Below are 55,257 nucleotides of genomic sequence, written 5' to 3'. Positions count from 1 at the left end.
CGATCCACTGGAACGAGAGGTTCGCCAGGGAGGTCGGGCTGCCGGACGTCATCGCGCACGGCATGTTCACCATGGCCGAGGCCGTCCGCGTGGTGACCGACTGGGTGGGCGACCCGGGGGCGGTCGTCGAGTACGGCGTCCGGTTCACCAAGCCCGTGATCGTCCCCGACGACGACGAAGGGGCCCTGGTCGAGGTCAGCGCCAAGGTGGCGGCCAAGCTGGACGACAACGCCGTCCGCGTCGACCTCACGGCCACCAGCGCCGGACAGAAGGTGCTCGGCATGTCCCGGGCGGTCGTACGACTGGCCTGACCCGGCCCCGGTCCGACCCGAGCCTCGATCGGCCTGACAGCACCTCGTAAGGGGCGCCCGCAATGGTGGGCGCCCCTTACCTGTGCGGGGTGAGTCCTGATGCGCGGGCTCACCTGGACTTAGTTAGTGATTGAGTACTAACTTAGTCGCATGGTCAGGATGAGCGCAGAAGACAGGCGCGAGAGCGTCGTCCGCGCGGCGGTCGCGGAGTTCTCTCGGCGCGGGTACCACGGCACCTCCACCGAGGCGATCGCCAGGCGGGTGGGAGTGTCGCAGCCGTACCTGTTCCGGCTCTTCCCGAGCAAGAAGGCGATCTTCGCCGCGGCCTCGCTCCGGTGCGTCGAGGACACCTGCCGGGTGTTCGCGGAGGCGTCGAAGGGGCTGGAGGGCGAGGAGGCCCTCCATGCCATGGCGAACGCGTACACGCGGCTGATCGCGGAGCACCCCGAGACGCTCCAGATGCAGATGCAGACGTACCTCACCGTGGCCGCCGTCGAGGCGGAGGGCGACAGCGAGTTCGGCGAGACCGTGCGCACCGCCTGGATGGAGCTGTGGGACACGGTGCATCTCCCGCTGGGGGCCGACGTGAACGAGACGACGACCTTCATGGCGTACGGGATGCTCATCAACACCCTGGTGGCCATGGGTTTTCCTGCCGGGCACCGGGTCTGGAGCGGGATGTACGATCCGGCCAAGCCGCCGATCCGGCCCGCGCCGTAGGGGGCGGCCGGGCGCGCGTGTGGCGGCTCGGGTCACGGTCCGTACGGTCGTACGGTGCAAAGAAGTTAGTCATCGATAACTAAGTGAGATTCACCCGCTGGGGGAGAGCGATGTCACAGCAGCAGACAGCACGTAGAGGGGGAGCGGTGTGGGCCCTCGTGATCACCGGTGTCGCCGGGTTCATGGCGGCCCTCGACAACCTGGTCGTCACCACCGCCCTGCCCTCCATCCGCGCGGATCTCGGAGGGGGACTGGACGACCTGGAGTGGACCGTGAGCGCGTACACGCTCACCTTCGCGGTCCTGCTCATGTTCGGCGCCGCCCTCGGTGACCGCTTCGGCCGCAGGCGGCTCTTCCTCGCCGGTATGGCCGTCTTCACGCTCGCGTCCGCCGCCGCGGCCCTCGCGCCCGGTATCGACTCCCTGATCGCGGCCCGCGCCGTCCAGGGCGTCGGCGCGGCCGTCATGATGCCACTCACACTGACACTGCTCACCGCCGCCGTACCGGCCGAGAAGCGCGGCATGGCCTTCGGGATCTGGGGCGCCATCAACGGGCTCGCCGTCGCCTCGGGACCCCTCATCGGGGGCAGCCTCACCGAACACGTCTCCTGGCACTGGATCTTCTGGCTGAACGTTCCGCTGGGCCTCGCCGTCATGCCGCTCGCCCGCCTGCGCCTGGCCGAGTCCCACGGCAGCGGCGCCGCGCTCGACATCCCCGGCACCCTCCTCGTCAGCGGCGGACTCTTCGGGATCGTCTACGGGCTGGTGCGCGCCCCCTCCGACGGCTGGACGGACCCGTTCGTCCTGACCGGCCTGATCGCGGGAGGCGTGCTGGTCGGACTCTTCGTCCTGCACGGCACCCGGAGCAGGAACCCGATGCTCCCCATGCGGCTCTTCCGCTCCCGCGCCTTCTCCGGCATCAACGCCGCGAGCCTGCTGATGTTCCTGGGCATGTTCGGCTCGATCTTCCTGCTCAGCCAGTACATGCAGGGCGTCCTCGGGTACTCGCCGACCGAGGCGGGGCTGCGGATGCTGCCCTGGACCGGCATGCCGATGATCGTCGCCCCCGTCGCCGGCGTCCTCTCCGACCGGCTCGGAGGCCGTCCGGTCGTCGCCGCCGGACTCCTCCTGCAGGCCGTGGGCCTCGGATACATGGCCGCCGTGGTCACCACACACGCCTCCTACGCCACCCAGCTGCCCGCCCTGATCATCAGCGGCGTCGGCATGGCCCTGTTCTTCGCACCGGCCTCCAACCTGGTCATGTCCAGCGTCCGTCCGCAGGAGCAGGGCATCGCCTCCGGCGCCAACAACGCGCTGCGCGAGGTGGGCGGGGCTCTCGGCATCGCCATCATGGCCTCGGTCTTCTCCGCCCAGGGCGGCTACGAGTCCGCGCAGAGCTTCGTCGACGGCCTGCGTCCGGCCCTCGTGCTCGGCTCCGCGACGGTGGCGCTGGCAGCGGTCGCGACCCTGTGCATCCCGGGCCGGCGGCGCGCCCCCAAGGCCGTCGACCTCGCACGGGACGAGCCCGGAGCCGGGTCCGCCGACCAGGAACCGCTCCTGGGCACCGCCACGTCCTGAGCGCCGCCCCGCACATCGCCGCGCGCGCTCCCCGTGCCCGCGGCGGAGCCCCGCACGGACGGCCCCGGCCCCGCACTCCCCGGAGCGCGGGGGACCGGGGCCCTGCGGCGCACCCCCGTGCGGCCCCGTGCGGCCCCGTCCCCTGCGGCGGGGCCGCACCCCCGTGCCGCCGGGGCAGCCGCCGCCGTCTCGTACGCTTGGGCGCGTGCAGGAACTCCATGACGCCCCGCTCGCCCCGCTGACCACCTTCCGTCTCGGCGGCCCCGCCACCCGCCTGATCACCGCCACCACCGACGCCGAGGTGATCGCCGCGGTCCGCGAGGCCGACGACTCCGGCACGCCGCTGCTGGTGATCGGCGGCGGATCGAACCTGGTCATCGGCGACAAGGGCTTCGACGGCATCGCCCTGCGCCTCGCGACCGAGGGCTTCGACCTCGACGGCACGCGGCTCGAGCTGGCCGCCGGGGAGGTGTGGAGCGACGCCGTCGCCCGCACCGTGGAGGCCGGGCTCGCCGGCGTCGAGTGCCTGTCCGGCATCCCCGGTTCCGCGGGCGCGACCCCGATCCAGAACGTGGGCGCCTACGGCCAGGAGGTCTCCTCGACCATCACCGAGGTCGTCGCCTACGACCGCCGGACGCGCCGGACCGTCACGATCCCGAACGCCGAGTGCGCGTTCTCCTACCGCCACAGCCGGTTCAAGGCCGAACCCGACCGGTTCGTCGTCCTGCGGGTCCGGTTCGCGCTGGAGGACGCGCAGGGGCTCTCCGCCCCCGTCAAGTACGCCGAGACCGCCCGCGCCCTCGGCGTCGAGCCCGGCGACCGGGTGCCGCTGGCCGCCGCCCGCGAGACCGTGCTCGGGCTGCGCGCGGGCAAGGGCATGGTCCTGGACCCGGCGGACCACGACACCTGGTCCGCGGGCTCCTTCTTCACCAACCCGATCCTCGACCGCGCGCAGTTCGCCGCGTTCCGCGCGCGCGTGAAGGAGCGCCTGGGCGCCGAGGCGGAGCCGCCCGCGTTTCCGGCGGGGGAGGAGCACACCAAGACCTCCGCGGCCTGGCTGATCGACAAGGCGGGCTTCACCAAGGGCTACGGCAGCGGCCCCGCCCGTATCTCCACCAAGCACACCCTGGCCCTCACCAACCGCGGCGGCGCCACCACCGAGGACCTGCTCGCCCTGGCCCGCGAGGTCGTCGCCGGGGTGCACGAGGCCTTCGGGGTCACGCTGGTCAACGAGCCGGTGACGGTGGGCGTCAGCCTCTGACCGCGCCCGGCACCGCACCGGTGCGGTGCCGGACCGGCGCGCCGGTCAGGAGGCGGGCGCCGTGAGCCAGGCGTCCACCCCCGCCAGCAGCTTCGCCTTGACGTCCTCGGGCGCCGCCGAGGCCCGCAGCGACTGCCGGGCCAGTTCCGCGAGTTCCCGGTCCGTGAAGTCGTGGTGGCGGCGGGCGATCTCGTACTGGGCCGCCAGACGGGAGCCGAACAGCAGGGGGTCGTCGGCGCCCAGGGCCATCGGGACGCCCGCTTCGAACAGTTTCCGCAAGGGGACGTCCTCGGGCTTCTCGTAGACGCCGAGCGCCACGTTCGAGGCCGGGCACACCTCGCAGGTCACGCCCCGGTCCGCCAGCCGCTTGAGCAGGCGCGGGTCCTCCGCCGCGCGAACGCCGTGCCCCACCCGGTCCGCGCGCAGGTCGTCCAGGCAGTCGCGGACCGACGAGGGGCCCGTCAGCTCGCCGCCGTGCGGGGTCGAGAGCAGGCCGCCGTCCCGCGCGATGGCGAACGCGCGGTCGAAGTCCCGCGCCATGCCCCGGCGCTCGTCGTTGGAGAGGCCGAAGCCCACCACGCCACGCTCCGTGTACCGCACCGCCAGACGCGCCAGCGTGCGCGCGTCCAGAGGGTGCTTCATCCGGTTCGCGGCGACCAGGACGCGCATACCGAGCCCGGTCTCGCGCGACGCGCTGTCGACCGCGTCCAGGATGATCTCCATCGCCGGGATCAGCCCGCCCAGACGCGGGGCGTACGAGGTCGGGTCGACCTGGATCTCCAGCCACCCGGAGCCGTCCTTGACGTCCTCCTCCGCGGCCTCCCGCACCAGACGCCGGATGTCCTCCGGCTCCCTCAGACACGAACGCGCCGCGTCGTACAGCCGCTGGAAGCGGAACCAGCCCCGCTCGTCCGTGGCCCGCAGCCGCGGCGGCTCCCCGCCCACCAGGGCGTCGGTCAACGCCTCGGGCAGGCGTACGCCGTACTTGTCGGCCAGCTCCAGCAGGGTGGAGGGCCGCATCGACCCGGTGAAGTGCAGATGCAGATGGGCTTTCGGCAGTTCGGCGACATCACGTACGTGCTCCATCCAAAGATCCTGCCGTACGTTCCCGCCACGCCGGTAGCACTTTCCCCTTCCGACCTCTTTGGAGGCCTTGCTCGCACAAACGAACGGGGCGGTCACCTTCCTTCAGGAAGGTGACCGCCCCGGAAGACGACCGACGACGACCGACGTCAGGCCTTCGCCTCCGCGAGCAGCTTCTGCATCCGGCTCACGCCCTCGACCAGGTCCTCGTCACCGAGCGCGTACGACAGCCGCAGATAGCCGGGCGTACCGAACGCCTCGCCCGGAACGACCGCGACCTCGGCCTCCTCCAGGATCAGCGCCGCCAGCTCCACCGAGCTCTGCGGGCGCCTGCCCCGGATCTCCTTGCCGATCAGCGCCTTCACCGAGGGGTACACGTAGAACGCGCCCTCCGGCTCCGGGCAGACCACGCCGTCGATCTCGTTGAGCATCCGCACGATCGTCCTGCGGCGCCGGTCGAAGGCCTCGCGCATCATCGCGACCGCCTCCAGGTCGCCCGACACGGCCGCGAGCGCCGCGGCCTGCGCGACGTTGGAGACGTTGGAGGTGGCGTGCGACTGGAGGTTCGCCGCCGCCTTGACCACGTCCGCCGGGCCGATCATCCAGCCCACGCGCCAACCGGTCATCGCGTACGTCTTGGCGACGCCGTTGACCACGATGCACTTGTCGCGCAGCTCGGGAAGGAGCGCCGGCAGCGACGTGAACGTCGCGTCGCCGTAGACCAGGTGCTCGTAGATCTCGTCCGTCAGCACCCACAGGCCGTGCTCGGCGGCCCAGCGGCCGATCGCCTCGGCCTCCGCCTCGCCGTAGACGGCGCCGGTCGGGTTCGAGGGCGAGACGAACAGGAGGACCTTGGTCCTCTCGGTGCGGGCCGCCTCCAGCTGCTCCACGGAGACCCGGTAGCCGGTCGTCTCGTCGGCGACGACCTCCACCGGGACACCGCCGGCCAGCCGGATCGACTCCGGGTAGGTGGTCCAGTACGGCGCCGGGACGATCACCTCGTCGCCCGGGTCCAGGATCGCGGCGAAGGCCTCGTAGATCGCCTGCTTGCCGCCGTTGGTGACCAGGACCTGCGAGGCGTCCACCTCGTAGCCGGAGTCCCGCAGCGTCTTCGCCGCGATGGCCGCCTTCAGCTCGGGCAGGCCGCCCGCCGGCGTGTAGCGGTGGTACTTCGGGTTCTTGCAGGCCTCGATGGCCGCTTCGACGATGTAGTCCGGGGTCGGGAAGTCGGGCTCACCGGCGCCGAAGCCGATCACCGGACGCCCGGCCGCCTTGAGGGCCTTGGCCTTGGCGTCCACGGCGAGGGTGGCGGACTCGGAGATCGCGCCGATCCGGGCGGAGACCCGGCGCTCGGTCGGAGGGGTTGCAGGGCTCATGTGCCCATCGTTCCAGACGCGAAACGCCCGCGGAACACGGGTTTCACAGACTGGGCGGACCGCGGCCGGGGATTGAACAGGCATCCGAATCCGGGGCGTGGCCTGGGTGATCTTGTCACCGCACCGCCCGTGCGGGCCCTTTCTGTTCGACGGAGGGCCGTGGACCACGTACACTCTGACGTCGTTGGCCTCCACGGCCGCGATCGAGTGGGTGCACATGGAGCACCCGGCCGAATGCGGTACGTTGGGGACACACCAAAGGGTCGTAGCTCAATTGGTAGAGCACTGGTCTCCAAAACCAGCGGTTGGGGGTTCAAGTCCCTCCGGCCCTGCTACACACTCCCACCAGGAAGTGTGCGCACAGTACGTTTGTATTGCATACGCCGTGCGGCTCCACCGGGCGCGGCACGGCCATGACCCGGGAATCAGGTGAGGACGAGTGACGGACGCCGTGGGCTCCATCGACATGCCTGATGCCCAGGACGAGGTCCAGGAGCAGAAGAAGACCCGCAAGGGCGGTAAGCGAGCCAAGAAGGGCCCGCTGAAGCGCCTTGCCCTCTTCTACCGTCAGATCATCGCGGAGCTCCGCAAGGTCGTCTGGCCGACGCGGAACCAGCTGACGTCGTACACCACAGTGGTGATTTTCTTCGTCGTGATCATGATCGCCCTGGTGACTCTGATTGACTATGGGCTCAACCACGCCGCCAAGTACGTCTTCGGCTGAGCCGAGAGCGAAGGACGCCGAGGTTCTCGGCGTCCCTTTCGCATGTTCCACCCCCATGTATCCAGGAAGAAGCAGCCACCGTGTCTGACCCGAACCTGAACGACGCCATCGAGCCGGATGAGTCCGTGGATGACGAGCTCGACATCGTCGAGGGCGCGGACGAGCGGGACGAGTTCGAGGCTGCCGACGCCGAGGCGGGCGAGCCGGCCGAGGAAGCCGCCGTGCACGTCGAGGACGCGGACGAGGTCGCGGACGAGGACGAGGTCGCCGCGGGCGAGGACGCCGACGACGAGCCCGTCGAGGCCGAGGACGCTTCGGACGCCGAGGACGCGGAAGAGGCCGTCGAGGAGGCCGAGCCGGCGGAGCCCGTCGACCCGGTCCAGGCCCTGCGCGAGGAACTGCGCTCCCTGCCCGGCGAGTGGTACGTGATCCACACCTACGCCGGCTACGAGAACCGCGTGAAGACCAACCTGGAGCAGCGCGCCGTCTCGCTGAACGTCGAGGACTTCATCTTCCAGGCCGAGGTGCCGCAGGAAGAGGTCGCGCAGATCAAGAACGGCGAGCGCAAGACCATCCGTCAGAACAAGCTCCCCGGCTATGTGCTGGTGCGCATGGACCTGACGAACGAGTCCTGGGGCGTCGTCCGCAACACGCCCGGCGTCACCGGCTTCGTGGGCAACGCCTACGACCCGTACCCGCTGACCCTGGACGAGATCGTCAAGATGCTCGCCCCGGAGGCCGAGGAGAAGGCCGCCCGCGAGGCCGCCGAGGCCGAGGGCAAGCCCGCCCCGCAGCGCAAGGTCGAGGTCCAGGTGCTGGACTTCGAGGTCGGCGACTCGGTCACCGTCACCGACGGTCCGTTCGCCACGCTGCAGGCCACCATCAACGAGATCAACGCCGACTCCAAGAAGGTCAAGGGCCTTGTGGAGATCTTCGGCCGCGAGACCCCGGTCGAGCTGAGCTTCGACCAGATCCAGAAGAACTGAGCCCGATCACGGGCTGACGTTCTGGTACGAGTGCTTCCGAACAGGTCGGACGGGCTGCTGAAGCCGGTCTGACCTGCTCGGTTTTTGGCCGCGCATGGATACCCGTTATCGTTGTGCGGTATGCCTCCATCCGGATGATCCGGATCGGACGGCGAAAAACTCTCACTAAGGACCCGGAGAGAGCAATGCCTCCCAAGAAGAAGAAGGTCACGGGGCTTATCAAGCTCCAGATCCAGGCCGGTGCCGCCAACCCGGCTCCGCCGGTCGGCCCCGCGCTGGGTCAGCACGGCGTCAACATCATGGAGTTCTGCAAGGCCTACAACGCCGCGACCGAGTCGCAGCGCGGTTGGGTCATCCCGGTGGAGATCACGGTCTACGAGGACCGTTCCTTCACCTTCGTGACCAAGACTCCGCCGGCCGCGAAGATGATCCTCAAGGCCGCGGGCATCGAGAAGGGCTCCGGCGAGCCGCACAAGACCAAGGTCGCCAAGATCACCGAGGCGCAGGTCCGCGAGATCGCCACCACGAAGATGCCCGACCTCAACGCCAACGACCTGGACGCCGCCGCGAAGATCATCGCCGGTACCGCGCGTTCCATGGGCGTCACGGTCGAGGGCTGAGCACACCCCTTGTAGAACCATGCGGCTCCGGCCGCGCGTGGCAGGGCCTGCTCGGCCCCAACCACGACTCCTTTCAGAACACACAGGAGCAGATGTGAGCAAGCGCAGCAAGGCTCTCCGCGCTGCGGACGCCAAGATCGACCGGGAGAAGCTGTACGCCCCGCTCGAGGCCGTCCGTCTCGCCAAGGAGACCTCCACGTCCAAGTTCGACGGCACCGTCGAGGTCGCCTTCCGTCTGGGTGTCGACCCGCGTAAGGCCGACCAGATGGTCCGTGGCACCGTGAACCTCCCGCACGGCACCGGTAAGACCGCCCGGGTCCTGGTCTTCGCGACCGGTGACCGTGCCGAGGCCGCTCGTGCCGCCGGCGCCGACATCGTCGGCTCCGACGAGCTGATCGACGAGGTGTCGAAGGGCCGTCTGGACTTCGACGCCGTCGTCGCCACCCCGGACCTCATGGGCAAGGTCGGCCGCCTCGGCCGCGTGCTCGGTCCCCGTGGTCTCATGCCGAACCCCAAGACCGGCACCGTGACCCCGGACGTGGCGAAGGCCGTCACCGAGATCAAGGGCGGCAAGATCGAGTTCCGCGTCGACAAGCACTCGAACCTGCACTTCATCATCGGCAAGGTGTCCTTCGACGACACCAAGCTGGTGGAGAACTACGGCGCGGCGCTGGAGGAGATCCTCCGCCTGAAGCCGTCCGCCGCCAAGGGTCGTTACGTCAAGAAGGCCGCCATCACCACCACGATGGGCCCCGGCGTTCCGCTCGACCCGAACCGCACCCGCAACCTCCTCGTCGAGGAGGACCCGGCCGCCGTCTGATCCTGACGGCAGCCGTGGAGCTGTGAGCGGGCCCCGCACCCTTCCGGGTGCGGGGCCCGCCGCGTTGCGGTGATCAAGGGTGCGTCGAACTGACCTGTGACTGTCGGGGCCCCGGTATATGCTCCTTCCCTTGCTGTACAAGAGATGTGAGTTTCCTGGGGGGAACAACATGGCCTTTGTCGTGCGCAACCGGGCGGAGCGCAGGGTGGCGGGTGCCGTACTCGCGGCGCTGGTCCTCGGGAGCGGAGCGGTCGCCTGCTCCAAGGGCGGCGGCAGCGAGGAGTCCCCGCAGATGACGCCCGCCGCCGCGGTCGCCGCGGCGGCGAAGAACAGCGCCGGCATCACGGCACTGCACTACAGCATGTCCGGCACCATGCCGGGCGCGGGCACGATCCGGGCCGAGGCCCGGATGTCCATGAAGCCGCTGGCGATGACCATGAAGATGTCCTCGTCGGTGCAGAAGACCGCCGAGCCGGTCGAGATCCGGTACGTCGGCAGCGTGATGTACATCAACGGGGGCGCCGAGGCCGCCAAGGAGCTCAAGGGCAAGCACTGGCTCAAGTTCGACCTGTCGGGCACGGCCGCCGCCCAGCAGATGAACTCCCAGCCCGCGGGCGCCGGTCAGGCGAACCAGAACCCGGCCCAGGACTCCACGTTCCTCTCCACGTCCAAGAACGTGCAGAAGGTCGGCACGGAGACCGTGAAGGGCGTGAAGACCACCCACTACAAGGGTGAGATCACCGTCGGGCAGATGCGCGAGGCGCTCAAGAACCAGAAGCTCGGCAAGGCGGCTCGGGAGCAGCGCGAGAAGAGCATCGACCAGTACGCCGCGCTGGGCGCCGACAAGATGTCCATGGACCTCTGGATCGACGGCGACAGCCACGTGAAGCAGTTCCGGATGCGCGGTGACACCTCCAAGGGCGCGATGGACGTCACCACCGTCTTCCTCGACTACGACAAGCCGGTGTCGGTGACGGCCCCCGCCGCGGGGGACACCGTCGACCTCGCCGCGATGATGAAGGACGCACAGCAGGGCTGAGGCCCGCCGGCATCCGCCGAGGGAACGGATTTGCCCCACGGCGATCCGTTCCCGTACTCTTCCTACCGAAGCCAAAGACCGCTGGTCGTTGCCGTGTTCTCAGCCGAGGGCGCGGTGGCCGAAGGATCCGCTCAACTGCGGACGACCCGCGCAGGTGACTGTGGAAGAACTCCCGGAATGTGCACGCCTCATCGCGTGTGTGTCCGGTCGAGTCCGCCCCGTGCGCCTGCGCCGGGGCGTTTCGTTTTGCGCAGCCCCTTCCGAGCGGTCTCATCACCCGGAAGGAGGCCGACGCTCATGGCAAGGCCCGACAAGGCTGCCGCGGTAGCCGAGCTCGCGGAGCAGTTCCGCAGCTCGAACGCCGCTGTGCTGACCGAGTACCGGGGTCTCACCGTGGCGCAGCTGAAGACGCTGCGCCGCTCGCTCGGTGAGAACGCCCAGTACGCCGTGGTGAAGAACACGCTGACCAAGATTGCGGCCAACGAGGCCGGGATCTCGACGCTCGACGACCTGTTCAACGGTCCGACGGCGGTCGCCTTCGTCACCGGTGACCCGGTGGAGTCGGCGAAGGGTCTTCGTGACTTCGCCAAGGACAACCCGAACCTCGTCATCAAGGGCGGTGTCCTTGACGGCAAGGCGCTGTCCGCCGACGAGATCAAGAAGCTCGCGGACCTCGAGTCCCGCGAGGTTCTGCTCGCCAAGCTGGCGGGCGCCTTCAAGGGCAAGCAGACCCAGGCTGCTCAGGTCCTCCAGGCGCTTCCGTCGAAGCTCGTCCGCACCGTGGACGCTCTTCGCGCCAAGCGGGACGAGCAGGGCGGTGCCGAGTAACTCGGCTCGCGACATGACCGCTGCCTGACGCGGTGGTCGTAGCGGGCCGAACGTCTACGCAGTAACGCCGCAAGGCGCACGCCCGCCAGACATGTACATCCGGCACCTGCCGAATCAGTGGAAGGATCGCCCATCATGGCGAAGCTCAGCCAGGAAGACCTGCTCGCGCAGTTCGAGGAGATGACCCTCATCGAGCTCTCCGAGTTCGTGAAGGCGTTCGAGGAGAAGTTCGACGTCACCGCCGCCGCCGCGGTGGCCGTCGCGGGCCCGGCCGGTCCGGCCGCCGCCGTCGAGGCCGAGGAGGAGAAGGACGAGTTCGACGTCATCCTCACCGGTGCCGGCGACAAGAAGATCCAGGTCATCAAGGTCGTGCGCGAGCTGACCTCCCTCGGCCTGAAGGAGGCCAAGGACCTGGTGGACGGCGCCCCGAAGCCCGTCCTCGAGAAGGTCGCGAAGGACGCCGCCGAGAAGGCCGCCGAGTCCCTCAAGGGCGCCGGCGCCTCCGTCGAGGTCAAGTAACACCTCCGCGGGCCCCTACCGGGCCCGCGAGTCCGCACAGGACTCATGAGTCCGTACCACGGGCTCACAGGGCCGTACGGGGCTTCACCGCCCCGTGCGGCCCTGCCGCGTTCCCGCCCCGGGACGGGGGCCCACACGCGCTCTCCCGCCCCGCCCGGACCGCCGATGCCCCCGGCTCCGCCCGCGTTCACCCGGTCGCCGGACACGGCACGGAAACGGGTCGGTCACGGCTCACCCGTGGGGCTGTAACGCGGACGCACCGACGAGCGATCATCCATCCGGGTGGTCGCTCCTCGTCGTTCCAGGGGGTCCGGCGGCGGCTGCCTTGCGCCTGTCGCCGCGGAGAGTATGGTGATCTTCGTCGTGCCTCCGAGGCCCCCGGTGACAGGTCGCACGTGACGATGGCAGCACCCGGTTCAGGCAAGAGGGGCCTTGACGAACTGCACGCAGCGCGCAATTCTCAGGACGCGTCGTCACAACGATCCGAATCCGAGGCATGGATCGACGGCGAAGAGGGCAGTATCGATGTGCATCGAGGGCGTGCTTGCCGCAGCAGTTGAGGGACAAGAGGGTCTCCACCGTGGACCTGCAAACCCGCACTGGACATCAGTGTGCCAAGTGGCTACACTGACCCTTTGCGCTGCCTGTTAGCTGCCTCCTGCCCGTCACCAGGAGCACGCCCCATGCATGAGCACACCGAGTAGAAGTCTCTGACCTGTGACTTTCCATCTCTGTGCTTGGCGGGGACCGGGACGCGCGTAGTGAGTCCGAGCCCTCGGAAGGACCCCCTCTTGGCCGCCTCGCGCACTGCCTCGAACGCGAATACGAACAACGGCGCAAGCACCGCCCCGCTGCGCATCTCCTTTGCAAAGATCAAGGAGCCCCTCGAGGTTCCGAACCTTCTCGCGCTGCAAACCGAGAGCTTCGACTGGCTGCTCGGCAACGACGCGTGGAAGGCTCGCGTCGAGCGGGCCCTGGAGTCCGGTCAGGACGTCCCCACCAAGTCCGGTCTCGAGGAGATCTTCGAGGAGATCTCCCCGATCGAGGACTTCTCCGGGTCGATGTCGCTGACGTTCCGCGACCACCGTTTCGAGCCGCCGAAGAACTCGATCGACGAGTGCAAGGACCGCGACTTCACGTACGCCGCGCCGCTCTTCGTCACGGCCGAGTTCACCAACAACGAGACCGGCGAGATCAAGTCCCAGACGGTCTTCATGGGCGACTTCCCGCTCATGACGCACAAGGGCACCTTCGTCATCAACGGCACCGAGCGTGTCGTGGTCTCGCAGCTGGTCCGTTCGCCGGGTGTCTACTTCGACTCCTCGATCGACAAGACCTCCGACAAGGACATCTTCTCCGCCAAGATCATCCCCTCCCGGGGTGCCTGGCTGGAGATGGAGATCGACAAGCGCGACATGGTCGGTGTCCGCATCGACCGCAAGCGCAAGCAGTCCGTCACCGTCCTGCTCAAGGCGCTCGGCTGGACCACCGAGCAGATCCTCGAGGAGTTCGGCGAGTACGAGTCCATGCGCGCCACCCTGGAGAAGGACCACACCCAGGGTCAGGACGACGCGCTGCTCGACATCTACCGCAAGCTGCGCCCGGGCGAGCCCCCGACGCGTGAGGCCGCGCAGACGCTGCTGGAGAACCTCTACTTCAACCCGAAGCGCTACGACCTCGCCAAGGTCGGCCGCTACAAGGTCAACAAGAAGCTGGGCGCGGACGCCCCGCTCGAAGCCGGTGTCCTGACCGTCGAGGACGTCATCTCGACGATCAAGTACCTGGTGAAGCTGCACGCCGGCGAGGCCGAGACCGCGGCCGACAACGGTCAGACGATCGTCGTCGAGACCGACGACATCGACCACTTCGGCAACCGCCGCCTGCGCAGCGTCGGCGAGCTCATCCAGAACCAGGTCCGTACGGGTCTGGCGCGTATGGAGCGCGTCGTGCGCGAGCGCATGACCACGCAGGACGTCGAGGCGATCACGCCGCAGACCCTGATCAACATCCGGCCGGTCGTCGCCTCCATCAAGGAGTTCTTCGGCACCAGCCAGCTGTCGCAGTTCATGGACCAGAACAACCCGCTGTCGGGTCTGACGCACAAGCGGCGTCTGTCCGCGCTCGGCCCGGGTGGTCTGTCCCGTGAGCGGGCCGGCTTCGAGGTCCGTGACGTGCACCCCTCGCACTACGGCCGCATGTGCCCGATCGAGACGCCCGAAGGCCCGAACATCGGTCTGATCGGTTCGCTCGCCTCCTACGGCCGCGTCAACGCGTTCGGTTTCGTGGAGACGCCGTACCGCAAGGTCGTCGACGGCCAGGTCACCGACGAGGTCGACTACCTGACCGCCGACGAGGAGGACCGCTTCGTCATCGCGCAGGCCAACGCCACGCTCAACGACGACCTGCGGTTCACCGAGAACCGCGTCCTGGTCCGCCGTCGTGGTGGCGAGGTCGACTACGTCGCCGGTGACGACGTGGACTACATGGACGTCTCGCCGCGCCAGATGGTGTCGGTCGCGACCGCCATGATCCCCTTCCTCGAGCACGACGACGCCAACCGCGCCCTCATGGGCGCGAACATGATGCGCCAGGCCGTGCCGCTCATCAAGAGCGAGTCCCCGCTCGTCGGCACCGGCATGGAGTACCGCTCCGCCGTGGACGCCGGCGACGTCGTGAAGGCCGAGAAGGCGGGTGTGGTCCAGGAGGTCTCCGCGGACTACATCACCACGGCCAACGACGACGGCACGTACATCACGTACCGCCTCGCCAAGTTCGCCCGCTCCAACCAGGGCACCTCGGTCAACCAGAAGGTCATCGTCAACGAGGGTGACCGGCTCATCGAGGGCCAGGTCCTCGCCGACGGCCCGGCCACCGAGAACGGTGAGATGGCGCTCGGCAAGAACCTGCTCGTGGCGTTCATGCCGTGGGAGGGTCACAACTACGAGGACGCGATCATCCTGTCGCAGCGCCTCGTGCAGGACGACGTCCTCTCCTCGATCCACATCGAGGAGCACGAGGTCGACGCCCGTGACACCAAGCTCGGCCCCGAGGAGATCACCCGGGACATCCCGAACGTCTCCGAGGAGGTCCTCGCCGACCTGGACGAGCGCGGCATCATCCGTATCGGTGCCGAGGTCGTGGCCGGCGACATCCTCGTCGGCAAGGTGACGCCCAAGGGCGAGACCGAGCTGACCCCCGAGGAGCGCCTGCTGCGCGCGATCTTCGGCGAGAAGGCCCGTGAGGTCCGTGACACCTCGCTGAAGGTGCCGCACGGCGAGATCGGCAAGATCATCGGCGTCCGCGTCTTCGACCGCGAGGAGGGCGACGAGCTGCCTCCGGGCGTGAACCAGCTGGTCCGCGTCTACGTGGCTCAGAAGCGCAAGATCACCGACGGTGACAAGCTCGCCGGCCGTCACGGCAACAAGGGTGTCATCTCCAAGATCCTGCCCATCGAGGACATGCCGTTCCTCGAGGACGGGACCCCGGTCGACATCATCCTCAACCCGCTCGGTGTGCCGTCCCGAATGAACCCGGGACAGGTCCTGGAGATCCACCTCGGCTGGCTCGCCAGCCGCGGCTGGGACGTCTCCGGTCTCGCCGACGAGTGGGCGCAGCGCCTGCAGGTCATCGGCGCCGACGCGGTCGCCCCCGGCACCAACGTCGCCACCCCGGTGTTCGACGGTGCGCGCGAGGACGAGCTCGCCGGCCTCCTCCAGCACACCATCCCGAACCGCGACGGCGAGCGCATGGTGCTCCCGTCCGGCAAGGCGAGGCTGTTCGACGGCCGCTCCGGCGAGCCGTTCCCGGACCCGATCTCGGTCGGGTACATGTACATCCTCAAGCTGCACCACCTGGTCGACGACAAGCTGCACGCCCGGTCGACCGGCCCGTACTCCATGATCACCCAGCAGCCGCTGGGTGGTAAGGCTCAGTTCGGTGGCCAGCGCTTCGGTGAGATGGAGGTGTGGGCCCTCGAGGCCTACGGCGCCGCGTACGCCCTCCAGGAGCTGCTGACCATCAAGTCCGACGACGTCACCGGCCGCGTGAAGGTCTACGAGGCCATCGTCAAGGGCGAGAACATCCCCGAGCCCGGCATCCCCGAGTCCTTCAAGGTGCTCATCAAGGAGATGCAGTCGCTCTGCCTGAACGTGGAGGTGCTGTCCAGCGACGGTATGTCCATCGAGATGCGTGACACCGACGAGGACGTCTTCCGCGCTGCGGAGGAGCTCGGCATCGACCTGTCGCGGCGCGAGCCGAGCAGCGTCGAAGAGGTCTGACGGGAGTCCGGCAGGGGCCGCGCCACCGCGCGTGGCCCCCGCCGACCCCCAGGCCCCCGTTTCAGACCACAGACTCACGACCCTGAGAGGGATTGACGCATAGTGCTCGACGTCAACTTCTTCGACGAGCTCCGGATCGGCCTGGCCACCGCTGACGACATCCGTCAGTGGAGCCACGGCGAGGTCAAGAAGCCCGAGACCATCAACTACCGCACCCTCAAGCCCGAGAAGGACGGACTCTTCTGCGAGAAGATCTTCGGCCCCACCCGGGACTGGGAGTGCTACTGCGGCAAGTACAAGCGTGTCCGCTTCAAGGGCATCATCTGCGAGCGCTGTGGCGTCGAGGTCACGCGCGCCAAGGTGCGCCGTGAGCGGATGGGCCACATCGAGCTGGCCGCTCCCGTCACGCACATCTGGTACTTCAAGGGCGTTCCGTCGCGGCTGGGCTACCTGCTCGACCTCGCCCCGAAGGACCTGGAGAAGGTCATCTACTTCGCGGCGTACATGATCACGTACGTCGACGAGGAGCGCCGCACGCGCGACCTGCCCTCCCTGGAGGCGCATGTCTCCGTCGAGCGGCAGCAGATCGAGAACCGCCGCGACGCCGACCTCGAGGCCCGTGCCAAGAAGCTCGAGACCGACCTGGCCGAGCTGGAGGCGGAGGGCGCCAAGTCCGACGTCCGCCGCAAGGTCCGCGAGGGTGCCGAGCGCGAGATGAAGCAGCTGCGCGACCGCGCGCAGCGCGAGATCGACCGCCTGGACGAGGTGTGGGCCCGGTTCAAGAACCTCAAGGTCCAGGACCTCGAGGGCGACGAGCTGCTCTACCGCGAGCTGCGTGACCGCTTCGGCACCTACTTCGACGGTTCGATGGGTGCCGCGGCGCTGCAGAAGCGCCTGGAGTCCTTCGACCTGGACGAGGAGGCCGAGCGCCTCCGCGAGATCATCCGCACCGGCAAGGGCCAGAAGAAGACCCGCGCCCTGAAGCGGCTGAAGGTCGTCTCCGCGTTCCTGCAGACGTCCAACAGCCCCAAGGGCATGGTCCTGGACTGCGTCCCGGTCATCCCGCCGGACCTGCGTCCGATGGTGCAGCTGGACGGTGGCCGCTTCGCGACCTCCGACCTGAACGACCTGTACCGCCGTGTGATCAACCGGAACAACCGTCTCAAGAGGCTCCTGGACCTCGGTGCCCCGGAGATCATCGTCAACAACGAGAAGCGCATGCTTCAGGAGGCTGTTGACGCCCTCTTCGACAACGGCCGCCGCGGCCGCCCGGTGACGGGCCCCGGCAACCGTCCGCTGAAGTCCCTCAGCGACATGCTGAAGGGCAAGCAGGGCCGCTTCCGCCAGAACCTGCTCGGTAAGCGTGTCGACTACTCGGCGCGTTCCGTGATCGTCGTCGGCCCGCAGCTCAAGCTGCACCAGTGCGGTCTGCCGAAGGCGATGGCGCTGGAGCTCTTCAAGCCGTTCGTGATGAAGCGCCTGGTCGACCTGAACCACGCGCAGAACATCAAGAGCGCCAAGCGCATGGTCGAGCGCGGCCGCACGGTCGTGTACGACGTGCTGGAAGAGGTCATCGCGGAGCACCCGGTTCTGCTGAACCGTGCGCCCACGCTGCACCGCCTCGGCATCCAGGCCTTCGAGCCGCAGCTGGTCGAGGGCAAGGCCATCCAGATCCACCCGCTCGTCTGCACCGCGTTCAACGCGGACTTCGACGGTGACCAGATGGCCGTGCACCTGCCGCTGTCCGCGGAGGCGCAGGCCGAGGCCCGCATCCTGATGCTGTCCTCGAACAACATCCTCAAGCCGGCCGACGGCCGCCCGGTCACGATGCCGACCCAGGACATGGTCCTCGGTCTGTTCTTCCTGACCACCGACGGTGAGCTGCGTGACACCAAGGGCGAGGGCCGGTCCTTCGGCTCCACGGCCGAGGCGATCATGGCGTTCGACGCCGGTGAGCTCGCGCTGCAGTCCCCGGTCGACATCCGCTTCCCGGTGGGCACCATCCCGCCGCGCGGCTGGACCCCGCCGGTGCAGGAAGAGGGCGACGACCAGATCGGCGCGGGCGAGTGGCAGCAGGGTGACACCTTCCGTCTGCGCACCACCCTGGGCCGCGCGCTCTTCAACGAGCTGCTGCCCGAGGACTACCCGTTCGTCGACTACTCGGTGGGCAAGAAGCAGCTCTCCGAGATCGTCAACGACCTCGCCGAGCGCTACCCCAAGGTCATCGTGGCGGCGACGCTCGACAACCTGAAGGCGGCCGGCTTCTACTGGGCGACCCGTTCCGGTGTCACCGTCGCCATCTCCGACGTCGTCGTTCCCGAGGCGAAGAAGGAGATCGTCCGCGGCTACGAGGCGCAGGACGAGAAGGTCCAGAAGCAGTACGAGCGCGGTCTGATCACCAAGGAAGAGCGCACTCAGGAGCTCATCGCGATCTGGACCAAGGCGACCAACGAGGTCGCCGAGGCGATGAACGCGAACTTCCCCAAGACGAACCCCATCTTCATGATGGTTGACTCGGGTGCCCGAGGAAACATGATGCAGATGCGGCAGATCGCCGGTATGCGTGGTCTGGTGTCGAACGCCAAGAACGAGACCATCCCGCGTCCCATCAAGGCGTCCTTCCGCGAGGGCCTGTCCGTGCTGGAGTACTTCATCTCCACGCACGGTGCCCGTAAGGGTCTGGCGGACACCGCCCTGCGTACCGCCGACTCGGGTTACCTGACCCGTCGTCTGGTGGACGTCTCGCAGGACGTCATCATCCGCGAGGAGGACTGCGGCACCGAGCGCGGTCTGAAGCTGCGGATCGCCCACCGCGACGAGGCGGGCGTGCTGCGCAAGGCCGACGACGTCGAGACCAGCGTCTACGCCCGCATGCTCGCCGAGGACGTCGTCATCGACGGCAAGGTGATCGCGCCGGCCAACGTGGACCTGGGCGACGTGCTCATCGACCAGCTCGTGCACCACGGTGTCGAGGAGGTCAAGACCCGCTCGATCCTGACCTGCGAGTCGCACGTCGGCACCTGTGCCATGTGCTACGGCCGTTCGCTCGCCACCGGCAAGCTGGTCGACATCGGTGAGGCGGTCGGCATCATCGCCGCCCAGTCCATCGGTGAGCCCGGTACCCAGCTGACGATGCGTACCTTCCACACCGGTGGTGTGGCCGGTGACGACATCACCCAGGGTCTGCCGCGTGTCGTCGAGCTCTTCGAGGCCCGTACCCCGAAGGGTGTCGCCCCGATCTCCGAGGCCTCCGGCCGCGTGCGGATCGAGGAGACCGAGAAGACCAAGAAGATCGTCATCACGCCGGACGACGGCAGCGACGAGACGGCCTTCCCGATCTCGAAGCGTGCCCGTCTCCTGGTCAGCGAGGGCGAGCACGTCGAGGTGGGCCAGAAGCTCACCGTGGGTGCCACCAACCCGCACGACGTGCTGCGCATCCTGGGCCAGCGTGCCGTCCAGGTCCACCTGGTCGGCGAGGTCCAGAAGGTCTACAACTCGCAGGGTGTGTCGATCCACGACAAGCACATCGAGATCATCATCCGGCAGATGCTGCGCCGTGTGACGATCATCGAGTCGGGCGACGCCGAGCTGCTGCCCGGCGAGCTGGTCGAGCGCTCGAAGTTCGAGACCGAGAACCGTCGTGTGGTCCAGGAGGGCGGTCACCCGGCCTCCGGTCGTCCGCAGCTGATGGGTATCACCAAGGCCTCGCTGGCGACGGAGTCCTGGCTGTCGGCCGCCTCCTTCCAGGAGACGACCCGAGTCCTGACGGATGCGGCGATCAACGCCAAGTCCGACAGCCTCATCGGCCTCAAGGAGAACGTCATCATCGGTAAGCTCATCCCGGCCGGTACGGGTCTGTCCCGCTACCGCAACATCCGGGTGGAGCCGACCGAGGAGGCCAAGGCCGCGATGTACTCGGCCGTCGGCTACGACGACATCGACTACTCGCCGTTCGGTACCGGTTCCGGTCAGGCTGTGCCGCTGGAGGACTACGACTACGGTCCGTACAACCAGTGACCTCGCGCCTGGCGCTGAGGTGAGGTGAAAGGGCGGCCACCCCGTGATGACACGGGGTGGCCGCCCTTTCGCGTGGGGGAGGGGCGGCCTACGGGATGCCCAGTTCGAAGATCAGGTAGTTGGCGTACCAGCCCGACGCCACCGCGGTCGTGGTGAACAGGACCAGCAGGCTCGGCCACTTCAGGCGGCTCAGAGCCGCTGCCGGCGCCAGGAGGAGAGGGAAGACGGGGAGCAGGTAGCGGGGGGTGTTGCCGAACATCTGCTGGGTGCCCAGGACCGTCACGATCGACGCCAGGGTGTACGCGGTCAGCACCAGCGGGGGCCGCTTCCGCAGCATCAGCGCCACCAGGAACGGCAGGGCCACCACCAGCTGCACGGCGACGAGGTCCGGCACCGGGAAGGCGAACAGGTAGTCGCTGTGGCCCACGGCCACGTTCCGCAGCACGTCGAGGGTGTAGGCGCCGTAGTCGAAGTAGTGGGCCCAGGCCTCGCGCTGGAGGGTGAAGTACGCGGTGAGGTCGCCCATCGCGTGGCCGACCCACGCCACGTAGGCCAGCAGCCCGAGCGGCGCCGCGATCATCGCGTACAGCGGGCCCGCGAGGCCCTGCTCACGCCGGCTGTCCCGGCGCAGCACGGTCACCAGCGCGGCCAGTCCCACCGCCCCGATGAGCGCCGCGGCGGTGGGGCGGCTCAGCCCGGACAGGAAGGCGAGCATCCCGGCCGACACCCAGCGGCGCCTGAGCACCGCGTAGCAGGCCCAGGCGGTGATCGCGACGAAGAGGGACTCCGTGTACACCGCCCACTCGACGCCGGCGGCGGGGGCGACGGCCCACAGGCCCGCCGCGATGGTCCCGGCCCGGGCGCCGGCGAGGAGTGAGATCACCGCGTAGATGCCCGCGGCGGCGATGAAGGAGCAGACGACCGAGACGAGGATCGCGGAGCCGAGAAGGCTGAGGCCCGTGAGGTCCGCGACCCCGCGGATCAGGGTCGGGTAGAGCGGGAAGAAGGCGACGGAGTTCTGCTGGGCGGTGAAGGCGCCGCCCGGTGCGAGCGGCTTCAGGGGCTCCGGCCGGTAGCCGTTCTGGGCGACCTGGAGGTACCACCAGCCGTCCCAGGTGCCCAGCACGTCCCACCAGTGCGCGCCGCCGCCGAAGCGGGGCGGCTTGCGGTGGTAGTCGCCGCCGTACTCCAGCAGCCAGGCGAAGACGCCCAGGCTGAGCACCTTCGCCCCGCCGTAGAGCACGAGGGCCGGGAGGTAGGGCCGGACGGCCGTGCGCAGGCGGCGATGCCACGCGACGTCCCCCGCGGGCTCCCGCCTCTCCGGGGCCGCGGTCCCGGCCGGTTCGTGGGCGGCGTCGTCCTGTGTGGGCGGCGTCTCGCGCGAAGTCGTACTCATTGCCGTGGTCCCCCCGAACTGCGGGTCGAACTGGTTGTCGCAAGCGGTTCAGGGTTGCACATCCGGCAATCCGGCACGTGGGATCCGGTCCGCGGGCGCTTCCGAGCGGCGGTCCAAAGGTCCGGCGTGTCGGTTGCGCTGCTTTTGTTTTGACCGAAGTGAATGCGCTGGGTACGCTCATACCTTGTGCCTGGGGTGTGCCCTGGCTCTCGTGCGTGCCTTCAACCGCACAGCGAGCCGTCACCGGACACCGCAATCTGCGCCCTCCCCGCTTGGTCGCGGGGAGCTCGCTGGATTCGACACACCCGACCGCGTGGGTCGGAGTTGTTCCAGGTTAGCTTTACCTATCGGCACACAGAAACCGGAGAAGTAGTGCCTACGATCCAGCAGCTGGTCCGTAAGGGCCGGCAGGACAAGGTCGAGAAGAACAAGACGCCCGCACTCGAGGGTTCCCCTCAGCGTCGTGGCGTCTGCACGCGCGTGTTCACGACCACCCCGAAGAAGCCGAACTCGGCCCTGCGTAAGGTCGCGCGTGTGCGTCTGACCAGCGGGATCGAGGTCACCGCTTACATTCCGGGTGAGGGACACAACCTGCAGGAGCACTCCATCGTGCTCGTGCGCGGCGGCCGTGTGAAGGACCTGCCGGGTGTTCGCTACAAGATCATCCGCGGCTCGCTCGACACCCAGGGTGTCAAGAACCGCAAGCAGGCTCGCAGCCGTTACGGCGCCAAGAAGGAGAAGTAAGAATGCCTCGTAAGGGCCCCGCCCCGAAGCGCCCGGTCATCATCGACCCGGTCTACGGTTCTCCTCTGGTGACCTCCCTGATCAACAAGGTGCTGCTGAACGGCAAGCGCTCCACCGCCGAGCGCATCGTCTACGGCGCCATGGAGGGCCTGCGCGACAAGACCGGCAACGACCCGGTCATCACGCTCAAGCGCGCTCTCGAGAACATCAAGCCGACGCTTGAGGTCAAGTCCCGCCGTGTCGGTGGTGCGACGTACCAGGTTCCGATCGAGGTCAAGCCCGGTCGTGCCAACACGCTCGCGCTGCGCTGGCTGGTCGGTTACTCCCGCGCCCGTCGCGAGAAGACCATGACCGAGCGTCTGCTCAACGAGCTCCTCGACGCCTCCAACGGCCTCGGTGCCGCTGTGAAGAAGCGCGAGGACACGCACAAGATGGCCGAGTCCAACAAGGCCTTCGCGCACTACCGCTGGTAGTCGCAGTCCACATCGAGACCGAGAGAAGACTGAAGCCTTATGGCTACCACTTCGCTTGACCTGGCCAAGGTGCGCAACATCGGCATCATGGCCCACATCGACGCGGGCAAGACGACCACCACCGAGCGGATCCTGTTCTACACCGGTGTGTCCTACAAGATCGGTGAGGTCCACGACGGCGCTGCCACCATGGACTGGATGGAGCAGGAGCAGGAGCGTGGCATCACGATCACCTCTGCTGCCACCACCTGCCACTGGCCGCTGGAAGACGTCGACCACACCATCAACATCATCGACACGCCGGGCCACGTCGACTTCACCGTCGAGGTGGAGCGTTCCCTGCGCGTGCTCGACGGTGCTGTCACGGTGTTCGACGGCGTCGCCGGCGTTGAGCCGCAGTCCGAGACGGTGTGGCGTCAGGCGGACCGCTACGGCGTTCCGCGTATCTGCTTCGTCAACAAGCTCGACCGCACCGGTGCCGAGTTCCACCGCTGCGTCGACATGATCACCGACCGTCTGGGTGCTCAGCCGCTGGTCATGCAGCTGCCGATCGGCGCCGAGGCGGACTTCAAGGGCGTCGTCGACCTGGTGACGATGAAGGCCTTCGTGTGGTCCGCCGAGGCCACCAAGGGCGAGATGTACGACACCGTCGACATCCCGGCCACGCACACCGAGGCCGCCGACGAGTGGCGCGGCAAGCTCATCGAGGCTGTCGCCGAGAACGACGAAGAGATCATGGAGCTGTACCTGGAGGGCGAGGAGCCTTCCGTGGAGCAGCTGTACGCCGCGATCCGTCGTATCACCATCGCGTCCGGCAAGTCCAAGGACACCACGGTCACCCCGGTGTTCTGCGGCACCGCGTTCAAGAACAAGGGCGTTCAGCCCCTGCTCGACGCGGTCGTGCGCTACCTGCCCTCCCCGGTCGACATCGAGGCCATCGAAGGCCACGACGTCAAGGACCCGGAGACGGTCATCAAGCGCAAGCCGTCCGACGACGAGCCGCTGTCCGCGCTGGCGTTCAAGATCATGAGCGACCCGCACCTCGGCAAGCTCACCTTCGTCCGGGTCTACTCGGGCCGCCTGGAGTCCGGCACCGCCGTGCTGAACTCCGTCAAGGGCAAGAAGGAGCGCATCGGCAAGATCTACCGTATGCACGCCAACAAGCGTGAGGAGATCGAGTCGGTGGGCGCCGGCGACATCGTCGCCGTCATGGGCCTGAAGCAGACCACCACCGGTGAGACGCTGTCCGACGACAAGAGCCCGGTGATCCTGGAGTCCATGGACTTCCCGGCGCCGGTCATCCAGGTCGCGATCGAGCCCAAGTCCAAGGGCGACCAGGAGAAGCTGGGTGTCGCCATCCAGCGTCTCGCGGAGGAGGACCCCTCCTTCCAGGTCCACTCGGACGAGGAGACCGGCCAGACCATCATCGGTGGTATGGGCGAGCTGCACCTCGAGGTGCTGGTCGACCGTATGCGCCGTGAGTTCAAGGTCGAGGCCAACGTCGGCAAGCCGCAGGTCGCGTACCGCGAGACGATCCGCAAGGCCGTCGAGCGCGTCGACTACACGCACAAGAAGCAGACCGGTGGTACCGGTCAGTTCGCCAAGGTGCAGATCGCGATCGAGCCGATCGAGGGCGGCGACGCCTCGTACGAGTTCGTGAACAAGGTGACCGGTGGCCGTATCCCGAAGGAGTACATCCCTTCGGTGGACGCCGGTGCGCAGGAGGCCATGCAGTTCGGCATCCTCGCGGGCTACGAGATGACCGGCGTGCGCGTCACGCTGATCGACGGTGGCTACCACGAGGTCGACTCCTCCGAGCTCGCCTTCAAGATCGCCGGCTCGCAGGCCTTCAAGGAGGCCGCGCGCAAGGCCAGCCCCGTGCTCCTCGAGCCGATGATGGCCGTCGAGGTCACCACGCCCGAGGACTACATGGGTGAGGTCATCGGCGACATCAACTCCCGCCGTGGTCAGATCCAGGCCATGGAGGAGCGGGCCGGTGCCCGTGTCGTGAAGGGCCTCGTGCCCCTCTCGGAGATGTTCGGCTACGTCGGAGACCTCCGCAGCAAGACGTCGGGTCGCGCAAGCTACTCGATGCAGTTCGACTCCTACGCCGAGGTTCCGCGGAACGTCGCCGAGGAGATCATCGCGAAGGCCAAGGGCGAGTAACGCACCGCGTTTCCACGCTTTAGGCTTGACTCCGGAGCCGCCAGGGGCATTCACCCGCATTCGCGGGGGAATGCCCCCGGCCCCGGGCTTTCCAGCAAAGATCACCTGGCGCCGATGAAGCAAGGCGTTCAGAACCACTCCACAGGAGGACCTCGTGGCGAAGGCGAAGTTCGAGCGGACTAAGCCCCACGTCAACATCGGCACCATCGGTCACATCGACCACGGTAAGACGACCCTCACGGCCGCCATTACCAAGGTGCTGCACGACAAGTACCCGGACCTGAACGAGGCCTCGGCCTTCGACCAGATCGACAAGGCTCCCGAGGAGCGTCAGCGCGGTATCACGATCTCGATCGCGCACGTCGAGTACCAGACCGAGTCGCGTCACTACGCCCACGTCGACTGCCCCGGTCACGCGGACTACATCAAGAACATGATCACGGGTGCCGCGCAGATGGACGGCGCCATCCTCGTGGTCGCCGCCACCGACGGCCCGATGCCGCAGACCAAGGAGCACGTGCTCCTGGCCCGCCAGGTCGGCGTTCCGTACATCGTCGTCGCCCTGAACAAGGCCGACATGGTGGACGACGAGGAGATCCTGGAGCTCGTCGAGCTCGAGGTCCGTGAGCTCCTCTCCGAGTACGAGTTCCCGGGCGACGACGTCCCGGTCGTCAAGGTCTCGGCGCTCAAGGCACTCGAGGGCGACGCGACGTGGGGCCAGTCGGTCCTGGACCTCATGGAGGCCGTGGACACCGCGATCCCCGAGCCGGAGCGCGACGTCGACAAGCCGTTCCTCATGCCGATCGAGGACGTCTTCACGATCACCGGTCGTGGCACCGTCGTCACCGGTCGTATCGAGCGTGGTGTCCTCAAGGTCAACGAGACCGTCGACATCATCGGCATCAAGACCGAGAAGACCACCACCACGGTCACCGGCATCGAGATGTTCCGCAAGCTGCTCGACGAGGGCCAGGCCGGTGAGAACGTCGGCCTGCTGCTCCGCGGCATCAAGCGCGAGGACGTCGAGCGCGGCCAGGTCATCATCAAGCCGGGCTCGGTCACCCCGCACACCGAGTTCGAGGCGCAGGCCTACATCCTGTCCAAGGACGAGGGTGGCCGTCACACGCCGTTCTTCAACAACTACCGTCCGCAGTTCTACTTCCGTACGACGGACGTGACCGGCGTCGTGACCCTCCCCGAGGGCACCGAGATGGTCATGCCGGGTGACAACACCGAGATGAAGGTGGAGCTCATCCAGCCCGTCGCCATGGAAGAGGGCCTGAAGTTCGCCATCCGTGAGGGTGGCCGCACCGTGGGCGCCGGCCAGGTCACCAAGATCAGCAAGTGAGCCTCGCTCTCTTGACGGTCCGACCCCTCGGGGTCGCCTGACCTGAGGAGGCCCGTACGACTCCGGTCGTACGGGCCTCTTCGTCGTTCCCGGCCGGGTCATGGTGGCGGGCTGTCCGGGGGAACGGCGCGTGTCGCGTCCGGCCGCCGTGCACACCGGGGTCATACGTTCGGTCGGTATGAGCAGCGCGGCGATGTCGGGACCCAGTAGGCGCGGCACCCTGACCGGCATGGCCGGCGCGGCCCTGCTGGCCGCCGGATGCACGGTCACGGACGGGTCGCCGGCGCGGAGCACCCGGCCCTCCCGCCCCGCCGCGGCCCCGGCGGGCGGCACCGGGGCACCCGGCGTGATGACGCTCTTCGACGACCCGGAGTTCAACTTCTCCGTGCTCCTGGCGCTCGGGGCGGCCGGGCAGGGGAGCGGCGAGGTGGGCGAGGTGCTCACCGCCGTGAACACGATCAACAAGGCGGGCCCGTCGGCGCAGACGTACGTCGACACGTTCACCAGACTCGGCGACCGGCTGCTGAGGGCCCCCCAGGGCGCCGCGCCGGATCGGGAGACCCGGCGCTTCCGCGCGCTGCGGGCGGCCCAGTACTACGCGCAGGCCCTGTTCTTCGTCCTCGGCTCGGACCACCCGGGGAACGAGGAGGCGCTGTACCGGGCCGGCCGCGGCGCCTGGGACACGTTCTGCGGCTTGTGCGACCCGCCCCCGGTCACCGGGGAGGTCCCCTACGGCCTGCCCGTCAGGACCCCGCTCCCCGTGTGGCTCTTCCGCCCGGACGACTCGGGGCGCCGCCGCCCCACCGTGATCCTGACCAACGGCAGCGACGGGCAGAACGTCGACATGTGGACGTACGGTGTCGCCGCCGCCCTGGACCGTGGCTGGAACGCCCTGGTGTACGAAGGCCCCGGCCAGGGGCAGCTGCTCTTCGTGGACAAGGTGGTGTTCACCCCCCGCTGGGAGAACGTGGTCACCCCGCTGGTCGACTGGCTGGTGGCCCGTCCCGACGTCGACGCCGACAGGATCGCGCTCACCGGGCTCAGCATGGCGGGCGACCTGGCCCCGAGGGCGGCGGCCTTCGAACGGCGGATCGCGGCACTGGTGGCGATGCCGGGCTGCCTCGACCCCTGGCTGGGCTTCCCCGAGGAGATCAGGCAGGTCCTGACGCCGGACAGGGCGAGGACCAACGACATCTGGAACAAGGAGGTCGTCCCGCACCTGTCGTCCGCCGACGCGGCGACGATGAAGAAGCGCTTCGAACCCTTCTCGGCCCCGGCGATGCTCGCGGCCCGCGAGGGCCGGATCTTCACCGACTTCTTCACCCCGGCCAGGCTCGTCCGGTCACTGGACATCACGGCCGTGGTGAGCCGCGTCAAAGCCCCCACCCTGGTCCTCGACTACGAGTACGAGCAGTTCTACCCGGGCCAGCCGCGCCGGCTGTACGACGAGCTGACGGCCCCCAAGAGGTACGTCAAACTCACGGCCGCGACGGGCGCCCAGCTCCACTGCTCACCGATGGCCCCGCGGCAGCACTGCGAGGTGGTCTTCGACTGGCTGGGGGAGACGCTGAAGGTCGCTTGAGAGGCTCCCGTTTGACGTGCGTCACGTTCCGGGTAGTCTCTCCGGATCGATTGGCGGAGCCCCCGTCTGGTATGGCAGACTAGCGGGGTTGCTCGGTCGAGTGTTGATGCTGCGCGCCTCCCGCCGGGAGGACCGGAAGCGAGTCCCACAGTACTCGTCGCCCTAACTGCCTCACGGCAGCGCTGGGGCGGACGTACGGGAATCTTCCGGGAAGTGTGAGCGCAACGACGGCCAGGCGCCCGGTGGGCTCCTCGCCCCTGGATCCGCGGTTCCGGAAGGGCCGTGTTCCCCCTGCAGGGATGTCCGGACAAGGGACATCTGTGTCAGCGGGAGCGCGACACGCCCGACCGCGTGGGTCGGAGGAGAGGGTTCAGTCGCCGGGTCCCAGAGCGTTAGAGAGACAGGACTACGAAGTAGCCATGGCGGGACAGAAGATCCGCATCCGGCTCAAGGCCTACGACCACGAGGTCATCGACTCCTCGGCGAAGAAGATCGTCGAGACGGTGACCCGCACTGGTGCGTCGGTCGCGGGCCCGGTGCCGCTGCCCACAGAGAAGAACGTGTACTGCGTCATCAAGTCGCCGCACAAGTACAAGGACTCGCGCGAGCACTTCGAGATGCGCACGCACAAGCGCCTGATCGACATCCTCGACCCGACGCCCAAGACCGTTGACTCCCTGATGCGACTCGACCTCCCGGCCGGTGTCGACATCGAGATCAAGCTCTGAGGGTCGGTGATCTGAGAATGGCTAAGCAGATCAAGGGCATCCTGGGCGAGAAGCTCGGCATGACGCAGGTGTGGGACGAGAACAACCGTGTCGTCCCCGTGACCGTCGTCAAGGCCGGCCCCAACGTGGTGACCCAGGTTCGCACGAACGACGCCGACGGCTACGAGTCGGTCCAGATCGCCTTCGGCGAGATCGACCCGCGCAAGGTGAACAAGCCCCTCAAGGGCCACTTCGCCAAGGCCGACGTCACCCCGCGCCGCCACCTCGTCGAGCTCCGCACGTCGGACGCCGCCGAGTACACCCTCGGCCAGGAGATCACCGCTGAGGTGTTCGAGGCCGGCGTGAAGGTCGACGTCACCGGCAAGAGCAAGGGCAAGGGCTTCGCCGGTGTCATGAAGCGTCACAACTTCAAGGGCCTCGGCGCCGGACACGGCGTTCAGCGCAAGCACCGCTCTCCCGGCTCCATCGGTGGCTGCGCCACCCCGGGCCGTGTGTTCAAGGGCGTCCGCATGGCCGGTCGCATGGGCAACGAGCGCGTCACCACCCAGAACCTGACCGTCCACGCCGTTGACGCGGAGAAGGGTCTGCTGCTCATCAAGGGCGCGGTTCCCGGTCCGAACGGCGGCCTCGTCCTGGTCCGCACCGCGGCCAAGGGGGCCTGAGGTAACCGATGAGCACTGTTGACATCCTTTCGCCGGCGGGCGAGAAGACCGGTTCCGTCGAGCTCCCCGCGGAGATCTTCGGCGTTGAGAAGGTCAGCGTCCCGCTGATCCACCAGGTCGTCGTCGCGCAGCTGGCCGCTGCCCGTCAGGGCACGCACAAGACGAAGACCCGCGGCGAGGTCCGTGGTGGCGGCAAGAAGCCGTACCGCCAGAAGGGCACCGGTCGCGCCCGTCAGGGTTCGACCCGCGCGCCGCAGTTCGCCGGTGGTGGCGTCGTGCACGGTCCCGTGCCGCGCGACTACTCGCAGCGGACCCCCAAGAAGATGAAGGCCGCGGCCCTGCGCCACGCCCTCACCGACCGGGCCCGCAACAACCGCATCCACGTCGTCAGCGACGTGGTCGAGTCGGACATCTCCACCAAGGCCGCCAAGGCTCTCATCGCGAAGATCAGCGAGCGCAAGAACGTGCTCCTGGTCATCGACCGTGAGAACGAGAAGGCCCTGCTGTCCGCTCGCAACCTGCCCCAGGTCCACATCCTGGAGCCGGGCCAGCTGAACACGTACGACGTGATCGTCTCCGACGACGTGGTCTTCACCCAGGCCGCTTTCGAGTCCTTCGTGTCCGGCCCGAAGGCCAACGACACCGAAGGGAGCGAGGTCTGATGGCTATCCGTCACCCCGCCATTGCCTCGAAGGCCGCCAAGGCCGCCAAGGCCGCGCGCGTCGCCAAGGCGCGTCGTCACGCCGCCGAGGGCAAGAACACCGTCGTCACGCCGATCAGCAAGTCGTACACGGACCCCCGTGACGTCCTGCTGAAGCCGGTCGTGTCCGAGAAGAGCTACGCCCTTCTCGACGACAACAAGTACACGTTCGTCGTGGACCCGAGCGCCAACAAGACCCAGATCAAGCAGGCCGTCCAGGCGGTCTTCTCGGTCAAGGTCACCGGGGTCAACACGATCAACCGCCAGGGCAAGCGCAAGCGCACGAAGACCGGCTTCGGTCAGCGTGCCGCGACCAAGCGCGCGATCGTGACCCTCGCTGAGGGCGACCGTATCGACATCTTCGGCGGTCCGACCGCGTAAGCGGGTCGGATCGTCCGATATCGGACGAGGACTGAGAAATGGGAATCCGCAAGTACAAGCCGACTACGCCGGGCCGTCGTGGCGCCAGCGTCGCCGACTTCGTCGAGGTCACGCGGTCCACGCCGGAGAAGTCGCTGGTCCGCCCGCTGCACAACAAGGGCGGCCGTAACAACACCGGTCGTGTGACCGTTCGCCACCAGGGTGGCGGACACAAGCGCGCCTACCGCGTGATCGACTTCCGTCGTCACGACAAGGACGGCGTGCCGGCGAAGGTCGCGCACATCGAGTACGACCCCAACCGCACCGCGCGCATCGCGCTGCTGCACTACGCGGACGGCGAGAAGCGCTACATTCTCGCGCCGCGCAACCTGCAGCAGGGTGACCGCGTCGAGAACGGTCCCGGGGCTGACATCAAGCCGGGCAACAACCTCGCCCTGCGCAACATCCCGGTCGGTACGACGCTGCACGCCATCGAGCTGCGTCCGGGCGGCGGCGCGAAGTTCGCCCGCTCGGCCGGTGCCTCGGTGCAGCTGCTCGCGAAGGAGGGCGCCTACGCCCACCTGCGCATGCCGTCCGGTGAGATTCGCCTGGTCGACGTCCGCTGCCGCGCCACTGTGGGCGAGGTCGGCAACGCCGAGCAGTCGAACATCAACTGGGGCAAGGCCGGTCGCATGCGCTGGAAGGGCGTTCGCCCCTCCGTGCGTGGTGTGGTCATGAACCCCGTCGACCACCCGCACGGTGGTGGTGAGGGACGTACCTCCGGTGGTCGCCACCCGGTGTCCCCGTGGGGCCAGAAGGAAGGCCGTACTCGCTCCGCCAAGAAGGCGAGCAGCAAGTACATCGTCCGCCGCCGCAAGACGAACAAGAAGCGCTAGGAGCGGGTTTAGATGCCGCGTAGTCTCAAGAAGGGGCCCTTCGTCGACGACCACCTGATCAAGAAGGTGGATGTCCAGAACGAAGCCGGCACCAAGAACGTCATCAAGACCTGGTCCCGTCGCTCCATGATCATCCCGGCCATGCTCGGCCACACGATCGCGGTGCACAACGGCAAGACCCACATCCCGGTGTTTGTCACCGAGTCCATGGTCGGCCACAAGCTCGGTGAGTTCTCGCCGACGCGCACCTTCCGGGGTCACGTCAAGGACGACCGGAAGTCGAAGCGCCGCTAGCAGCGGGGTGGAATGACCATGACAGACACTGGAAGGACAACCATGGACGCCAGGGCCCAGGCGCGGTACATCCGCGTCACGCCCATGAAGGCCCGCCGAGTGGTGGACCTCATCCGTGGCATGAGTGCCACGGAGGCTCAGGCGGTCCTGCGTTTCGCCCCGCAGGCCGCGAGCGTGCCGGTCGGCAAGGTGCTGGACAGCGCCATTGCCAACGCCGCGCACAACTACGACCACACCGATGTCGACAGCCTCTTCATCTCCGAGGCGTACGTCGACGAGGGTCCGACCCTGAAGCGGTTCCGGCCGCGCGCCCAGGGCCGTGCCTACCGGATCCGCAAGCGGACCAGCCACATCACCGTGGTCGTCAGCAGCAAGGAAGGAACCCGGTAATGGGCCAGAAGGTAAACCCGCATGGGTTCCGGCTCGGTGTCACGACCGACTTCAAGTCGCGTTGGTACGCCGACAAGCTGTACAAGGACTACGTCAAGGAAGACGTCGCCATCCGTCGGATGATGACGTCCGGCATGGAGCGCGCCGGCATCTCGAAGGTTGAGATCGAGCGCACCCGTGACCGTGTGCGGGTGGACATCCACACCGCGCGTCCGGGCATCGTCATCGGCCGCCGTGGCGCCGAGGCCGACCGCATCCGCGGCGACCTCGAGAAGCTCACGGGCAAGCAGGTCCAGCTGAACATCCTCGAGGTCAAGAACCCCGAGGTCGACGCTCAGCTGGTGGCCCAGGCCGTTGCCGAGCAGCTCTCCTCCCGCGTCTCCTTCCGTCGCGCCATGCGTAAGAGCATGCAGTCGGCGATGAAGGCGGGCGCCAAGGGCATCAAGATCCAGTGCGGTGGCCGCCTCGGTGGCGCCGAGATGTCCCGCTCGGAGTTCTACCGCGAGGGCCGTGTGCCCCTGCACACGCTCCGCGCGAACGTGGACTACGGCTTCTTCGAGGCCAAGACGACCTTCGGCCGCATCGGCGTGAAGGTCTGGATCTACAAGGGCGATGTCAAGAACATCGCCGAGGTCCGCGCCGAGAACGCTGCGGCCCGTGCGGGTAACCGCCCGGCCCGTGGTGGTGCCGACCGCCCGGCCCGTGGTGGCCGTGGTGGCGAGCGGCGCGGTCGCAAGCCGCAGCAGGCTGCCGGCGCCGAGGCCCCCAAGGCCGAGGCTCCCGCGTCCGCTCCGGCTGAGAGCACTGGAACGGAGGCCTGACCGACATGCTGATCCCTCGTAGGGTCAAGCACCGCAAGCAGCACCACCCGAAGCGCGATGGTATGGCCAAGGGTGGAACGCAGGTTGCGTTCGGCGAGTACGGCATCCAGGCGCTGACCCCGGCGTATGTCACGAACCGCCAGATCGAAGCGGCTCGTATCGCCATGACCCGTCACATCAAGCGTGGCGGCAAGGTCTGGATCAACATCTACCCGGACCGCCCGCTGACCAAGAAGCCCGCCGAGACCCGCATGGGTTCCGGTAAGGGTTCCCCGGAGTGGTGGATCGCGAACGTCAAGCCCGGTCGGGTGATGTTCGAGCTGTCCTACCCGAATGAGAAGATCGCCCGTGAGGCGCTGACCCGTGCGGCCCACAAGCTGCCGATGAAGTGCCGGATCGTCAAGCGCGAGGCAGGTGAAGCGTGATGTCGGCCGGTACCAAGGCGTCCGAGCTGCGCGAGCTGGGCAACGAGGAGCTTCTGGCGAAGCTCCGCGAGGCCAAGGAAGAGCTGTTCAACCTCCGCTTCCAGGCGGCGACGGGCCAGCTCGAGAACCATGGCCGTCTGAAGGCGGTCCGCAAGGACATCGCGCGGATCTACACCCTGATGCGCGAGCGTGAGCTGGGCATCGAAACGGTGGAGAACGCCTGATGAGCGAGAAGAACGTGACTGAGAACGCAGAGGCGCGCGGTTTCCGCAAGACCCGTGAGGGTCTCGTCGTCAGCGACAAGATGGACAAGACCGTCGTCGTCGCCGTCGAGGACCGCGTGAAGCACGCGCTGTACGGCAAGGTCATCCGCCGTACGAACAAGCTCAAGGCGCACGACGAGCAGAACGCCGCGGGTGTCGGCGACCGCGTCCTCCTCATGGAGACCCGGCCGCTGTCCGCGACGAAGCGCTGGCGCGTCGTCGAGATCCTCGAGAAGGCCAAGTAATTCTCCTGCGAGGCACCCCTCGCAGGACAGTTCCGCCAGGCTCCGGGGGCCGCTCTTCTGAGCGGCTCCCGGGGAACCGGCAGACAAACAGGAGATAGACGTGATCCAGCAGGAGTCGCGACTGCGCGTCGCCGACAACACTGGTGCGAAGGAAATCCTTTGCATCCGTGTGCTCGGTGGCTCCGGTCGCCGCTACGCGGGCATCGGTGACGTCATCGTCGCCACCGTCAAGGACGCGATCCCCGGTGGCAACGTGAAGAAGGGTGACGTCGTCAAGGCGGTCATCGTTCGCACCGTCAAGGAGCGCCGCCGTCCGGACGGCTCGTACATCCGCTTCGACGAGAACGCCGCCGTCATTCTGAAGAACGACGGCGACCCTCGCGGCACCCGCATCTTCGGCCCCGTCGGCCGTGAGCTGCGCGAGAAGAAGTTCATGAAGATCATCTCGCTCGCGCCGGAGGTGCTGTAAGCATGAAGATCAAGAAGGGCGACCTGGTCCAGGTCATCACCGGTAAGGACAAGGGCAAGCAGGGCAAGGTCATCGCGGCCTACCCCCGCGAGGACCGTGTTCTGGTCGAGGGTGTCAACCGGGTCAAGAAGCACACCAAGGCCGGTCCGACCGCCAGCGGTTCGCAGGCCGGCGGCATCGTCACGACCGAGGCGCCGATCCACGTCTCCAACGTCCAGCTGGTCGTTGAGAAGGACGGCAACAAGGTCGTCACGCGTGTCGGTTACCGCTTCGACGACGAAGGCAACAAGATCCGCGTTGCCAAGCGGACGGGTGAGGACATCTGATGGCTACCACCACCACCCCGCGTCTGAAGCAGAAGTACCGCGAGGAGATCGCGGGCAAGCTGCGTGACGAGTTCAAGTACGAGAACGTCATGCAGATCCCCGGCCTCGTCAAGATCGTGGTCAACATGGGTGTGGGCGACGCCGCCCGCGACTCCAAGCTGATCGAGGGCGCCATCCGCGACCTCACCACGATCACCGGTCAGAAGCCGGCCGTCACCAAGGCCCGCAAGTCCATCGCGCAGTTCAAGCTGCGTGAGGGTCAGCCGATCGGTGCCCACGTCACGCTCCGCGGTGACCGCATGTGGGAGTTCCTGGACCGCACCCTGTCGCTCGCGCTCCCGCGCATCCGCGACTTCCGCGGCCTGTCTCCCAAGCAGTTCGACGGCCGTGGCAACTACACCTTCGGTCTCACGGAGCAGGTCATGTTCCACGAGATCGACCAGGACAAGATCGACCGCGTCCGGGGTATGGACATCACCGTGGTCACCACGGCGACCAACGACGCTGAGGGCCGCGCGCTCCTTCGTCACCTCGGCTTCCCGTTCAAGGAGGCGTGAGCGAGATGGCGAAGAAGGCTCTGATCGCTAAGGCTGCTCGCAAGCCCAAGTTCGGTGTGCGTGGCTACACCCGCTGCCAGCGCTGCGGCCGTCCGCACTCCGTGTACCGCAAGTTCGGCCTGTGCCGCGTGTGCCTTCGTGAGATGGCTCACCGTGGCGAGCTGCCGGGCGTGACCAAGAGCTCCTGGTAACAACCCACTTGGGTTGATGCCGGGCTCTCGGTAAGCATCTGGGTCGGCAGACGGCCCACCCTCACATGCCTTAGGCTAGTGGGGTTGGGCGTCTGTCGCCCGTACGACTTACTACGCCGTAGGTCCACCGCGCCGCACCCGTCCCGTCTCGGATCGGGGAGAGGGATGGCGCACCAGGAAACCCCGGCGAGAGAGGCCGAAGGCCACTTCATGACCATGACTGATCCGATCGCAGACATGCTTACGCGTCTGCGGAACGCGAACTCGGCATACCACGACTCCGTGACGATGCCGGCGTCCAAGATCAAGTCTCACATCGCGGAGATCCTCCAGCAGGAGGGCTTCATCACGGGCTGGAAGGTCGAGGACGCCGAGGTCGGCAAGAACCTCGTTCTCGAGCTGAAGTTCGGTCCGAACCGTGAGCGCTCCATCGCGGGCATCAAGCGGATCTCCAAGCCCGGTCTCCGGGTGTACGCGAAGTCCACCAACCTGCCGAAGGTGCTCGGCGGCCTCGGCGTGGCGATCATCTCCACGTCGCACGGGCTCCTCACCGACAAGCAGGCCGGCAAGAAGGGCGTGGGTGGGGAAGTCCTCGCCTACGTCTGGTAGCAGAAGGGAACGGAGGAAACAGCTATGTCGCGTATTGGCAAGCTCCCCATCACGGTTCCCGCCGGCGTGGACGTCACCATCGACGGCAGCACGGTGTCGGTCAAGGGCCCCAAGGGCTCGCTGACGCACACCGTCGTGGCGCCGATCGAGATCGCCAAGGGTGAGGACGGCGTTCTGAACGTCACCCGCCCCAACGACGAGCGTCAGAACAAGGCCCTCCACGGCCTGTCCCGCACGCTGGTGGCGAACATGATCACCGGCGTGACCCAGGGTTACGTGAAGAAGCTCGAGATCAGCGGTGTCGGTTACCGCGTGACCGCCAAGGGTTCGAACCTCGAGTTCGCTCTCGGCTACAGCCACCCGATCACCGTCGAGGCGCCCGAGGGAATCACCTTCAAGGTGGAGACCCCGACCCGCTTCCAGGTCGAGGGCATCGACAAGCAGAAGGTCGGCGAGGTTGCGGCCAACATCCGCAAGCTGCGCAAGCCCGACCCGTACAAGGCCAAGGGTGTCAAGTACGAGGGCGAAGTCATCCGCCGCAAGGTCGGAAAGGCGGGTAAGTAAGCCATGGCATACGGGCAGAAGATCCTCAAGGGCGACGCCTACAAGCGCGCCGCGATCAAGCGCCGTCACATCCGGATCCGCAAGCGGATCGCCGGTACGGCGGAGCGCCCCCGTCTGGTCGTGACCCGCTCCAACCGCCACATCGTGGCGCAGGTGATCGACGACCTCAAGGGCCACACCCTGGCATCGGCGTCCACGCTGGACACCTCGATCCGCGGTGGCGAGGGCGACAAGTCCGCGCAGGCCAAGCAGGTCGGCGCCCTGGTCGCCGAGCGTGCCAAGGCCGCCGGTGTCGAGGCTGTCGTGTTCGACCGTGGTGGCAACCAGTACGCCGGGCGCATCGCCGCCCTGGCGGACGCCGCCCGCGAAGCCGGGCTCAAGTTCTGAGCCTGCCGTAGCTAGCGGAAACAGAGAGAGGTAATTCCAATGGCTGGACCCCAGCGCCGCGGTGGCGGTGCCGGTGGCGGCGAGCGGCGGGACCGGAAGGGCCGTGACGGCGGCGCTGCTGCCGCCGAGAAGACCGCGTACGTTGAGCGCGTTGTCGCGATCAACCGCGTCGCCAAGGTTGTGAAGGGTGGTCGTCGCTTCAGCTTCACCGCGCTGGTCGTGGTGGGCGACGGTGACGGCACCGTGGGTGTCGGTTACGGCAAGGCCAAGGAGGTGCCGGCCGCCATCGCCAAGGGTGTTGAGGAGGCCAAGAAGCACTTCTTCAAGGTCCCCCGTATCCAGGGCACCATCCCCCACCCCATCCAGGGTGAGAAGGCCGCGGGCGTCGTCCTGCTCAAGCCGGCTTCGCCGGGTACCGGCGTTATCGCCGGTGGTCCCGTGCGCGCCGTGCTCGAGTGCGCCGGCGTTCACGACATCCTGTCGAAGTCGCTCGGCTCCGACAACGCGATCAACATCGTGCACGCCACCGTGGCGGCCCTCAAGGGTCTGCAGCGTCCCGAGGAGATCGCGGCTCGCCGTGGTCTGCCGCTCGAGGACGTCGCTCCCGCCGCCCTGCTGCGTGCGCGTGCAGGGGCGGGTGCGTGATGGCACAGCTCAAGATCACGCAGGTCAAGTCCTACATCGGCAGCAAGCAGAACCACCGTGACACCCTGCGTTCGCTCGGGCTCAAGCGCCTGAACGACGTGGTCGTCAAGGAGGACCGCCCCGAGTTCCGCGGCATGGTGCACACCGTCCGCCACCTCGTGACGGTCGAGGAGGTCGACTGATCATGGCGGAGCAGAACCCGCTCAAGATCCACAACCTCCGTCCCGCCCCGGGCGCCAAGACCGCCAAGACCCGCGTGGGTCGTGGTGAGGCGTCCAAGGGTAAGACGGCCGGTCGTGGTACCAAGGGCACGAAGGCCCGTTACCAGGTTCCGGAGCGCTTCGAGGGTGGCCAGATGCCCCTCCACATGCGTCTTCCGAAGCTGAAGGGCTTCAAGAACCCGTTCAAGACCGAGTTCCAGGTCGTGAACCTCGACAAGCTGGCCGCGCTGTACCCCGAGGGTGGCGAGGTCACCGTCGAGGGCCTCGTGGCCAAGGGTGCCGTTCGCAAGAACAGCCTCGTCAAGGTCCTCGGCCAGGGCGAGATCTCCGTGGCGCTGCAGGTGACGGTCGACGCCGTCTCCGGCTCCGCCAAGGAGAAGATCACCGCCGCCGGCGGTACCGTCACCGAGCTCGTCTGACCTTTTCAGGCGTCTCGATGACTTGAGCGATCCCGACCGGGGATACCCCAGAATTGGGGTATCCCCGGTCGGTCGTTCCAAGGGGGGCAGTGTCGCCGGTAAGGTGACCTGCACTGCCAACTTTCACAGAGCGCCGCTGTACGGGCACTCAGACCGGCAGTCGTGCGTTATCCCTGTCGTTGTTCAGTCGGAACTCAAGACCACCACCCTTGACGCTGTCGCGCGGGGGTCGCAGGAGGCACCGTGCTCACCGCGTTCGCCCGGGCGTTCAGGACGCCCGACCTGCGCAAGAAGCTGCTCTTCACGCTGGGCATCATCGTGGTGTACCGGGTCGGTACGCACATCCCGATCCCGGGCGTCGACTACAAGAACGTCCAGACCTGTATGGACGTGGCCAGCGCCAACCGGGGCCTGTTCAGCCTGATCAACATGTTCAGCGGCGGCGCGCTGCTCCAGATCACCCTTTTCGCGCTCGGCATCATGCCGTACATCACCGCGAGCATCATCCTTCAGCTGCTCACCGTGGTGATCCCGCGCCTGGAAGCCCTCAAGAAGGAGGGACAGGCCGGCACCACGAAGATCACGCAGTACACCCGCTACCTCACGGTCGCGCTCGCGATCCTCCAGGGCACCGGCCTGGTCGCCACCGCGCGCAGCGGCGCTCTGTTCCAGGGCTGCCCCGTGGCCACGCAGATCGTGCCCGACCAGTCGATCTTCACCACGGCCGTCATGGTCATCACGATGACGGCCGGCACCTGTGTCGTCATGTGGCTCGGCGAGCTCATCACCGACCGCGGTATCGGCAACGGCATGTCGATCCTCATGTTCATCTCGATCGCCGCGACCTTCCCGAGCGCGCTGTGGACCATCAAGCTCCAGGGCAAGCTGGCCGGCGGCTGGATCGAGTTCGGCACGGTGATCGCCGTCGGTCTCGTCATGGTCGGTCTGGTGGTCTTCGTCGAGCAGGCCCAGCGGCGGATCCCGGTGCAGTACGCGAAGCGCATGATCGGCCGCAGGTCCTACGGCGGCACCTCGACGTACATCCCGCTGAAGGTCAACCAGGCGGGTGTGATCCCTGTGATCTTCGCCTCGTCGCTGCTCTACATCCCGAGTCTGGTCGCCCAGTTCTCGGGCGGGAACTCCGGCTGGAAGACCTGGGTGCAGAGCAATCTGACCAAGGGCGACCACCCGATCTATGTCACCGCCTACTTCCTTCTGATCGTTTTCTTCGCGTTCTTCTACGTGGCCATCTCGTTCAACCCCGAGGAAGTCGCGGACAACATGAAGAAGTATGGTGGCTTCATCCCGGGCATCCGGGCTGGTCGGCCGACCGCTGAGTACCTCTCGTACGTGCTCAACCGGATCACCTGGCCGGGCTCGCTGTATCTGGGCCTGATCGCTCTCGTACCGACAGTGGCGTTGGTGGGCTTCGGGGCGAGCGGAAACTTCCCGTTCGGTGGCACGAGCATCCTCATCATCGTGGGTGTGGGCCTTGAGACGGTGAAGCAGATCGAGAGCCAGCTCCAGCAGCGCAACTACGAAGGGTTCCTCCGCTGATGCGAATCGTCCTCGTCGGGCCGCCCGGTGCCGGGAAGGGAACGCAGGCCGCGTTCCTCGCCACGAACCTGTCGATCCCGCACATCTCCACGGGCGACCTGTTCCGCGCCAACATCAGCAAGCAGACGGAGCTCGGCAAGCTCGCGAAGTCCTACATGGACCGCGGCGAGCTGGTGCCGGACGAGGTCACCATCGCCATGGCCAAGGACCGCATGGAGCAGGCCGACGCGCGCGGCGGCTTCCTGCTGGACGGCTTCCCGAGGAACGTGTCGCAGGCCGAGGCGCTGGACGACATGCTCAAGGGCGAGGGCATGAAGCTGGACGCGGTGCTCGACCTGGAGGTCCCCGAGGACGAGGTCGTCAAGCGCATCGCGGGCCGCCGCATCTGCCGCAACGACTCGGCGCACGTCTTCCACGTCTCGTACCAGGCGCCGAAGACGGACGGCGTCTGCGACGTCTGCGGCGGCGAGCTGTACCAGCGTGACGACGACTCCGAGGACACCGTCCGTACGCGCCTGGAGGTCTACCACACGCAGACCGAGCCGATCATCGACTACTACAAGGCCCAGGGCCTGGTGGTCACGATCTCGGCGCTCGGCAAGGTGGAAGAGGTCACCGCGCGCGCGATGGAGGCGCTCCGCCAGAAGCCCGACGGCAAGTAGTCGCCGCCCGCATCACCGCCTTCCCGGCCGCGGTTCCCGTGCGGAGCCGCGGCCGAGTCGTGGGCGGTGGGGGCCGGCCCGGGAGAACCCCCCTGGGCACGCCCGTATCGTTGAAGACATCGTCGTAGACGTCCGTACGCTCCGCAGGTCCAGAAAGGCCCCAGCCGTCATGGTGCAGATCAAGACTCCCGAGCAGATCGCCACGATGCGTGAGGCGGGGCTGGTCGTCGCCGCCATCCATGCGGCCACCCGTGAGGCCGCCGTGCCCGGGGCCACCACCAAGGATCTGGACCAGGTCGCGCGCAAGGTGCTCGCCGAGCGGGACGCCAAGCCGAACTTCCTCGGCTACGGCGGCTTCCCCGCGACGATCTGCACCTCGGTGAACGAGGTCGTCGTCCACGGCATCCCGTCCGACGACGTCGTCCTGAAGGACGGCGACATCATCTCCATCGACTGCGGCGCCATCGTCGACGGCTGGCACGGCGACGCGGCCTTCACCGCGTTCGTGGGCTCCGGTCACGCTCCCGAGCTCGTCGAGCTGTCGCGGGTGACCGAGGAGTCCATGTGGGCCGGGATCGCGGCGATGAAGCTGGGCAACCGCCTGGTCGACGTCTCCCGCGCGATCGAGACCTACATCCGCCGCCAGCCGAAGCCCGGCGGCGGCAAGTACGGGATCATCGAGGACTACGGCGGCCACGGCATCGGCACCGAGATGCACATGGACCCGCATCTGCTGAACTACGTGGAGCGCCGCCGCGGCAAGGGCCCCAAGCTGGTGCCAGGCTTCTGCCTCGCCATCGAGCCGATGGTCTCGCTCGGCACGCCGAAGACCGAGGTACTGTCCGACGACTGGACGGTGATCACCACGGACGGCACGTGGTCCTCCCACTGGGAGCACTCGGTGGCCCTGACCGAGCAGGGCCCGCTGGTCCTGACCGCCGTGGACGGCGGCAAGGCGAAGCTCGCCGAGTACGGAGTGACGGCGGCGCCGGACCCGCTGGGCTGAGGCCGGACCCGCCCGCGTCCTGAACTCGTTCCCGTTCGCCCCCCGCCCGCATAATGATCTTGAGGCTGGGGCAGAGTTCCCCGATTCGTCTTTCCGAGACGCCTGACGTAGACTGACTCGTCGGCTCTCGTGTACCCGCATGTCTGCATGCGGTCAGCGACGCCGATCAAGGTAGTCGATTCGAAGGGCGAAGCGTGGCCAAGAAGCAAGGTGCCATCGAGATCGAGGGCACTGTCGTCGAGTCTCTTCCGAACGCCATGTTCAGGGTCGAGCTCCAGAACGGCCACCAGGTCCTGGCACACATCAGCGGCAAGATGCGGATGCACTACATCCGTATCCTCCCTGACGACCGGGTCGTGGTGGAGCTTTCTCCGTACGACCTGACTCGTGGCCGGATCGTCTACCGATACAAGTAGATCTTGCCCGCACCCCGTGATCCACGGGGCGTGCATCCCGCTTCCCGCGGGGTGGTGGCACTGACCCGGAGAACCTCAATCCCATGAAGGTCAAGCCGAGCGTCAAGAAGATCTGCGACAAGTGCAGGGTGATCCGCCGTCATGGTCGGGTCATGGTCATCTGCGAGAACCCGCGCCACAAGCAGCGCCAGGGCTGACGCAGGACCGCACCCTCTGCCTTCGCAGAGATTCGCGCGACGCGAGCTGAATTTGTTCATACGCAGAACCCGGTCCTGAGCGATCAGGACCGACACCCTCGGTTTCGGAGGCCGGGGACCCAGTTCGTACCTGGTACGGCGGCTGGGGTCCGGTTCTGCGGAAGACCTCCGCAATCAACTGGAGCCATTGAATGGCACGCGTTTCCGGTGTTGACATCCCGCGCGAAAAGCGCGTGGAGGTCGCCCTCACCTACGTGTTCGGCATCGGCCGGACCCTCTCCCAGCAGACGCTGGCGGAGACCGGTATCGACCCGAACACCCGCGTCCGTGACCTGACCGAAGAGCAGCTGGTCGCGATCCGCGAGTACGTCGACAACCACATCAAGACCGAGGGTGACCTCCGTCGCGAGATCCAGGCCGACATCCGCCGCAAGGTCGAGATCGGCTGCTACCAGGGTCTGCGGCACCGCCGCGGTCTGCCCGTCCGCGGTCAGCGCACCAGCACCAACGCTCGTACCCGCAAGGGCCCGCGTCGCGCCATCGCCGGCAAGAAGAAGCCGGGCAAGAAGTAGTCCGCAGCGGACACCTGTCCACGGTCTTCGCTGTAGGACCGACCACCTCCCGTAGGAGTTAGTAGATGCCCCCCAAGGGACGTCAGGGCGCTGCCAAGAAGGTGCGCCGCAAGGAAAAGAAGAACGTCGCTCACGGCCACGCGCACATCAAGAGCACGTTCAACAACACGATCGTCTCGATCACGGACCCGTCCGGCAACGTGATCTCCTGGGCCTCCGCCGGCCACGTCGGCTTCAAGGGCTCCCGGAAGTCCACGCCGTTCGCCGCGCAGATGGCCGCCGAGTCGGCTGCCCGCCGCGCCCAGGAGCACGGCATGCGCAAGGTCGACGTGTTCGTCAAGGGCCCGGGTTCCGGCCGTGAGACCGCGATCCGCTCGCTGCAGGCCACGGGCCTCGAGGTCGGCTCCATCCAGGACGTCACCCCGACCCCGCACAACGGCTGCCGTCCGCCGAAGCGCCGCCGCGTCTGACGCACGGCTCTTCGCTGACGGAGGCTTCGGGCGGTACGGCTCCCGCAGGGGTCGTACCGCCCGTACCCTTGCTGTATCCGCACTCCGCAGAGTGCGGCTTGGTCGGGCGTCAAATAGCGGGCGCCCACGACTGAAGGATCTGATCCACACATGCTGATCGCTCAGCGTCCCTCGTTGACCGAAGAGGTCGTCGACGAGTTCCGCTCCCGGTTCGTGATCGAGCCGCTGGAGCCGGGCTTCGGCTACACCCTCGGCAACTCCCTCCGCCGTACGCTCCTGTCGTCGATCCCCGGCGCTGCTGTCACCAGCATCCGCATCGACGGCGTCCTGCACGAGTTCACCACCGTGCCGGGCGTCAAGGAGGACGTCACCGACCTGATCCTCAACATCAAGCAGCTGGTCGTCTCCTCGGAGCACGACGAGCCGGTCGTGATGTACCTGCGCAAGCAGGGCCCGGGTCTGGTCACCGCCGCCGACATCGCGCCCCCGGCCGGTGTCGAGGTGCACAACCCCGACCTCGTCCTCGCCACGCTCAACGGCAAGGGCAAGCTGGAGATGGAGCTGACCGTCGAGCGCGGTCGCGGCTACGTCTCCGCCGTGCAGAACAAGCAGGTGGGCCAGGAGATCGGGCGCATCCCGGTCGACTCGATCTACTCGCCGGTTCTCAAGGTCACCTACAAGGTCGAGGCGACCCGTGTCGAGCAGCGCACCGACTTCGACAAGCTGATCGTCGACGTCGAGACCAAGCAGGCCATGCGGCCGCGTGACGCCATGGCGTCGGCCGGCAAGACCCTGGTCGAGCTGTTCGGTCTGGCGCGCGAGCTCAACATCGACGCCGAGGGCATCGACATGGGCCCGTCCCCGACGGACGCCGCCCTCGCCGCCGACCTGGCGCTGCCGATCGAGGAGCTGGAGCTCACGGTCCGCTCCTACAACTGCCTCAAGCGCGAGGGCATCCACTCCGTGGGTGAGCTCGTGGCGCGCTCCGAGGCCGACCTGCTGGACATCCGCAACTTCGGTGCGAAGTCCATCGACGAGGTCAAGGCGAAGCTGGCCGGCATGGGCCTGGCCCTCAAGGACAGCCCGCCCGGATTCGACCCGACCGCCGCCGCCGACGCCTTCGGCGCCGACGACGACGCGGACGCCGGGTTCGTCGAGACGGAGCAGTACTGATCGTCCGGGTTCGCCCGGAAGATCACGGCTCTGCCGGGAGCTTCCCTTCGGGGGGCTCCCGGGCCTCCGGGGCTCGCCCCGGATCTCCGACAGGCGACCGCCTGCTCGGATACTGACCCCGGTACCTGACACGGCCGGGGCAGACACCTAGGAGAAACACGATGCCGAGGCCCACCAAGGGTGCCCGCATGGGTGGCAGCGCCGCGCACGAGAAGATGCTCCTCGCGAACCTCGCGAAGTCGCTCTTCGAGCACGGCCGTATCACCACCACCGAGGCGAAGGCCCGCCGCCTGCGCCCGTACGCCGAGCGTCTGGTCACCAAGGCGAAGAAGGGCGACCTTCACAACCGCCGCCAGGTGCTCCAGACCATCACGGACAAGAGCATCGTCCACACGCTCTTCACCGAGATCGGCCCGCGCTACGAGAACCGCCCCGGCGGTTACACGCGCATCACCAAGATCGGTCCCCGCCGTGGCGACAACGCGCCCATGGCCGTGATCGAGCTGGTCGAGGCTCTGACGGTGCAGCAGAACGCCGTCGGCGAGGCCGAGGCGGCGACCAAGCGCGCCGTCAAGGAGTCCGAGGCCAAGGCCGAGGAGACCAAGGTCGAGGACGCGGCTCCGGCCGCCGACGAGGCCGCGGAGTCCAAGGACGCCTGAGGCACACCCTCGCGCTGAGCGGGCCCGCCCCTTCCCGGGGCGGGCCCGCTTTCGCGTACCTGAGAGGATCGTGACGTGAGCGACGAAGTACAGCCCGGGCAGGTCCGCGTCCGTCTCGACCTTTCCTACGACGGCACCGGTTTCCACGGCTGGGCCAAACAGGCCGGCGGCAGGCGGACCGTGCAGTCGGAGATCGAGGACGCGCTGCGGACGGTCACCCGGTCCGCCCGGACCTATGAGCTGACCGTGGCCGGGCGCACCGACGCCGGGGTGCACGCCCGGGGGCAGGTGGCCCATGTCGACCTGCCCGAGGAGGTCTGGGGCGAGCACCACGGGAAGCTGCTGAAGCGGCTCGCGGGCCGCCTTCCCAAGGACGTGCGGGTGTGGGCGCTGCGCCCGGCTCCCAGCGGCTTCAACGCCCGTTTCTCGGCCGTCTGGCGGCGGTACGCCTACCGGGTCACCGACAACCCCGGCGGCGTCGATCCGCTGCTGCGCGGCCACGTGCTGTGGCACGACTGGCCGCTGGACGTGGCGGCCATGAACGAGGCGGCCCGCCGGCTCCTCGGGGAGCACGACTTCGCCGCGTACTGCAAGCGGCGTGAGGGGGCGACCACGATCCGTACGCTCCAGGAGCTCAGCCTGGTGCGGGGCGAGGACGGGATCATCACGGCGAGGGTGCGCGCGGACGCGTTCTGCCACAACATGGTGCGGTCGCTGATCGGGGCGCTGCTGTTCGTGGGGGACGGCCACCGGGGGCCGGAGTGGCCCGGGAAGGTGCTGGCGGCGGGGGTGCGGGACTCGGCCGTGCATGTCGTACGGCCGCACGGCCTCACCCTGGAGGAGGTGGGCTACCCCGCCGACGACCTGCTCGCGGCGCGGAACAAGGAGGCCCGCAACAGGCGGACCCTGCCGGGGGCGGGCTGCTGCTGAGCCGCCCGGCCCCGGCAGGGTCCGGCAGGGTCCTTCGTGCGGCTAGCCGGAGGCCGCGGAGGCCTGCACCTCTCCGCGCCGGCGGATCTGGGTGAACGCGAACTGGGCGAGGTCGTCGCCGGCCGTGAAGACCTTGGCGTCCTTGGCCGTGACGTCCTTGCCGTTCGTGAAGCCGCCGAGCGTGAAGTAGGCGTAGCGGCCGTAGGCGTTCGTGGTGGAGCGGCAGATCGTCGTACGGCAGAACGTGGGCACCCCGGAGCCGGTCAGCGAGGTGAGGATGCTCTTGCCGTTCGCCTCCTGCTTCGCCTTCGTCGCCTTGGCCGTCGTGTCGAAGAGGGCCACTCCGACGGTGACCGCGACGCCGTCCCTGGTGTAGGTGGCGCGGATCATCCGGGTGCAGCCGTTCTTGTCGAGCACGGCGGGCAGGGTGCCCTGCGCGGCGGTCCCGCACTTGGTGGTGTCCGCCGTGGGGCCCTTCTTGTAGACGTTCGCGCCCACCGTCAGCTGGGTGCCGGGGAACAGCGTGTCCGCGCTGATCGGCGCCTTGTCCTTCGTCGCGCTGGAGATGAAGTCCATCGGGTCCAGCGGGGGAGGGGCGGAGGTCGGGGCGAACGACGGGGCGGCCGCGGCGCTCTCGCTCGGGATGTTCGCGGTACTGGGCAGCGCGCTGGCCGGCTGGTTAGAGGCGCGGCCGTCGCCGCCCGCGGAGACGACCCCGACGGCCACGGCCGTGCCCACGGCGACCGTGGCCAGGGCGCCGCCGAGGATCAGCAGCAGCCGGCGGCGCTTCGTGCGGGCCTCGGAGGCTTCGGCGAGGGCCGCCCAGTCAGGTGTGCCGCCGCGGCCGGTGCGCTGCGACTGCTGGGAAGTCGGTTTCCAGGGATCCCACGGGGGCTCCCCCTGCCCATAGCTCATGCGGCGCATCTTAGACGTGTCGTGAGGGGGGTCGGCCCCGGCCGAGGGGACCGTTGCGCAGACGATGCGGGACGACACCGCGAGTGGTGGGATCATCCCGCCTTTTGCCTCCCAGCCCCGGCATATCGCCGCCGGCGCGGGTCGGGACGCGGATCGAGGGGGGAGGGGCGCCGGGCCGATGGCGGCCGCCGTTTTGACCCGTGTGCGTGGCCCCGGTATTCTGACCGTTCGTTGTGTGTATTGGCTTGCTCATTCTCACGTGGGAGGCCCTTACACCGGTCCGCCGGGCCGATGACCAGCGACCAGCACGCGGTATGCGTCACCGCGGTGCGGTCTTGGCTGTCGTGATCGTCTTCGGTGACCTTGTCAGGATCCTCACTGAAGAAGCGAAGGCTACGAACCGTGCGTACGTACAGCCCCAAGCCCGGCGATGTGACGCGCCAGTGGCACGTCATCGACGCCCAGGACGTTGTCCTGGGACGTCTGGCCACCACTGCCGCCTCCATCCTGCGCGGCAAGCACAAGCCGATCTACGCGCCCCACGTTGACACCGGTGACTTCGTCATCATCATCAACGCGGACAAGGTCCACCTGTCCGGTAACAAGCGGACCCAGAAGATGGCGTACCGCCACTCCGGCTACCCGGGTGGTCTGCGCTCCGTCCGCTACGACGACCTGCTGGCGAACAACCCGGAGAAGGCCGTCGAGAAGGCCGTCCGGGGCATGCTCCCCAAGAACTCCCTCGGCCGTCAGATGCTCTCGAAGCTGAAGGTCTACAAGGGTGACCAGCACCCGCACGCTGCCCAGCAGCCGGTGCCGTTCGAGATCACCCAGGTCGCGCAGTAACTCCGCGCCACCCCCTGAAGCCGAAGAGAATCTGAGGAGAATCGTGGCCGAGACCACTGCCGAGCAGCCGCTCGAAGAGATCGACATCGACAGCTACACCACCGAGTCCGAGGTGCCGCTCGAGGGTGAGTACACCTCCGAGTCCATGGCCTCGCACTTCGGTGAGCCCCAGCCGGCCGCCGGCCTGGGCCGCCGCAAGAACGCCATCGCCCGCGTCCGGATCGTCCCGGGCACCGGCAAGTGGAAGATCAACGGTCGCACCCTTGAGGACTACTTCCCCAACAAGGTGCACCAGCAGGAAGTCAACGAGCCCTTCAAGGTGCTCGAGCTCGAGGGCCGCTACGACGTCATCGCCCGCATCGCGGGTGGCGGTGTCTCCGGTCAGGCCGGTGCGCTCCGTCTGGGTGTCGCCCGTGCGCTGAACGAGGCGGACGTCGACAACAACCGCGGCGCGCTGAAGAAGGCGGGCTTCCTGCGCCGCGACGACCGTGCGGTCGAGCGCAAGAAGGCCGGTCTGAAGAAGGCCCGTAAGGCTCCGCAGTACAGCAAGCGCTAATCGCGCCCGCTGGTCGCCCCGGGCCTTCACGGTCCGGGCGACACGCGCATCGCCCCGGCAGCACGCTCAGTGCCGCCGGGGCGGTTCGTTTACCGGGCCCGATCGCTTATCGGGGACTTAATCACAGGCTTATGGAGCAATCCCGACACTGTCGGGACGGCCGCGGGGGATATGCCAGAAGACAGGGCCAAGGGGATGTACGGACGCCCCTCGTGTCTGGACACTCGGCATGAGGCCGCACAAACGCAGCAAGTTCGGAGGACACCAGTGGGACGACTCTTCGGCACGGACGGCGTGCGCGGTGTCGCCAACGCGGATCTGACGGCCGAGATGGCACTCGGTCTGTCGGTCGCGGCGGCGCACGTGCTCGCCGAAGCGGGCACGTTCGAAGGCCACAAGCCGAAGGCGGTGGTCGGGCGTGATCCGCGGGCGTCCGGAGAGTTCCTGGAGGCCGCCGTGGTCGCCGGTCTCGCCAGCGCGGGCGTCGACGTGCTCCGTGTCGGGGTGCTGCCCACGCCGGCCGTCGCGTACCTGACGGGCGCGCTCGGTGCCGACCTCGGTGTGATGCTCTCCGCGAGCCACAACGCCATGCCCGACAACGGGGTCAAGTTCTTCGCCCGCGGCGGCCACAAGCTCGCCGACGATCTGGAGGACCGGATCGAGGGCGTGTACGAGGAGCACCGTACGGGCGCGCCCTGGGACCGGCCCACCGGGGCCGGGGTCGGCCGGGTGACGGACTACGACGCGGGCTTCGACCAGTACGTCGCGCATCTGCTCGGGGTCCTGCCGCACCGCATCGACGGGCTCAAGGTCGTCCTGGACGAGGCGCACGGCGCCGCCGCCCGGGTCTCCCCGGAGGCCTTCGCGCGCGCGGGCGCCGAGATCATCACGATCGGCGCGGAGCCGGACGGGCTCAACATCAACGACGGCTGCGGTTCCACCCACCTGGACAAGCTGAAGGCCGCCGTCGTGGAGCACGGCGCCGACCTCGGTATCGCGCACGACGGTGACGCGGACCGCTGCCTCGCCGTGGACCACACCGGCGAGGAGGTGGACGGGGACCAGATCCTCGCCGTGCTGGCGCTCGCCATGCGGGAACGTTCCGTCCTGCGCGAGGACACCGTTGTCGCCACCGTCATGTCCAACCTGGGCTTCAAGCTCGCCATGGAGCGCGAGGGCATCGGGTTCGTGCAGACCGGGGTGGGCGACCGGTACGTGCTGGAGGAGATGAAGGCGAAGGGCTACGCGCTCGGCGGCGAGCAGTCCGGGCACGTCATCATCCTGGACCACGCCACCACCGGTGACGGCACGCTGACCGGTCTCATGCTGGCCGCGCGGATCGCCGAGACCGGCCGGCCGCTGAAGGACCTCGCCTCCGTGATGGAGCGGCTGCCGCAGGTCCTCGTCAACGTGCCCGACGTCGACAAGTCCCGGGTCGGCACGTCGGCGGACCTGGCCAGCGCGGTGACGGAGGCGGAGCGCGAGCTGGGTGCCACCGGGCGGGTGCTGCTGCGTCCCTCGGGCACCGAGCCGCTGGTGCGGGTCATGGTGGAGGCCGCCGACATCGACCAGGCGCGGTCGGTGGCGGGGCGGCTGGCCGACGCGGTGAAGTCGGCGCTGGGCTGAGCGCCGCGCGGGAGCGTGGGGAGCCCGCCCAGCGGTTCCCCGCGCCCCGCGCCCCGTGGAGGGCTAGAGCTTGCGCAGGCTCAGGCGCTGGACCTTGTGGTCCGGGCCCTTGCGCAGGACCAGGGTGGCGCGGCCCCGGGTGGGGGCTATGTTCTCCACCAGGTTCGGCTTGTTGATGGTGCGCCACATCGTGCGGGCGTAGTCGAGGGCCTCGTCCTCCGAGACCTGCGTGTACTTGCGGAAGTACGACGACGGGTCCTGGAAGGCGGTCTGACGCAGCTTCCGGAAGCGCTTGAGGTACCAGGTCTCGATGTCCTCGGCGCGGGCGTCGACGTACACGCTGAAGTCGAAGTAGTCCGCGAGCCCGACGCGGGTGCGTCCGTCCTTGCCCGGCATGGCGGGCTGGAGCACGTTCAGGCCCTCGACGATCAGGATGTCGGGGCGGCGGACCGTCAGCTTCTGACCGGGGACGATGTCGTAGATGAGGTGCGAGTAGACCGGCGCCGTCACCTCGTCCTTGCCGGCCTTGATGTCGGCGACGAACCGGGTCAGGGCGCGGCGGTCGTACGACTCCGGGAAACCCTTGCGGGACATCAGCCCCCGGGCCCGCAGCTCCTTGGTCGGCATCAGGAACCCGTCGGTGGTGACCAGTTCGACGCGCGGATGCTCGGGCCATCGGGACAGCAGGGCCTGCAGAAGCCGGGCCACGGTCGACTTGCCGACCGCCACGGAACCCGCCACCCCGATGACGAACGGGGTCCCGGACTGGGAGCCCCGCTCGCCGAGGAAGGTGTTCAGGGCGCCTCGCAGGCCGTCGGCCGCGCCCACGTACAGGTTCAGCAGCCGGGACAGCGGCAGGTAGATGTCCCGTACCTCGTCGAGGTCGATGACGTCGCCCAGGCCGCGCAGCTTCTCGACCTCCTCGGCGGTCAGCGGCAGCGGCGTCTTGTCGCGCAGCGCGCTCCACTGGGTGCGGGTGAGGTCGACGTAGGGAGTCGCCTCCGGCCTGGGCCGGTGGGCGCTCCGGGGCATCGAGGAGACCGGAGAGATCACAGTCCATTGTTAACGGAGTTTGAACGGGATGGCGGGGTGGGGTCCGTCACGTGCCCCGGCGACGGGCGGGCGGGGAGCCCCGCGGGGGCCGGAATTGTCCTTGCGGCGAAGTGACTCCGTGTGATTCCTTGCGGCGGGGCGGGGGCCGGGCGATGCCACCTGCTCCGGACCCGACAAGGAGATCCCACCCATGACATACCCGTCCGGGCAGCCTGAGCAGGGTGGTCAAGGCCACGGAGCGCCCCAGCAGTCACCGGGGGACGCGGGCGCCGCCGCGGGGCCGTACGCGACACCGTCGGCGCCGGGCCCGGCAGCGGGACAGCCCAACCCCTATGCGACGCCGGCCGCCCCGGCGGGCCCCGGCTCGTACGGTGGCCGGCCCCCGTACCCGCCGCAGCCGCCGTACGGCCCGCCCGGCGGGTCCTCGTACGGCCCGCCGCCCTACGGCCCACCGCAGTTCGCGGCGCCCCACCCGCCGCCTCCCGGGGGCGGTGGCGCCGGGAAGCGGCGTCTCGCCGTCATCGCCGGCTGCGTCGTCGCGGCCGTGGTGCTCGTCGGCGGCGGGGTGTACCTCGCGACGCGAGGGGGCGCGGACCCGGACAAGCCGGTGGCCGACAGGAGCCCGTCGGCATCGGTGAGCGCGTCGCGGTCGTCCGGGCCGAGCGGGCCGAGCGGGAGTCCGTCCGGCGGGTTCACGGACGACCCGACGGACGGACCCTCGAACGGGCCCGGGGAGCCGGCGCCCGCGAAGGGGTTCACGGGGCAGTGGCAGGACTCCGGCGGCAGGACCCTCACCGTCGGCAGCAAGTACACCTCGGGCAAGGCCAAGGGCGACTACTCGGTCAACCTCATCGATCCTGGCGGCGACGGCATCCTCATCGGCCTGGGCCGGGACCGCGGCGACGGGGCGTTCCGCATCGCGCTCAAGCCCATGGGCAGCGACAAGGGCGGCGACGTCAAGGCCGCGACCCTGACCCGCTCCGGGAGCAGCGCGATCGTCGCGTGGGACAAGGGCGGCCGCCTCACGCTGAAGTGGATCGGCTAGACGAGGTCGAGAAACAGCTCGATTATTTCCGATTTCGGGCACGCTGCGGGAGGTTCGGACGCCGAACGGACCGTAGGCTGCGAATCATGTGTGGAATCGTGGGTTATGTGGGGCCCCAGTCGGCACTCGACGTCGTCGTGGCCGGACTGAAGCGGCTGGAGTACCGGGGTTACGACTCCGCGGGAGTCGCCGTGCTCGCCGACGGCGGACTGGCCGCGGCGAAGAAGGCCGGGAAGCTGGTCAACCTGGAGAAGGAGCTGGCCGATCGGCCCCTGCCGTCCGGCACCACGGGCATCGGGCACACCCGTTGGGCCACACACGGCGGCCCGACCGACGCCAACGCGCACCCGCACCTGGACAACGCGGGACGTGTCGCCGTCGTCCACAACGGGATCATCGAGAACTTCGCGCTGCTGCGGGCCGAACTGGAGGAGCGCGGCCACGCGCTGTCCTCCGAGACGGACACCGAGGTCGTGGCGCACCTGCTGGCCGAGGAGCACTCCCAGGACGCGGACCTCGCGGCGGCGATGCGGCGGGTGTGCCGGCGGCTGGAGGGCGCCTTCACGCTGGTCGCGGTGCACGCCGACGAACCGGACGTGGTCGTGGGCGCGCGGCGCAACTCGCCGCTCGTGGTCGGTGTCGGCGAGGGCGAGACGTTCCTCGCCTCGGACGTGGCGGCGTTCATCGCGCACACCCGCTCGGCGATCGAGCTGGGCCAGGACCAGGTGGTGGAGCTGCGCCGGGGCGGGGTGACGGTCACCGGGTTCGACGGACAGCCCGCCGACGTCCGCTCGTTCCACATCGACTGGGACGCCTCGGCCGCCGAGAAGGGCGGCTACGACTACTTCATGCTCAAGGAGATCGCCGAGCAGCCCAAGGCGGTCGCCGACACACTGCTGGGCCGGATCGACGCGAACGGCTCGCTGCACCTGGACGAGGTGCGGATCCCGGCGGCCGAACTGCGGGAGATCGACAAGATCGTGGTCGTGGCGTGCGGCACCGCGTTCCACGCCGGGATGATCGCCAAGTACGCCATCGAGCACTGGACACGGATCCCGTGCGAGGTCGAACTGGCCAGCGAGTTCCGCTACCGGGACCCGATCCTCGACCCGCGCACGCTGGTCATCGCCATCTCCCAGTCCGGCGAGACCATGGACACGCTGATGGCGTTGCGGCACGCCCGCGAACAGGGCTCCAAGGTGCTGGCCATCTGCAACACCAACGGCTCCACCATCCCGCGCGAGTCGGACGCCGTGCTGTACACGCACGCGGGTCCGGAGGTGGCGGTCGCCTCGACCAAGGCGTTCCTGACCCAGCTCGTCGCCTGCTATCTGGTGGCCCTCTACCTGGGCCAGGCGCGCGGCTCCACCTGGGGCGACGAGATCGACGTGGTCATCCGCGACCTGTCGCAGATCTCCCGCGAGGTGGAGCGGGTGCTGGAGACCATGGAGCCGGTCCGCGAACTGGCGCGCTCGCTCGCCGACAAGGACACCGTGCTCTTCCTGGGGCGGCACGTCGGCTATCCGGTGGCGCTGGAGGGCGCGCTCAAGCTGAAGGAGCTGGCGTACATGCACGCCGAGGGCTTCGCGGCGGGCGAGCTGAAGCACGGGCCGATCGCGCTGATCGAACAGGACGTGCCGGTCGTGGTGGTCGTGCCGTCGCCGCGCGGCCGCTCGGTCCTGCACGACAAGGTCGTCTCCAACATCCAGGAGATCCGGGCGCGAGGCGCGCGCACGATCGTCATCGCGGAGGAGGGCGACGAGGCGGTGGCCCCGTACGCCGACCACCTGATCCGCATCCCGGCGACCCCGACCCTGCTCCAGCCGCTGGTGGCGACCGTGCCCCTCCAGGTGTTCGCCTGCGAACTGGCCACGGCACGGGGCAACGAGGTGGACCAGCCCCGGAACCTGGCGAAGTCGGTGACGGTGGAGTGAGCCGGCCGGCCTTCGGGCCGTCGGTCCTTCGAGGCGGATGAAGTCCGCCGCCTGACGGGTCGTAAAGTGCCGTGATGAGCATCATCGGAGTGGGCATCGACGTGGCCGAGATCGACCGGTTCCGGGCGTCCCTGGACCGTACGCCCGGGCTGGCCGAGCGGCTCTTCCTGGAGCGGGAGCTGCTGCTGCCGAGCGGCGAGCGGCGCGGCATCGCCTCGCTGGCCGCGCGGTTCGCGGCGAAGGAGGCGTTGGCCAAGGCGCTGGGCGCGCCGCCCGGACTGCGCTGGACCGACGCCGAGATCTACGTCGAGGACAGCGGGCAGCCGAAGCTGCGCACGACGGGCACGGTCGCCGTCCGCGCCCACGAACTGGGTGTGCGGTCCTGGCACGTGTCGCTCAGCCATGACGCGGGGGTCGCCTCGGCGGTGGTCGTCGCGGAGGGCTAGCGGGTGGGGGAGACTCGGCGGTATGCGTACTGCGTACAGCGTGGAGACGGTGAGGGCGGCCGAGGGTGCGCTCATGGCACGGCTCGTGGACGGCGCGTTGATGCGGCGCGCCGCCTCCGGACTGGCGGCGGCCTGTGCGGACCTGCTCGGCCGGGTGTACGGCAGCCGGGTCGTGCTGCTGGTCGGCAGCGGCGACAACGGTGGTGACGCCCTGTACGCCGGAGCACGGCTGGCCCGGCGCGGGGCGGGAGTCACGGCGGTGCTGCTCTCGCCCGAACGCACCCACGAGGGGGGCCTCGCGGCCCTGCGCGCGGCGGGCGGTCGTGCCGTGCCCCCCGGCGCCCCCGCCGACGCGCTCATCCACGGCTGCGACCTCGTGGTCGACGGGATCGTCGGTATCGGCGGCAGGGGCGGTCTGCGCCCGGACGCCGCGCGGCTGGCCGGACTCGCGGACCGGTCGCGCGCGGCCGTCGTCGCCGTCGATCTGCCCAGCGGCGTCGACGCCGACACCGGCGAGGTGCGCGGCGCGGCCGTACGGGCCGACCTCACGGTGACCTTCGGGACGCACAAGCCGGCCCTGCTGATCGACCCGGCGCGCGAGTACGCCGGATCCGTGCGGTGCGTCGACATCGGGCTCGAACTGCCCGACGAGCCCGAGCTGGAGGCGCTCCAGCACACCGATGTGGCCGCGCTGCTGCCGCTGCCGTCGGCCGAGAGCGACAAGTACCGCCGGGGAGTGGTCGGCATCGCCGCCGGCTCCGCCCGCTACCCCGGCGCGGCCGTGCTCGCGGTGGCCGGGGCGCTGCGGGGCGGCGCCGGGGCCGTGCGGTACGTGGGGCCCGCGGCGAGCGCCGTGATCGCCCGCTTCCCGGAGGCCCTCGTCACCGACCGCGGCCCCGCGCAGGCCGGCCGGGTGCAGGCGTGGGTGGTGGGTCCGGGCGCCGGGGACGACGCGGCGACCGTGGCCCAGGTGCTGGAGGCGGACGTGCCGGTGCTCCTGGACGCCGACGGGCTGCGGCTCGCCGAGCGGGACGCGGTGCGCGGCCGGGTCGCCCCGACGCTGATGACCCCGCACGCGGGCGAGGCCGCGGCCCTGCTCGGGGTGGCGCGCGAGGAGGTGGAGGCCGCCCGGCTGACGTCGGTACGGGAACTCGC

61 protein-coding genes and 1 tRNA gene (2 of these 62 cut by a window edge) are annotated in these 55,257 nt (G+C 68.4%); 57 read left to right on the top strand and 5 right to left on the bottom strand.

Annotated elements, in window-relative coordinates; all coding sequences use genetic code 11:
* The 4 genes from AB0C59_RS01050 to AB0C59_RS01035 all read left to right on the top strand — a co-directional run.
* Positions 1-311 carry the 3' portion of a MaoC family dehydratase gene (locus tag AB0C59_RS01050; protein ID WP_363000000.1) on the top strand. It extends 118 nt beyond the left edge of the window, so the window shows 311 of its 429 coding nt (coding positions 119-429); its start codon lies beyond the left edge, outside the window; the stop codon is at positions 309-311.
* Positions 312-461: 150 nt separating this feature from the next.
* Entirely contained in the window at positions 462-1,031 is a 570-nt protein-coding gene (locus AB0C59_RS01045) for a helix-turn-helix domain-containing protein (protein WP_362999999.1), read from the top strand.
* Between the two features lie 110 nt (positions 1,032-1,141).
* Positions 1,142-2,608: a DHA2 family efflux MFS transporter permease subunit gene (locus AB0C59_RS01040; protein WP_362999998.1), complete on the top strand. Its 1,467-nt coding sequence runs from the start codon at positions 1,142-1,144 to the stop codon at positions 2,606-2,608.
* Between the two features lie 142 nt (positions 2,609-2,750).
* A complete protein-coding gene (locus tag AB0C59_RS01035; RefSeq protein ID WP_363000147.1) occupies positions 2,751-3,869 on the top strand; it encodes a UDP-N-acetylmuramate dehydrogenase in 1,119 nt (372 codons plus the stop codon).
* A gap of 45 nt (positions 3,870-3,914) precedes the next feature.
* Here the strand turns inward: AB0C59_RS01035 and AB0C59_RS01030 are convergent, their stop codons facing one another.
* Together AB0C59_RS01030 and AB0C59_RS01025 are read right to left on the bottom strand one after the other, a co-directional pair.
* Entirely contained in the window at positions 3,915-4,955 is a 1,041-nt protein-coding gene (locus AB0C59_RS01030) for an adenosine deaminase (protein WP_362999997.1), read from the bottom strand.
* 146 nt (positions 4,956-5,101) lie between these two features.
* Positions 5,102-6,328, bottom strand: coding sequence for a pyridoxal phosphate-dependent aminotransferase (locus AB0C59_RS01025; protein WP_362999996.1), 1,227 nt, complete (start codon positions 6,326-6,328; stop codon positions 5,102-5,104).
* A 259-nt stretch (positions 6,329-6,587) separates the two neighbouring features.
* Between AB0C59_RS01025 and AB0C59_RS01020 the strand changes: the two genes are divergently transcribed.
* The 10 genes from AB0C59_RS01020 to AB0C59_RS00975 all read left to right on the top strand — a co-directional run bounded on the left by AB0C59_RS01020 (position 6,588) and on the right by AB0C59_RS00975 (position 20,158).
* Positions 6,588-6,660 (top strand) — tRNA-Trp (locus tag AB0C59_RS01020).
* Between the two features lie 107 nt (positions 6,661-6,767).
* Complete coding sequence (gene secE, locus AB0C59_RS01015) at positions 6,768-7,052, top strand: preprotein translocase subunit SecE (RefSeq protein ID WP_362999995.1); 285 nt, start codon at positions 6,768-6,770, stop codon at positions 7,050-7,052.
* A gap of 80 nt (positions 7,053-7,132) precedes the next feature.
* Positions 7,133-8,038, top strand: coding sequence for a transcription termination/antitermination protein NusG (gene nusG / locus AB0C59_RS01010; RefSeq protein WP_362999994.1), 906 nt, complete (start codon positions 7,133-7,135; stop codon positions 8,036-8,038).
* A 185-nt stretch (positions 8,039-8,223) separates the two neighbouring features.
* A complete protein-coding gene (rplK, locus tag AB0C59_RS01005) occupies positions 8,224-8,658 on the top strand; it encodes a 50S ribosomal protein L11 (protein WP_033528316.1) in 435 nt (144 codons plus the stop codon).
* Between the two features lie 94 nt (positions 8,659-8,752).
* Complete coding sequence (gene rplA / locus AB0C59_RS01000; RefSeq protein WP_362999993.1) at positions 8,753-9,478, top strand: 50S ribosomal protein L1; 726 nt, start codon at positions 8,753-8,755, stop codon at positions 9,476-9,478.
* Between the two features lie 169 nt (positions 9,479-9,647).
* Positions 9,648-10,517 (top strand): DUF1396 domain-containing protein, encoded by an 870-nt coding sequence (locus AB0C59_RS00995; RefSeq protein ID WP_362999992.1) that lies wholly within the window; start codon positions 9,648-9,650, stop codon positions 10,515-10,517.
* 297 nt (positions 10,518-10,814) lie between these two features.
* Positions 10,815-11,345 carry a 50S ribosomal protein L10 gene (gene rplJ, locus AB0C59_RS00990; protein WP_362999991.1) on the top strand — a complete coding sequence of 177 codons (531 nt, stop codon included), beginning with the start codon at positions 10,815-10,817 and terminating at the stop codon, positions 11,343-11,345.
* A gap of 135 nt (positions 11,346-11,480) precedes the next feature.
* Positions 11,481-11,864 (top strand): 50S ribosomal protein L7/L12, encoded by a 384-nt coding sequence (gene rplL, locus AB0C59_RS00985; protein ID WP_331265704.1) that lies wholly within the window; start codon positions 11,481-11,483, stop codon positions 11,862-11,864.
* Positions 11,865-12,655: 791 nt separating this feature from the next.
* Positions 12,656-16,141 carry a DNA-directed RNA polymerase subunit beta gene (rpoB, locus tag AB0C59_RS00980; protein WP_362999990.1) on the top strand — a complete coding sequence of 1,162 codons (3,486 nt, stop codon included), beginning with the start codon at positions 12,656-12,658 and terminating at the stop codon, positions 16,139-16,141.
* 102 nt (positions 16,142-16,243) lie between these two features.
* Positions 16,244-20,158, top strand: a complete 3,915-nt coding sequence (locus tag AB0C59_RS00975; RefSeq protein WP_362999989.1) for a DNA-directed RNA polymerase subunit beta' — start codon at positions 16,244-16,246, stop codon at positions 20,156-20,158.
* 88 nt (positions 20,159-20,246) lie between these two features.
* Here the strand turns inward: AB0C59_RS00975 and AB0C59_RS00970 are convergent, their stop codons facing one another.
* Entirely contained in the window at positions 20,247-21,554 is a 1,308-nt protein-coding gene (locus AB0C59_RS00970) for a glycosyltransferase family 39 protein (protein ID WP_362999988.1), read from the bottom strand.
* A gap of 372 nt (positions 21,555-21,926) precedes the next feature.
* Here AB0C59_RS00970 and rpsL point away from each other — a divergent pair, with 372 nt between their 5' ends.
* The 36 genes from rpsL (at position 21,927) to truA (ending at position 45,681) form a co-directional block, all read left to right on the top strand.
* Positions 21,927-22,298: a 30S ribosomal protein S12 gene (gene rpsL, locus AB0C59_RS00965; RefSeq protein ID WP_003948652.1), complete on the top strand. Its 372-nt coding sequence runs from the start codon at positions 21,927-21,929 to the stop codon at positions 22,296-22,298.
* 2 nt (positions 22,299-22,300) lie between these two features.
* The gene (rpsG, locus tag AB0C59_RS00960) at positions 22,301-22,771 is read left to right on the top strand and encodes a 30S ribosomal protein S7 (protein WP_073792897.1); all 471 of its coding nucleotides are present in this window, start codon (positions 22,301-22,303) and stop codon (positions 22,769-22,771) included.
* Between the two features lie 39 nt (positions 22,772-22,810).
* Positions 22,811-24,937, top strand: a complete 2,127-nt coding sequence (gene fusA / locus AB0C59_RS00955) for an elongation factor G (RefSeq protein WP_362999987.1) — start codon at positions 22,811-22,813, stop codon at positions 24,935-24,937.
* A 154-nt stretch (positions 24,938-25,091) separates the two neighbouring features.
* Complete coding sequence (tuf, locus tag AB0C59_RS00950; RefSeq protein WP_362999986.1) at positions 25,092-26,285, top strand: elongation factor Tu; 1,194 nt, start codon at positions 25,092-25,094, stop codon at positions 26,283-26,285.
* A gap of 178 nt (positions 26,286-26,463) precedes the next feature.
* Positions 26,464-27,867 (top strand): alpha/beta hydrolase, encoded by a 1,404-nt coding sequence (locus AB0C59_RS00945; protein ID WP_362999985.1) that lies wholly within the window; start codon positions 26,464-26,466, stop codon positions 27,865-27,867.
* Positions 27,868-28,286: 419 nt separating this feature from the next.
* Complete coding sequence (gene rpsJ, locus AB0C59_RS00940; protein WP_003948644.1) at positions 28,287-28,595, top strand: 30S ribosomal protein S10; 309 nt, start codon at positions 28,287-28,289, stop codon at positions 28,593-28,595.
* 17 nt (positions 28,596-28,612) lie between these two features.
* Complete coding sequence (gene rplC / locus AB0C59_RS00935; RefSeq protein ID WP_362999984.1) at positions 28,613-29,257, top strand: 50S ribosomal protein L3; 645 nt, start codon at positions 28,613-28,615, stop codon at positions 29,255-29,257.
* A gap of 8 nt (positions 29,258-29,265) precedes the next feature.
* Complete coding sequence (gene rplD / locus AB0C59_RS00930; protein WP_362999983.1) at positions 29,266-29,919, top strand: 50S ribosomal protein L4; 654 nt, start codon at positions 29,266-29,268, stop codon at positions 29,917-29,919.
* Positions 29,919-30,338, top strand: coding sequence for a 50S ribosomal protein L23 (gene rplW, locus AB0C59_RS00925; RefSeq protein WP_362999982.1), 420 nt, complete (start codon positions 29,919-29,921; stop codon positions 30,336-30,338). The genes rplD and rplW overlap by 1 nt, the downstream gene beginning before the upstream one ends.
* A gap of 38 nt (positions 30,339-30,376) precedes the next feature.
* The gene (rplB, locus tag AB0C59_RS00920) at positions 30,377-31,213 is read left to right on the top strand and encodes a 50S ribosomal protein L2 (RefSeq protein ID WP_362999981.1); all 837 of its coding nucleotides are present in this window, start codon (positions 30,377-30,379) and stop codon (positions 31,211-31,213) included.
* A 12-nt stretch (positions 31,214-31,225) separates the two neighbouring features.
* Positions 31,226-31,507 carry a 30S ribosomal protein S19 gene (gene rpsS, locus AB0C59_RS00915; protein WP_005481224.1) on the top strand — a complete coding sequence of 94 codons (282 nt, stop codon included), beginning with the start codon at positions 31,226-31,228 and terminating at the stop codon, positions 31,505-31,507.
* A gap of 42 nt (positions 31,508-31,549) precedes the next feature.
* The gene (gene rplV / locus AB0C59_RS00910; protein ID WP_363000146.1) at positions 31,550-31,897 is read left to right on the top strand and encodes a 50S ribosomal protein L22; all 348 of its coding nucleotides are present in this window, start codon (positions 31,550-31,552) and stop codon (positions 31,895-31,897) included.
* Positions 31,897-32,718, top strand: coding sequence for a 30S ribosomal protein S3 (gene rpsC / locus AB0C59_RS00905; protein ID WP_362999980.1), 822 nt, complete (start codon positions 31,897-31,899; stop codon positions 32,716-32,718). Before rplV ends, rpsC begins: the two co-directional genes overlap by 1 nt.
* A gap of 5 nt (positions 32,719-32,723) precedes the next feature.
* A complete protein-coding gene (rplP, locus tag AB0C59_RS00900; RefSeq protein ID WP_018564810.1) occupies positions 32,724-33,143 on the top strand; it encodes a 50S ribosomal protein L16 in 420 nt (139 codons plus the stop codon).
* Complete coding sequence (rpmC, locus tag AB0C59_RS00895; protein ID WP_007494763.1) at positions 33,143-33,367, top strand: 50S ribosomal protein L29; 225 nt, start codon at positions 33,143-33,145, stop codon at positions 33,365-33,367. The genes rplP and rpmC overlap by 1 nt, the downstream gene beginning before the upstream one ends.
* Positions 33,367-33,651 (top strand): 30S ribosomal protein S17, encoded by a 285-nt coding sequence (gene rpsQ / locus AB0C59_RS00890; RefSeq protein ID WP_018543912.1) that lies wholly within the window; start codon positions 33,367-33,369, stop codon positions 33,649-33,651. Before rpmC ends, rpsQ begins: the two co-directional genes overlap by 1 nt.
* 100 nt (positions 33,652-33,751) lie before the next feature.
* A complete protein-coding gene (gene rplN / locus AB0C59_RS00885) occupies positions 33,752-34,120 on the top strand; it encodes a 50S ribosomal protein L14 (protein ID WP_003998823.1) in 369 nt (122 codons plus the stop codon).
* 2 nt (positions 34,121-34,122) lie between these two features.
* Positions 34,123-34,446, top strand: coding sequence for a 50S ribosomal protein L24 (gene rplX / locus AB0C59_RS00880; protein WP_310764877.1), 324 nt, complete (start codon positions 34,123-34,125; stop codon positions 34,444-34,446).
* Positions 34,446-35,003, top strand: a complete 558-nt coding sequence (gene rplE / locus AB0C59_RS00875) for a 50S ribosomal protein L5 (protein ID WP_016434630.1) — start codon at positions 34,446-34,448, stop codon at positions 35,001-35,003. Before rplX ends, rplE begins: the two co-directional genes overlap by 1 nt.
* Positions 35,004-35,008: 5 nt before the next feature.
* Positions 35,009-35,194, top strand: coding sequence for a type Z 30S ribosomal protein S14 (locus AB0C59_RS00870; RefSeq protein ID WP_003948630.1), 186 nt, complete (start codon positions 35,009-35,011; stop codon positions 35,192-35,194).
* 210 nt (positions 35,195-35,404) lie between these two features.
* The gene (rpsH, locus tag AB0C59_RS00865) at positions 35,405-35,803 is read left to right on the top strand and encodes a 30S ribosomal protein S8 (protein ID WP_007384075.1); all 399 of its coding nucleotides are present in this window, start codon (positions 35,405-35,407) and stop codon (positions 35,801-35,803) included.
* A 24-nt stretch (positions 35,804-35,827) separates the two neighbouring features.
* Complete coding sequence (rplF, locus tag AB0C59_RS00860; protein WP_362999979.1) at positions 35,828-36,367, top strand: 50S ribosomal protein L6; 540 nt, start codon at positions 35,828-35,830, stop codon at positions 36,365-36,367.
* A gap of 3 nt (positions 36,368-36,370) precedes the next feature.
* Entirely contained in the window at positions 36,371-36,754 is a 384-nt protein-coding gene (gene rplR / locus AB0C59_RS00855; protein WP_030174556.1) for a 50S ribosomal protein L18, read from the top strand.
* Between the two features lie 39 nt (positions 36,755-36,793).
* Positions 36,794-37,399: a 30S ribosomal protein S5 gene (rpsE, locus tag AB0C59_RS00850; protein ID WP_016645168.1), complete on the top strand. Its 606-nt coding sequence runs from the start codon at positions 36,794-36,796 to the stop codon at positions 37,397-37,399.
* Positions 37,399-37,581 carry a 50S ribosomal protein L30 gene (gene rpmD, locus AB0C59_RS00845; RefSeq protein ID WP_037747988.1) on the top strand — a complete coding sequence of 61 codons (183 nt, stop codon included), beginning with the start codon at positions 37,399-37,401 and terminating at the stop codon, positions 37,579-37,581. The genes rpsE and rpmD overlap by 1 nt, the downstream gene beginning before the upstream one ends.
* Before the next feature lie 2 nt (positions 37,582-37,583).
* Positions 37,584-38,039: a 50S ribosomal protein L15 gene (gene rplO / locus AB0C59_RS00840; protein WP_023547373.1), complete on the top strand. Its 456-nt coding sequence runs from the start codon at positions 37,584-37,586 to the stop codon at positions 38,037-38,039.
* Between the two features lie 243 nt (positions 38,040-38,282).
* Positions 38,283-39,596, top strand: coding sequence for a preprotein translocase subunit SecY (gene secY, locus AB0C59_RS00835; RefSeq protein ID WP_362999978.1), 1,314 nt, complete (start codon positions 38,283-38,285; stop codon positions 39,594-39,596).
* Positions 39,596-40,258, top strand: coding sequence for an adenylate kinase (locus AB0C59_RS00830; protein WP_362999977.1), 663 nt, complete (start codon positions 39,596-39,598; stop codon positions 40,256-40,258). The genes secY and AB0C59_RS00830 overlap by 1 nt, the downstream gene beginning before the upstream one ends.
* A 169-nt stretch (positions 40,259-40,427) precedes the next feature.
* A complete protein-coding gene (gene map / locus AB0C59_RS00825; RefSeq protein WP_362999976.1) occupies positions 40,428-41,264 on the top strand; it encodes a type I methionyl aminopeptidase in 837 nt (278 codons plus the stop codon).
* Between the two features lie 194 nt (positions 41,265-41,458).
* On the top strand, positions 41,459-41,680 hold the full coding sequence (gene infA, locus AB0C59_RS00820) for a translation initiation factor IF-1 (protein WP_004927214.1): 222 nt from the start codon (positions 41,459-41,461) through the stop codon (positions 41,678-41,680).
* Between the two features lie 83 nt (positions 41,681-41,763).
* A complete protein-coding gene (gene rpmJ, locus AB0C59_RS00815; RefSeq protein ID WP_003998809.1) occupies positions 41,764-41,877 on the top strand; it encodes a 50S ribosomal protein L36 in 114 nt (37 codons plus the stop codon).
* Between the two features lie 191 nt (positions 41,878-42,068).
* Positions 42,069-42,449, top strand: coding sequence for a 30S ribosomal protein S13 (gene rpsM / locus AB0C59_RS00810; protein WP_362312182.1), 381 nt, complete (start codon positions 42,069-42,071; stop codon positions 42,447-42,449).
* 65 nt (positions 42,450-42,514) lie between these two features.
* On the top strand, positions 42,515-42,919 hold the full coding sequence (gene rpsK / locus AB0C59_RS00805) for a 30S ribosomal protein S11 (RefSeq protein ID WP_003956432.1): 405 nt from the start codon (positions 42,515-42,517) through the stop codon (positions 42,917-42,919).
* 150 nt (positions 42,920-43,069) lie between these two features.
* Positions 43,070-44,092 carry a DNA-directed RNA polymerase subunit alpha gene (locus AB0C59_RS00800; protein WP_003966937.1) on the top strand — a complete coding sequence of 341 codons (1,023 nt, stop codon included), beginning with the start codon at positions 43,070-43,072 and terminating at the stop codon, positions 44,090-44,092.
* A 161-nt stretch (positions 44,093-44,253) separates the two neighbouring features.
* Complete coding sequence (gene rplQ, locus AB0C59_RS00795) at positions 44,254-44,751, top strand: 50S ribosomal protein L17 (RefSeq protein WP_362999975.1); 498 nt, start codon at positions 44,254-44,256, stop codon at positions 44,749-44,751.
* 75 nt (positions 44,752-44,826) lie between these two features.
* Complete coding sequence (gene truA / locus AB0C59_RS00790) at positions 44,827-45,681, top strand: tRNA pseudouridine(38-40) synthase TruA (protein WP_362999974.1); 855 nt, start codon at positions 44,827-44,829, stop codon at positions 45,679-45,681.
* Positions 45,682-45,723: 42 nt separating this feature from the next.
* Here the strand turns inward: truA and AB0C59_RS00785 are convergent, their stop codons facing one another.
* Positions 45,724-46,596, bottom strand: a complete 873-nt coding sequence (locus tag AB0C59_RS00785) for a hypothetical protein (protein ID WP_362999973.1) — start codon at positions 46,594-46,596, stop codon at positions 45,724-45,726.
* A 402-nt stretch (positions 46,597-46,998) separates the two neighbouring features.
* Here AB0C59_RS00785 and rplM point away from each other — a divergent pair, with 402 nt between their 5' ends.
* From rplM to glmM, 3 genes are all read left to right on the top strand, one after another.
* Positions 46,999-47,442 carry a 50S ribosomal protein L13 gene (gene rplM / locus AB0C59_RS00780; protein ID WP_362999972.1) on the top strand — a complete coding sequence of 148 codons (444 nt, stop codon included), beginning with the start codon at positions 46,999-47,001 and terminating at the stop codon, positions 47,440-47,442.
* A gap of 43 nt (positions 47,443-47,485) precedes the next feature.
* A complete protein-coding gene (gene rpsI, locus AB0C59_RS00775; protein ID WP_362999971.1) occupies positions 47,486-47,998 on the top strand; it encodes a 30S ribosomal protein S9 in 513 nt (170 codons plus the stop codon).
* Between the two features lie 267 nt (positions 47,999-48,265).
* Positions 48,266-49,624, top strand: a complete 1,359-nt coding sequence (gene glmM / locus AB0C59_RS00770) for a phosphoglucosamine mutase (protein WP_362999970.1) — start codon at positions 48,266-48,268, stop codon at positions 49,622-49,624.
* Between the two features lie 63 nt (positions 49,625-49,687).
* Here the strand turns inward: glmM and coaA are convergent, their stop codons facing one another.
* Positions 49,688-50,656: a type I pantothenate kinase gene (gene coaA, locus AB0C59_RS00765; protein ID WP_363000145.1), complete on the bottom strand. Its 969-nt coding sequence runs from the start codon at positions 50,654-50,656 to the stop codon at positions 49,688-49,690.
* Between the two features lie 211 nt (positions 50,657-50,867).
* On the opposite strand from coaA, the gene AB0C59_RS00760 reads away from it, so the two are divergent.
* The 4 genes from AB0C59_RS00760 to AB0C59_RS00745 form a co-directional block, all read left to right on the top strand.
* Positions 50,868-51,722 carry a hypothetical protein gene (locus AB0C59_RS00760; protein ID WP_362999969.1) on the top strand — a complete coding sequence of 285 codons (855 nt, stop codon included), beginning with the start codon at positions 50,868-50,870 and terminating at the stop codon, positions 51,720-51,722.
* 86 nt (positions 51,723-51,808) lie between these two features.
* Entirely contained in the window at positions 51,809-53,656 is a 1,848-nt protein-coding gene (glmS, locus tag AB0C59_RS00755; RefSeq protein WP_362999968.1) for a glutamine--fructose-6-phosphate transaminase (isomerizing), read from the top strand.
* 74 nt (positions 53,657-53,730) lie between these two features.
* Complete coding sequence (locus AB0C59_RS00750) at positions 53,731-54,102, top strand: holo-ACP synthase (RefSeq protein ID WP_362999967.1); 372 nt, start codon at positions 53,731-53,733, stop codon at positions 54,100-54,102.
* Between the two features lie 22 nt (positions 54,103-54,124).
* Positions 54,125-55,257, top strand: the 5' portion of a protein-coding gene (locus AB0C59_RS00745) for an NAD(P)H-hydrate dehydratase (protein WP_362999966.1). Its footprint extends 301 nt past the window's final position; 1,133 of the gene's 1,434 nt are visible here — the first part of the coding sequence; it begins with the start codon at positions 54,125-54,127; its stop codon lies off the right edge, out of view.

This window comes from Streptomyces sp. NPDC048664 (genome assembly GCF_040650555.1).
Lineage (GTDB): Bacteria > Actinomycetota > Actinomycetes > Streptomycetales > Streptomycetaceae > Streptomyces.
This window is presented reverse-complemented; position numbering and strand designations above follow the sequence as displayed.

Excerpts from the sequence above, each read along its gene's own strand:
- coaA (WP_363000145.1), bottom strand. The coding sequence starts at position 50,656 with ATGCCCCGGAGCGCCCACCGGCCCAGGCCGGAGGCGACTCCCTACGTC.
- AB0C59_RS00750 (WP_362999967.1), top strand. The coding sequence starts at position 53,731 with ATGAGCATCATCGGAGTGGGCATCGACGTGGCCGAGATCGACCGGTTC.
- rplP (WP_018564810.1), top strand. The coding sequence starts at position 32,724 with ATGCTGATCCCTCGTAGGGTCAAGCACCGCAAGCAGCACCACCCGAAG.
- rpsQ (WP_018543912.1), top strand. The coding sequence starts at position 33,367 with ATGAGCGAGAAGAACGTGACTGAGAACGCAGAGGCGCGCGGTTTCCGC.
- fusA (WP_362999987.1), top strand. The coding sequence starts at position 22,811 with ATGGCTACCACTTCGCTTGACCTGGCCAAGGTGCGCAACATCGGCATC.
- rpmC (WP_007494763.1), top strand. The coding sequence starts at position 33,143 with ATGTCGGCCGGTACCAAGGCGTCCGAGCTGCGCGAGCTGGGCAACGAG.
- AB0C59_RS01045 (WP_362999999.1), top strand. The coding sequence starts at position 462 with ATGGTCAGGATGAGCGCAGAAGACAGGCGCGAGAGCGTCGTCCGCGCG.
- rplL (WP_331265704.1), top strand. The coding sequence starts at position 11,481 with ATGGCGAAGCTCAGCCAGGAAGACCTGCTCGCGCAGTTCGAGGAGATG.
- AB0C59_RS01040 (WP_362999998.1), top strand. The coding sequence starts at position 1,142 with ATGTCACAGCAGCAGACAGCACGTAGAGGGGGAGCGGTGTGGGCCCTC.
- rpsK (WP_003956432.1), top strand. The coding sequence starts at position 42,515 with ATGCCCCCCAAGGGACGTCAGGGCGCTGCCAAGAAGGTGCGCCGCAAG.
- rplQ (WP_362999975.1), top strand. The coding sequence starts at position 44,254 with ATGCCGAGGCCCACCAAGGGTGCCCGCATGGGTGGCAGCGCCGCGCAC.
- rpsH (WP_007384075.1), top strand. The coding sequence starts at position 35,405 with ATGACCATGACTGATCCGATCGCAGACATGCTTACGCGTCTGCGGAAC.
- AB0C59_RS00870 (WP_003948630.1), top strand. The coding sequence starts at position 35,009 with ATGGCGAAGAAGGCTCTGATCGCTAAGGCTGCTCGCAAGCCCAAGTTC.
- AB0C59_RS00785 (WP_362999973.1), bottom strand. The coding sequence starts at position 46,596 with ATGAGCTATGGGCAGGGGGAGCCCCCGTGGGATCCCTGGAAACCGACT.
- rpmD (WP_037747988.1), top strand. The coding sequence starts at position 37,399 with ATGGCACAGCTCAAGATCACGCAGGTCAAGTCCTACATCGGCAGCAAG.
- AB0C59_RS01025 (WP_362999996.1), bottom strand. The coding sequence starts at position 6,328 with ATGAGCCCTGCAACCCCTCCGACCGAGCGCCGGGTCTCCGCCCGGATC.
- rplC (WP_362999984.1), top strand. The coding sequence starts at position 28,613 with ATGGCTAAGCAGATCAAGGGCATCCTGGGCGAGAAGCTCGGCATGACG.
- AB0C59_RS00945 (WP_362999985.1), top strand. The coding sequence starts at position 26,464 with ATGAGCAGCGCGGCGATGTCGGGACCCAGTAGGCGCGGCACCCTGACC.
- rplO (WP_023547373.1), top strand. The coding sequence starts at position 37,584 with ATGGCGGAGCAGAACCCGCTCAAGATCCACAACCTCCGTCCCGCCCCG.
- rplV (WP_363000146.1), top strand. The coding sequence starts at position 31,550 with ATGGACGCCAGGGCCCAGGCGCGGTACATCCGCGTCACGCCCATGAAG.
- rpsE (WP_016645168.1), top strand. The coding sequence starts at position 36,794 with ATGGCTGGACCCCAGCGCCGCGGTGGCGGTGCCGGTGGCGGCGAGCGG.
- rpmJ (WP_003998809.1), top strand. The coding sequence starts at position 41,764 with ATGAAGGTCAAGCCGAGCGTCAAGAAGATCTGCGACAAGTGCAGGGTG.
- rplW (WP_362999982.1), top strand. The coding sequence starts at position 29,919 with ATGGCTATCCGTCACCCCGCCATTGCCTCGAAGGCCGCCAAGGCCGCC.
- rpsS (WP_005481224.1), top strand. The coding sequence starts at position 31,226 with ATGCCGCGTAGTCTCAAGAAGGGGCCCTTCGTCGACGACCACCTGATC.
- rplX (WP_310764877.1), top strand. The coding sequence starts at position 34,123 with ATGAAGATCAAGAAGGGCGACCTGGTCCAGGTCATCACCGGTAAGGAC.
- map (WP_362999976.1), top strand. The coding sequence starts at position 40,428 with ATGGTGCAGATCAAGACTCCCGAGCAGATCGCCACGATGCGTGAGGCG.
- rplE (WP_016434630.1), top strand. The coding sequence starts at position 34,446 with ATGGCTACCACCACCACCCCGCGTCTGAAGCAGAAGTACCGCGAGGAG.
- AB0C59_RS01030 (WP_362999997.1), bottom strand. The coding sequence starts at position 4,955 with ATGGAGCACGTACGTGATGTCGCCGAACTGCCGAAAGCCCATCTGCAT.
- rpsJ (WP_003948644.1), top strand. The coding sequence starts at position 28,287 with ATGGCGGGACAGAAGATCCGCATCCGGCTCAAGGCCTACGACCACGAG.
- rplF (WP_362999979.1), top strand. The coding sequence starts at position 35,828 with ATGTCGCGTATTGGCAAGCTCCCCATCACGGTTCCCGCCGGCGTGGAC.
- AB0C59_RS00760 (WP_362999969.1), top strand. The coding sequence starts at position 50,868 with ATGACATACCCGTCCGGGCAGCCTGAGCAGGGTGGTCAAGGCCACGGA.
- AB0C59_RS00970 (WP_362999988.1), bottom strand. The coding sequence starts at position 21,554 with ATGAGTACGACTTCGCGCGAGACGCCGCCCACACAGGACGACGCCGCC.
- rplK (WP_033528316.1), top strand. The coding sequence starts at position 8,224 with ATGCCTCCCAAGAAGAAGAAGGTCACGGGGCTTATCAAGCTCCAGATC.
- AB0C59_RS00830 (WP_362999977.1), top strand. The coding sequence starts at position 39,596 with ATGCGAATCGTCCTCGTCGGGCCGCCCGGTGCCGGGAAGGGAACGCAG.
- rplR (WP_030174556.1), top strand. The coding sequence starts at position 36,371 with ATGGCATACGGGCAGAAGATCCTCAAGGGCGACGCCTACAAGCGCGCC.
- rpsM (WP_362312182.1), top strand. The coding sequence starts at position 42,069 with ATGGCACGCGTTTCCGGTGTTGACATCCCGCGCGAAAAGCGCGTGGAG.
- rplJ (WP_362999991.1), top strand. The coding sequence starts at position 10,815 with ATGGCAAGGCCCGACAAGGCTGCCGCGGTAGCCGAGCTCGCGGAGCAG.
- rpsG (WP_073792897.1), top strand. The coding sequence starts at position 22,301 with ATGCCTCGTAAGGGCCCCGCCCCGAAGCGCCCGGTCATCATCGACCCG.
- rplB (WP_362999981.1), top strand. The coding sequence starts at position 30,377 with ATGGGAATCCGCAAGTACAAGCCGACTACGCCGGGCCGTCGTGGCGCC.
- rplD (WP_362999983.1), top strand. The coding sequence starts at position 29,266 with ATGAGCACTGTTGACATCCTTTCGCCGGCGGGCGAGAAGACCGGTTCC.
- rpsC (WP_362999980.1), top strand. The coding sequence starts at position 31,897 with ATGGGCCAGAAGGTAAACCCGCATGGGTTCCGGCTCGGTGTCACGACC.
- glmS (WP_362999968.1), top strand. The coding sequence starts at position 51,809 with ATGTGTGGAATCGTGGGTTATGTGGGGCCCCAGTCGGCACTCGACGTC.
- AB0C59_RS00800 (WP_003966937.1), top strand. The coding sequence starts at position 43,070 with ATGCTGATCGCTCAGCGTCCCTCGTTGACCGAAGAGGTCGTCGACGAG.
- AB0C59_RS00995 (WP_362999992.1), top strand. The coding sequence starts at position 9,648 with ATGGCCTTTGTCGTGCGCAACCGGGCGGAGCGCAGGGTGGCGGGTGCC.